Here is a 54,810-nt window from a genome sequence, read left to right as displayed (position 1 = left end):
TAAGTGGCTCCTGTTGGATACTCGGAGGTCTGCCGCAGCACCGTTCCCGTAAGACTCGATGGGCTTACGAGCCGGGTCCCCGGCCTCCGACCGGGGGTGTCGTCCCCGCGCTGAGCGAGGGGTCGGGTGACTGCGTTTTTACTTGTCGCTAGCGTCGCGGCGAAGAGTGCTGCGAGTCGTGCGGTGCGTCAGCCCTGGCGCTGCTTGTGGCGCAGGTTCTCGCAGATGACCATGACGCGCCCGTGGCGGCGGATCACCTTGCACTTGTCGCAGATCTTCTTGACGCTCGGCCTGACCTTCATGGGTGTGAGGATCTCCGGGTCTCGATCTGTCTCGATATGAGGTTCTACTTGTAGCGGTAGACGATCCGCCCGCGGGTCAGGTCGTAGGGAGACAGCTCCACCACGACCCGGTCGTCGGGAAGAATACGGATGTAGTGCATCCGCATCTTGCCGCTGATGTGCGCGAGGACCTTGTGCCCGTTCTGGAGCTCCACCTTGAACATGGCGTTCGGCAGAGACTCGACGACGGTGCCCTCGATTTCGATGGCCCCTTGTTTTTTGGCCATACTTGAGCGCTTCACCTTCCGGGATCGGCTACCTGGATGGCCCTGGACAGACGGGTGCACCAGGACCGACGAATCAGTCTACGACAGCCCCACCCGAAAAGACGAATCGGTGATTCTTCCCCGGGCAGCTGATCATTATGCCAAGGGATCGGGGGCCGCCGTCACGCCCAGCTCGGCGAGCTTGGCCCGGCCGCCGTCCACCGCGGTCAGCACCAGCGGGCCGCGCTCGGTCAGCGCCACCGAGTGCTCCCAGTGCGAGGCCCAGGTGCCGTCGTCGCTCTTCACGGTCCACTCGTCGGCCAGCACATGGGTCCGAGGGGTGCCCAGGGTCAACATCGGCTCGATCGCCAGGCAGAGCCCGGGCACCAGCTTGGGGCCGCGGCCCCTCCCCCGCTCGACGTAGTTCAGCACGTGCGGGTCCATGTGCATCTCGGAGCCGATGCCGTGTCCGCCGTACCCCTCGACGATGCCGTACTTGCCGGACGCCGGCTTCGGCTGGCGCCGGACGTAGGTCTCGATCGCCCGGGAGACGTCCACCAGGCGGTTGCCCTTGCGCATCGCGGCGATGCCGGCCCAGAGCGACTCCTCGGTCACCCGGTTCAGCTCGACCAGCTCGGCCGGCCGCTCGGCCGTCGCACCGCCGACGAAGACGGTGAGCGCCGCGTCCGCGTGCCAGCCGTCCACGATCGCGCCCGCGTCGATGGAGAGCAGGTCGCCGTCCCTGAGCACGGTGCCCTCGCCGGGGATGCCGTGCACCACCACGTCGTTGACCGAGGTGCAGATGTTCCCGGGGAAACCGCCGTAGCCCAGGAAGTTGGGCTTGGCACCGTGGTCGGCCAGCGTCCGCGCGGCGACCTGGTCCAGATCGGCCGTGGTGGCCCCCGGCACCGCCGCCTCGGCGCACCTGCGGTGTATCTCGGCCACCACCAGACCCGCGGCCCGCATCCGGGCGATCTGCTCCGGGGTCTTGATCTCCACCATCGGAAGGGTTCCTTTCGGCGCCGGCGGTCGGCCGGCCGTCAGCCGGCCGAGCAGCCGGCGCTCACCAGCGGGTGGCGCGTCAGCCGAGGTTCGGCAGGACGGCCAGCGCCCGCCGGGTCACCTCGGGCACCGGGGCGAGGGCCGGGATCGTCGACACCAGGCCCTGCTCCCGGTAGTAGTCGATGATCGGCTCGGTCTCCTCGTGGTAGACCGCGAGCCGATGGCGGACGGTGTCCGCCTGGTCGTCCTCGCGCTGGTACAGCTCCCCGCCGCAGACGTCGCAGACGCCCTCGGTCCGCGGCGGGTTGTACGCCGTGTGGAAGACGTGCGCGCTGTCCCGCCGGCACATCCGGCGGCCGGCGATCCGCTTGACCACCTCGTCCTCGGGGACCTCCAGGTCCAGCACCGCGTCCAGCTTCTGGCCGGCCTCGGCCAGCGAGGTGTCCAGCGCCTTCGCCTGACCGATGTTCCGCGGGAAGCCGTCCAGCAGGAAGCCGTTCGCGGCGTCGGGCTGGGCCATCCGGTCGGCGGCCATGGCGATGGTCACCTCGTCCGGGACCAGCCCGCCCTCGCGCAGAATCGACTCGACCTTCCGGCCCAGCTCCGTGCCCTCGGTGATGTTGGCCCGGAAGAGATTGCCGGTGGAGATGTGCGGGATGCCGAGCTGTTCGGCCAGCAGGGCGGCCTGTGTGCCCTTGCCCGCACCCGGCGGTCCGACGAGGACGATGCGCATCAGCGGAGGAACCCTTCGTAATTTCGCTGGTGGAGCTGGCTCTCGATCTGCCGCACGGTCTCCAGACCCACACCCACGATGATCAGGATCGACGTGCCACCGAACGGGAAGTCCTGCTGCGCGTCGAACATGACCAGAGCGACGGTGGGCACCAGGGCGATCAGGCCGAGGTACAGCGAACCAGGCCAGGTGATCCGGTTCAGTACGTAGCTCAGATATTCGACCGTGGGCCTGCCTGCCCGGATACCCGGGATGAAACCACCATACTTCTTCATGTTCTCGGCCACGTCCTCAGGGTTGAAGGTGATGGCCACATAGAAGAAGGCGAAGAAGACGATCAGCAGGAAGTACGTGGTGATGTAGTACGGGTGGTCACCGCCCGTGAAGTACCGCTGCACCCAGTCCGTCCAACCGCCGGACTCACTGCCGGCGAACTGCACCAGGAGCTGCGGGATGTAGAGCAGCGAGGAGGCGAAGATCACGGGGATCACGCCGGCCTGGTTGACCTTGAGCGGGATGTAGGTCGAGGTGCCGCCGTACGAGCGACGCCCGATCATCCGCTTGGCGTACTGCACCGGGATACGACGCTGGGCCAGCTCGACGAAGACCACCAGGCCCACCATGGCGAGACCACAGGCCACCACGGTGCCGAACTCGATCCAACCGTCGGCCAGGCTGCCCTGCTGCTTGATCTGCCAGAGCGAGGCCGGGAAGCCGGCGGCGATGGAGACGAACATCAGCATGGACATGCCGTTGCCGATGCCGCGGTCGGTGATCAGCTCACCCATCCACATGATCAGCGCGGTGGCCGAGGTCAGCGCGATGACCATCACCAGGGTGGTGAAGATCGAGTCGTCGGGGATGATGTCGTTCCGCACCGTGCACTGGGGGAACAGGGTGCCACTGCGAGCGGTGGCGACCAGGCCGGTGGCCTGGAGCACCGCGAGGGCGATGGTGAGGTAGCGGGTGTACTGCGTGATCTTCGCCTGGCCGGACTGCCCCTCCTTCTTCAGGGCCTCCAGCCGCGGGATCACCACCACCAGCAGCTGGAGGATGATGCTCGCCGTGATGTACGGCATGATCCCCAGCGCGAAGATGGTGAGTTGCAGCAGCGCACCGCCGCTGAACATGTTGACCAGCCCGAAGAGCCCGGAACCGGCGCCCGCTTCGGCCTCTTTCACACATTGATCGACGTTCTGGAAGCTCACGCCGGGCACAGGTACGTGCTGGCCCAGCCGGAACACCACGACGATGCTCAGGGTGAAGAGCAGCTTTTTACGCAGATCAGGCGTTTGGAACGCCCGGGCGAACGCGGTGAGCACGGCTCCTCCTGCACCCCCCGCGCCACGCGAGAGGTTAGGGTCTTGAAGTCCAACGGATATGACAGTTCAGTCTGCTGGCGGCACAACGACCGCCACCTTACCGGCGGATGGGCCTGGCCGGAACGACTGACCGGGGATGCCCGCTTCTCAGGCACCCCCGGTCACTCAGTTCACCGGCCGAAGATCCACCGGCAATTAGGACAACTCGGTCACGGAGCCACCGGCCGCGGTGATCTTCTCCTTGGCGGAGCCGGAAACGGCGTCAACCGTCACCGTCAGCGCCACCGAGATCTCGCCGCTGCCCAGCACCTTCACGAGCTGGTTCTTGCGCACCGCGCCCTTGGCCACCAGGTCGGCCACCGTCACCTCACCACCCTCGGGGTAGAGGGCGGCGAGCTTCTCGATGTTCACCACCTGGAAGTACTTGTGCGCCGGGTTACGGAAACCCTTGAGCTTGGGCAGCCGCATGATCAGCGGCAGCTGCCCGCCCTCGAAGCCGGCCCGCACCTGGTACCTGGCCTTGGTGCCCTTGGTACCGCGACCCGCGGTCTTGCCCTTGGACGCCTCACCACGACCCACCCGGATCTTGGCCTTCTTGGCGCCCGGGGCCGGGCTGAGGTTGTGCAGCTTCAGCGGGCCGCTCGACGCGTTCCCCTTTTCGAGGTCAGCCATCTCAGTCCACCTCCTCGACCGTCACCAGATGCCGCACGGTCTTGGCCATGCCGCGGATCTCCGGCCGGTCTTCCTTGACCACCACGTCGTTGATCCGCCGCAGCCCGAGGGAGCGCAGCGTCTCGCGGTGGTTCTGCTTGGTCCCGATGCGGGACCTGACCTGGGTGATCTTCAGCTGTGCCATCACGCACCCACTCCGGCGCGGGCACGCAACAGGGCGGCCGGCGCCACGTCTTCGAGGGGCAGACCGCGGCGGGCCGCGATCTCCTCGGGACGCTGGAGACCGCGGAGCGCGGCCACCGTGGCGTGCACGATGTTGATCGGGTTCGACGAACCGAGCGACTTGCTCAACACGTCGTGGATGCCCGCGCACTCCAGCACGGCGCGCACCGGGCCACCGGCGATCACGCCGGTACCGGGCGAAGCCGGCTTGAGCAGCACCATCCCGGCCGCTTCCTCACCCTTGATCGGGTGCGGAATCGTGCCCTGGATGCGGGGGACCTTGAAGAAGTGCTTCTTCGCGGCCTCCACGCCCTTGGCGATGGCGGCCGGCACCTCCTTGGCCTTGCCGTAGCCGACACCGACGGTGCCATCGCCGTCGCCCACCACGACAAGCGCGGTGAAGCTGAAGCGACGACCACCCTGAACTACCTTGGCGACACGGTTGATCGCGACGACGCGCTCGACGTACGCGGTCTTCTCGGCGGCGGAACCGCCGTCCCGACCCTTACGATCCCGCCGCTCGCCACCGGCGCCGCCACCGCGACGCTGGGGTCCAGCCATTGGTTACTACCTCTCTCGAATCTTCGGACGGGACCGGCTCAGAACTTGAGCCCGGCCTCGCGCGCGGCGTCCGCCAACGCGGCCACCCGGCCGGCGTACTTGTTGCCACCGCGGTCGAACACGACGCTCTCCACACCGGCGGCCTTGGCCCGCTCGGCGACCAGGGCGCCGACCTGCTTGGCCTTGTCGCCCTTGGCGCCCTCGGCGCCCCGGATGGAGACATCGAGCGACGAGGCCGAGGCCACCGTGTGCCCGATGGTGTCGTCCACGACCTGCGCCACCATGTGGCGGTTGGACCGGGTCACCACCAGACGGGGACGCTCGGACGTGCCCGAGATCTTCTTGCGGATGCGGATGTGCCGCCGCTTGGTGGCCGCCCGCTTCCGTGCGTCGCCCTTGGCGATCTTGACACCGTATGCCATGGCTACTTACCAGCCTTTCCGACCTTGCGGCGGATGACTTCGCCCTCGTACTTCACGCCCTTGGCCTTGTACGGGTCGGGCTTCCGCAGCTTGCGGATCTTCGCCGCGACCTCGCCGACCTTCTGCTTGTCGATGCCCTCGACGCTGAAGCGGGTCGGGGTCTCGACCTTGAAGGCGATCCCCTCCGGGGGCTCCACCAGGATCGGGTGGCTGTAGCCCAGGGAGAACTCCAGGTTGGAGCCCTTCGCCTGGACGCGGTAACCAACGCCGCTGATTTCGAGCTTCTTGATGTATCCCTGCGTCACACCGGTGATCATGTTGGCCACCAGGGTGCGCGACAGGCCGTGCAGCGCACGGTTGCGGTTCTCGTCGTTGGGCCGGGAGACGACGATCTGACCGTCCTCACCCTTGGCCACCACGATGGGCGCGGCGATGGCCTGCGACAGGGTGCCCTTGGGACCCTTCACCGCGACCACGGCACCATCGATGGTGACGTCCACGCCGGCGGGAACCTGGATGGGCTGCTTGCCAATACGCGACATGGCTGTCCTCCGTTCCCTTCCGTCACCAGACGTAGGCGAGGACTTCCCCGCCCACGTTCTTCTTCTGAGCCTGCCGGTCGGTCAGCAGGCCGTTCGACGTGGAGATGATCGCCACGCCCAGGCCACCCAGCACTCGCGGGAGCGCGGTGGACTTCGCGTAGACCCGCAGGCCCGGCTTGGAGATGCGCTTGATGCCAGCGATCGAACGCTCGCGGTTGGGGCCGTACTTCAGCTCCAGGACGAGGCTCTTGCCCACCTGGGCGTCCTCGGTCTTCCAGCCGGTGATGTAGCCCTCCTGCTGGAGGATCTCCGCGATGTGCGTCTTGATCTTGCTGTGCGGCATCACCACGGTGTCGTGGTACGCCGAGTTCGCGTTACGCAGACGAGTCAGCATGTCTGCGATGGGGTCGGTCATGGTCATAAAACGGCCTTGGGCCTCTCTCACCGGGGTTTCCGCAGGCTCCCCAGAAAACTGGGGAGCCCGCCGGACCTACGGCGTAGTCGTCTTACCAGGAACTCTTGGTGACGCCCGGCAGTTCGCCGCGGTGCGCCATCTCACGCAGGCACACGCGGCACAGGCCGAACTTGCGGTACACGGAGTGCGGCCGGCCGCAGCGCTGGCAGCGGGTGTACCCACGGACCGAGAACTTGGGCTTGCGGGCGGCCTTGGCGACCAGAGCCTTCTTCGCCACGCTCACGCCTCCTTGTTCAGATACTCAGCCATCATCGTGCGACGCCTCAGGCTTCCTTGAACGGGAATCCGAGGTGACGCAGCAGGCTGCGACCCTCGTCATCGTTGACGGCCGTAGTGACCACGGTGATGTCCATGCCGCGAACCCGGTCGATGCGGTCCGGGTCGATCTCGTGGAACATGACCTGCTCGGTCAGACCGAAGGTGTAGTTCCCCCGCCCGTCGAACTGCTTGGGCGACAGACCGCGGAAGTCACGGATACGGGGGAGCGCCAGCGACAGCAGGCGGTCCAGGAACTCCCACATCCGGTCGCCCCGGAGGGTGACATGGGCGCCGATCGGCTGCCCCTCGCGCAGCTTGAACTGCGCGATGGACTTCCGGGCCTTGGTCACGGTCGGCTTCTGGCCGGTGATCGTGGCGAGGTCGCGCACGGCGCCCTCGATCAGCTTGGAGTCGCGGGCGGCGTCGCCCACACCCATGTTGACCACGATCTTGGTCAGGCCCGGCACCTGCATGACGTTGCCGTAGGCGAACTCTTCAAGCAGCTTGCCGGAGATCTCTTCGCGGTACCGCGTCTTCAGACGCGGCGCGGTGCTGGTGGCAGTGGTCATCAGATGTCCTCACCGGTCCGGCGGGCGACGCGGATCTTGTTGCCGTCCTCGTCGAAGCGGTAGCCGACCCGGGTGGTGACCTTCTTGCCATCCTGCTCCACCAGCAACTGAACGTTGCTGACGTGCACGGGGGCTTCGGTGGTGATGATGCCACCGGTCTTGGAACCACGCGCGGTGGTGCCGGCCTTGGTGTGCTTCTTGACCCGGTTGACACCCTCGACCAGGACCCGGTCCTCGCGGGGGAAGGCCACGATGACCTTGCCCTGCTTGCCCTTGTCCTTACCGGTGATGACCTGAACCAGGTCGCCCTTCTTGATCTTCATCGGTTACAGCACCTCCGGCGCGAGGGAGATGATCTTCATGAACTTCTTCTCGCGCAGCTCGCGCCCGACCGGGCCGAAGATGCGGGTGCCCCGCGGGTCGCCGTCGTTCTTCAGAATGACGGCCGCGTTCTCGTCGAAACGGATGTACGAACCGTCCGGGCGACGGCGCTCCTTGACGGCACGCACGATGACCGCCTTGACGACGTCACCCTTCTTGACGTTGCCGCCGGGGATCGCGTCCTTGACGGTGGCGACGATGACGTCACCGATGCCCGCGTAGCGGCGCCCAGATCCGCCGAGCACGCGGATGCAGAGAATCTCCTTCGCACCCGTGTTGTCGGCGACGCGCAGTCGCGACTCCTGCTGGATCATTGGTTACTTCGCCTTCTCCAGAATCTCCACGACGCGCCAGCGCTTGGTCGCGGACAGCGGACGGGTCTCCATCAGAAGAACGCGGTCGCCAACGCCCGCGGCATTCTGCTCGTCGTGCGCCTTGAGGCGGCTGGTACGGCGGATGATCTTGCCGTACAGGGCGTGCTTGACCCGGTCCTCGACAGCGACGACGACGGTCTTGTCCATCTTGTCGCTGACCACCAGGCCCTCACGGGTCTTCCGCCGGCCGCGCTCGGTCGTCGTCTCAGTCACAGTCTTCTCACTCATCAGGCCTTCTCCACCGCCTCGGTGGCCTCGGCCGGCTCAACCGACTCGATGCCCAGCTCGCGCTCGCGCATCAGGGTGTAGACCCGGGCGATGTCCTTGCGGACGGCCTTCAGCCGGCTGTTGTTCTCCAGCTGTCCGGTGGCCGCCTGAAAGCGGAGCCTGAACAGCTCCTCCTTCGACTCACGCAGCTTCTCAACCAGCTCCTGGTTGTTCAGCTCACGCAGCTCGGAGACCTTGGTACCGGCTGCCATCACGCCTCACCTGCCTCGCGCCGGACGATCCGGCACTTCATCGGAAGCTTGTGCGCGGCGCGGGTCAGCGCCTCACGGGCAATCTTCTCGTTCGGGAACGACAGCTCGAACATCACGCGTCCGGGCTTGACGTTGGCCACCCACCACTCGGGCGAACCCTTACCGGAACCCATGCGGGTCTCGGCCGGCTTCTTGGTCAGCGGGCGGTCGGGGTAGATGTTGATCCACACCTTGCCGCCACGCTTGATGTGCCGGGTCATCGAGATACGCGCGGCCTCGATCTGCCGGTTGGTGACGTAGGCACCGGTCACAGCCTGGATGCCGTACTCACCGAAGGAGACCTCGGTACCGCCCTTGGCGGCGCCGCTGCGCTTGGGGTGGTGCTGCTTACGGTACTTGACCTTGCGAGGGATCAGCATGGCTCAGCTCTCCCCTCCGGCAGAGCCGGTGGACTGGTTGGAGCCGCTGGCGCCCTCGGCGGCCGGAGCGGCCGCAGCTGCTTCGGACTTGGCCTCGGCCGAAGGAGCGCTCTGCTGCTGCGGCCTGCGGCCACGGCCCCCGCGCTCGCCACGGCCACGGGCCGGACGGTCACCGGCGCCACCACGCGCGGGGCGGTTGCCCGCCCGGGCGGCGGCGTTCTCGGCGCGCACCTCGGCGATGTTCTTCACATCGCCCTTGTAGATCCACACCTTGACGCCGATGCGGCCGAAGGTGGTCCTGGCCTCGAAGAAGCCGTAGTCCACGTTGGCGCGCAGCGTGTGCAGCGGGACCCGACCCTCGCGGTAGAACTCGGAACGGGACATCTCAGCCCCGCCGAGCCGGCCACCACACTGGATCTTGATGCCCTTGGCACCGGCCTTCATGGTGCTCTGCATCGACTTGCGCATCGCCCGCCGGAAGGAGACCCGGGAGGAGAGCTGCTCGGCGACGGCCTGGGCGACCAGCTGGGCGTCCAGCTCCGGGTTCTTCACCTCAAGGATGTTGAACTGGATCTGCTTGCCGGTCAGCTTCTCCAGGTTGCCCCGGAGACGGTCGGCCTCGGCACCCCGGCGGCCGATCACGATGCCGGGACGAGCGGTGTGCACATCGACGCGGACCCGGTCCCGGGTGCGCTCGATCTCCACCTTGGAGATGCCGGCCCGCTCCATGCCCTGCGTGAGCATGCGACGGATCGCGACGTCTTCCTTGACGTAGTCCTTGTAGAGCTTGTCGGCGTACCAGCGCGACTTGAAGTCGGTCGTGACGCCGAGCCGGAACCCGTGCGGGTTTACCTTCTGGCCCATTACCGGGTTCCTTCCTTGCTGCCGAGGACCACGGTGATGTGGCTGGTCCGCTTGCGAATCCGGTACGCGCGACCCTGCGCACGCGGCCGGAAACGCTTCAGCGTCGGGCCCTCGTCCACGTACGCCTCTTTGACGTACAACGTGTCGGCGTCCGGGTGGTTGTGGTTGTGCACGGCGTTGGCGATGGCGCTGTCGAGCACCTTGCCCACCGGCACGGTCGCGGCCTGCGGGGCGAACCGCAGGACCGCCTGAGCCTCCGTGGCGTCCAGGCCACGGATAAGGTCCACCACACGGCGGGCCTTCATGGGCGTGACACGGATGTACCGCGCCTGGGCCCTGGCTTCCATGGTCGTCCCTTCGGTCTTGGTCGGGGAGTTCGTCATGATCTACAAACCCCGCTCAGCGCCGCCGCGACTTGCGGTCGTCCTTCACGTGGCCACGGAAGGTGCGCGTCGGAGCGAACTCGCCGAGCTTGTGCCCGACCATCGACTCGCTGATGAACACCGGGACGTGCTTGCGGCCGTCGTGCACGGCGATCGTGTGCCCCAGCATCGCCGGGATGATCATCGAGCGGCGGGACCAGGTCTTGATGACGTTTTTGGTACCGGCTTCGTTCTGAACGTCCACCTTCTTGATCAGGTGGTCGTCGACGAAGGGTCCCTTCTTCAGACTGCGCGGCATCGACCTGCTCCTCAGCGCTTCTTGTTCGTCTTGCGGCGGCGGACGATGTACTTGTTGCTGGCCTTCTTGGGCGAGCGAGTACGGCCCTCTTTCTTGCCCCAGGGCGAGACCGGGTGGCGACCACCCGAGGTCCGGCCCTCGCCACCACCGTGGGGGTGGTCGACGGGGTTCATCACGACGCCACGCACGCTGGGCCGAACGCCCTTCCAGCGCATCCGGCCGGCCTTGCCCCAGTTGATGTTCGACTGCTCGGCGTTGCCGACCTCGCCGACGGTCGCCCGCGAGCGGACGTCCACCAGGCGGATCTCGCCGGAGGGCATGCGGAGGTGGGCCATCCGGCCCTCCTTCGCCAGCAGCTGCACGGAGGCACCGGCGGAGCGGGCGAACTTGGCGCCGCCGCCCGGCTGGAGCTCGATGGCGTGGATGACGGTACCCACCGGGATGTTGCGCAGCGGCAGGTTGTTGCCGGGCTTGATGTCGGCGCCGGCGCCGTTCTCCACCCGGTCACCCTGCTTCAGGTGAGCGGGCGCCAGGATGTAGCGCTTCTCACCGTCCGCGTAGTGCAGCAGCGCGATGCGCGCGGTGCGGTTCGGGTCGTACTCGATGTGCGCGACCTTGGCCGGCACACCGTCCTTGTCGTGCCGCCTGAAGTCGATGACGCGGTAGGCGCGCTTGTGTCCACCACCCTGGTGACGGACCGCCACGCGACCGGCGTTGTCCCGTCCACCCTTGCTGTGCAGCGGGCGGACCAGCGACTTCTCCGGCGTGGACCGCGTGATCTCGACGAAGTCGGCGACGCTGGCGCCACGACGGCCCGGAGTCGTCGGCTTGTACTTGCGGATTCCCATTTCTTAGTCCTCGTCCGGTTTCGGACGACCAGGTCCCTTAGGAGACCGGGCCGCCGAAGATGTCGATGCTGTCGCCCTCAGCAAGGGTCACGATCGCGCGCTTGGTGCTGGCGCGCCGGCCGTAACCGGTGCGGGTGCGCTTGCGCTTGCCCTGCCGGTTGATGGTGTTGACGCCGAGCACCTTGACCGAGAAGACCGCCTGGACGGCCTGCTTGATCTGGGTCTTGTTCGCCCGGGGGTCGACGATGAAGGTGTACTTGTTCTCGTCGAGCAGCGCGTAGCTCTTCTCCGACACGACCGGCTTGATCAGGATGTCGTGCGGAGTGGAGAACTCCTTGCTGGAGAACTCGGCGACGGTTGCGTCGCTCATCAGGCGTCGCTCCCTTCGGGCTTCTTGTCGAGCGCCACGGCGCCGGCGGCCCGGCCAGCCACGAAGCGGTCGAACGCGGCCTTGGTGAACACCACGTCGTCGGAGTCGACGACGTCGTAGGTGTTCAGCTGGCCCGGGTCGATGATGTGCACCTGCGGCAGGTTGCGGGCGGAGAGCCACGAGGTCTCGTCCGAGCGCTCGGCGACCAGCAGGACCTTCTTGCGGTCGCTGACCTTGCCCAGCAGGCTCTTCGCGGCCTTGGTGGAGACCTCGCCGTCGACCACGCCGGTGACCACGTGCACGCGGTCGTGGCGCGCCCGGTCGGTGAGGGCGCCACGCAGGGCGGCGGCCTTCATCTTCTTCGGGGTGCGCTGGCTGTAGTCACGCGGGACCGGGCCGTGGACGACGCCACCGCCGGCGAACTGCGGCGCGCGGGTCGAGCCCTGACGGGCGCGGCCGGTGCCCTTCTGGCGGTACGGCTTCTTGCCACCGCCGCGGACCTCGCCACGGGTCTTGGTCTTGTGCGTGCCCTGCCGGGCGGCGGCCAGCTGGGCCACGACGACCTGGTGGATCAGCGGCACGCTGACCCGGGCGTCGAAGATCTCCGCCGGAAGCTCGACGGTGCCGGCCTCCTCGCCCGCGGGCGAGAGGATGACGATGCTCTTTGGGGTACTCATGATTAACCTCAGGCCCCCTTGGCCGCGGAACGGACCAGGACGAGGCCGCCGTTGGGACCGGGCACCGCGCCCTTGATGAGGAGCAGGCCCTTCTCCGCGTCCACGGCGTGGACGGTCAGGTTCTGGGTGGTGACGCGCTCGTTGCCCATCCGACCGGCCATCCGCAGGCCCTTGAAGACCCGACCCGGGGTGGCGCAGCCGCCGATGGAACCGGGCGAGCGGTGCTTGCGCTGGGTGCCGTGCGAGGCACCGAGACCGGCGAAGCCGTGACGCTTCATCACACCGGCGGTGCCCTTGCCCTTGGTCGTGCCGGTCACGTCGACCCGCACGCCGGACTCGAACGTCTCGGCGGTGACCTCCTGGCCGAGCGTGTACTCGCTGGCGTCGGCGGTCCGCAGCTCGACCAGGTGGCGGCGCGGAGTGACATCGGCCTTGGCGAAGTGGCCCTTGAGGGGGCGGTTCACCTTGCGCGGGTCGATCTCGCCGAACGCGATCTGGACGGCCTCGTAGCCGTCCCTGTCGTTGGTACGGACCTGGGTGACAACACAGGGCCCGGCCTTGACCACGGTCACCGGGACGACACGGTTGTTCTCGTCCCAGACCTGGGTCATGCCGAGCTTCTCGCCCAGGACGCCCTTGATCTGCTTGGTCATCTCGCTACCCGGGCCTCTCAGAGCTTGATCTCGATGTCGACGCCGGCCGGAAGGTCCAGGCGCATCAGCGAGTCAACGGTCTTGGGGGTCGGGTCGAGGATGTCGATCAGCCGCTTGTGGGTGCGCATCTCGAAGTGCTCGCGCGAGTCCTTGTACTTGTGCGGCGACTTGATGACGCAGTACACGTTCTTCTCAGTGGGCAGCGGCACCGGGCCAGCGACCGACGCTCCCGTACGGGTCACCGTCTCGACGATCTTCTTCGCCGAGTTGTCGATGACCTCGTGGTCGTAGGCCTTGAGCCGGATGCGGATCTTCTGTCCCGCCATGGCTACTTCGTAGTCCTGTCTATTCGTCAACGCTCTGGAACCCGGCTCACTCTGCCGAGCGACTTCCGACCCACGCGGTCGGGTGTGTCGCGCTCCTTCCCGGATTTCACCGCAGGGGTTTCCTCTGGGAGGAGAGTGGGGAGAACTTCCACCGGGTGCCTGGCCACAGCCCCGCCCACGCTTCCCGGAAGATCCCGGTATTTCCATCCCTACCCCGTTGACCAGGGCATTTATGGGATGACGAATACAGTGAGACTCGCTTCCGGTCCTCCCGGCGGGAGGCGCGCAGCATCGGCTGTCAACCGAGCAACCTGGACAGTGTGCCATAGCAGACCGCGCCGCCGCCAATCGGGCGGTATCCCCCTACCCGCGGCACCAGGGGCCCTGATCAGCCCGGGAGATGCAGCCGGAGCACCGCGCGCTCCGCCCACTCCGGCACCGCGCCGCACCGCGAGACCCCGATCATCACCGCGAACGCCAACGGCACCGTCCAGGCCGCCGGCTGCGCGAGCAGCACCACCAGCCAGCCGGGCCCGCCGTCGGTCAGCACCGAGGCCAGCGCCGCCCCGGTGGCCGCGCTCACCCCCGTCGCCAGCCCGGCGGCCGCCCCGGCCGTGGTCAGCCCGCGCCACCAGATGCCCAGCACCAGCAGCGGGCAGAACGTCGAGGCCGCCACGGCGAAGGCCCAGCCCACCGCCACGTTGATGTCCACACTACGGGCCGGCAGCGACAGCCCCACCGCCACCGCGGCGCCCGCCACCACCGCCCAGCGCAGCCGCGGCACGGTGGCCCGGGACAGGTCGTGGGAGAGCCCCCCGGCCAGCGCCAGCAGCAGGCCGGACGAGGTGGACAGGAACGCGGCGAAGGCGCCGGCCGCCACCAGCGCGGTCAGCACCGCCCCCCAGGTGCCCGGCACGATCTCCCCCGGCAGGACGACCGTCACCATGTCGGTGTCCCCGCCGCCCACCAGCTCCGGGGTGAAGACCCGGCCCAGCAGCCCGTAGACCGCGGGGAAGAGGTAGAAGAGGCCGAGCAGCACGATCACCCCGACCGCGACCCGGCGCGCGGTGGTCGCCGTCGGGCTGGTGTGGAACCGCATGATCACGTGCGGCAGCCCGACCGCGCCCAGCGTCGTCGCCAGCAGCACCGACCAGGTGGCCAGCAGCGGCGCCCCCGAACCCTCCAGGTCGAGCAGCGGGCGGCTCCAGTCGTCCGCGATGTCGAAGCGCAGCGCCTCGGCCCGCGCCCCGGCCCCCGCGTGCGCCACCAGGAAGAGCGCCGGTACCGCGATGAACAGCAGCTTCACCCCGTAGTGGAAGGCCTGCACATAGGTCGCCGAGCGCATCCCGCCGGCCGCGATGGAGACGCTCACCACGAGCCCCGCCAGCACCACCCCCACCCAGTAGGGGGTGCCGCTGACCGCGTGCAGCACCATGCCGGCGCCCTTGAACTGCGGCACCAGGTAGAGCCACATGATCACCAGGACGATCACCGCGCACAGCTTCCTGATCCGCTCCGAGCCGAGCCGGTAGTCGGCGAAGTCCGGCACCGTGTAGGCGCCGGACCGCCGCATCGGCCCGGCGACCAGCGCGGCCACCGCCACGTAGCCGGCTGTGAATCCGACCGCGTACCAGAGGGTGCCGACCCCGTTCTTCAGCATCAGCCCGGCCAGTCCCAGCACCGAGGCGGCCGAGACGTACTCGCCGGCGATGGCCATCGCGTTCCAGCCGGGCGCGACCCGCTGGGAGGCCACCAGGAAGTCCGGTGTGGTGCGCGCGGCCCGCACCCCGTAGACGCCGATCGCCACGCTCACCGCGAAGAGCAGCCCGATGGCCAGCAGCCCGATCACGGCACCCGCCCCGTGCCCGGCGCGCTCTCCCGCTCCAGCCGCTCGGCCCGGCGGACGTGCCGGACCGCGATCAGCAGCAGCAGCGGGTAGCTGCCGCCCATCAGCAGCAGCCAGGACACCGGCACCCCGAGCAGCGTGACCCGGCTCAGCGCCGGCGCCGCGGCCAGCAGCCCGCTCAGCCCGAAGAGCACCGTGCCCAGCAGGGCCAGGGTGCGCAGCGCCTGCCGCCGCTGCCGGGCGAAGAGCGCCCGGACCGTCTCGGTCGAGTCCCGGTCGTCCGGCCCGGGGATGGTGGGCGGCAGCAGGTGCTGGGCCGGCCGGTGCCGGCGGGCCAGCGCGATCCTGGTCTGCGGGCTGGTGATCCGGACCCGCCGCGGCCCGCTCATCCGCGGCCCGCCCGGATCGGCGGCGGCCCGCTCACTCCTCGTCCCGCACCGCGGCCAGCAGCCGTTCCTTGAGCGTCCTGGCGTGCCGGCGGCTGACCGGGACGTCGCCCGCCGGGGTGCGCGCCAGCAGCCCGGACGAGCTGCTCACCCACAGGTCGCGGACCCAGCCGATGGCCACCAGGTAGCCCCGGTGGGCCCGGACGAAGCCGGCCGGCGCCCAGACCTCCTCGAGGTGGCTGAGCGACATCCGGATCAGGTGGCTGCCCTCGCCGGTGTGCAGCCGCACGTAGTCCCCGTGCGCCTCGGCGTACTGGATGTCGTCCCGGTGCACGAAGCTGGTGTGCCGGCCGTTCTCGACCTGGACCACCGCCAGTTCGTCGCCGGGCGCGGCCCGCTGGCCGGTCGGCGGCGGCCGGCGCAGCGCGCCGGCCCGGGCGACCGCCTCGGCCAGCCGCTCCGGGCGGACCGGCTTGAGGAGGTAGTCGATCGCGCCGATGCCGAAGGCGTCCAGGGCGTGCCGCTCGAAGGCGGTGACGAAGACGATCGCCGGCGGCGCGGAGAGCCGGCCGACCACCCGGGCCACCGCCATCCCGTCCAGCCCGGGCATCGAGATGTCCAGGAAGACGGCGTCGAAGGCGGCCTCGCCCAGCTGCCGGACTGCGCTCTCCCCGCCGTCCGCCTCGCTGACCTGCCCGATCTCCGGGAGGGCGGTCAGCATGGCGGCCAGCTCGTGGCGGGTGGCGGTCTCGTCCTCCACCACCAGGGCGCGCAGCGGGGTGTCGGCGGTCAACGTGCGACCACTCCTCGTCTGAATCGGGGGACCCGGATCACGACCTTGGTGCCGCGCTCCGGCGCTGTCTCGATCACCAGCCCGTACTCCGGCCCGTAGACCGTGCGCAGCCGCTGGTCCACGTTGGCCAGGCCGACCCGGCGGCGCGGCTCGCCGAGCGGCGGGTCGCCGGCGGCGGCCGGCCGGTCCCCGGCGAGCACCGCCTGGGCGAACTCGGGCGCCATCCCCACCCCGTCGTCCTCGACCTCGATCACGCACAGCGGGCCCTCGCCGAAGCCCGAGACCTGGATGGCGCCCGGCCCGGGCTTGGGCTCCAGGCCGTGCCGCACGGCGTTCTCCACGATCGGCTGGATGACCAGGAAGGGGATGGCGACCGGCAGGATCTCCGGGGCCATCCGCACGGTCAGCTCCATCCGGTCGTCGAACCGGGCGCGTTGCAGCTCCAGGTAGGTCTGGACGGCCTGGAGCTCGGCGGCGACGGTGGCGTAGTCGCCCTGGGTGGAGAAGCTGTACCGCAGGTAGTCGGCGAAGTCGCTGAGGAGTTCGCGGGCCCGGTCCGGGTCGGTGCGGACCCGGGCGCCGATCACGGCGAGCGCGTTGTGCAGGAAGTGCGGCGAGATCTGGGCGCGCAGGGTGCGCAGTTCGGCCTGGGCGATGCGTTCCCTGGCCCGGCGCAGCGCCGCGTGGTCCAGCGACCTGGCGACCAGCGCGGCCACCGCGGTGACCTCGGGCTCGGTGCCGCCGCTGACCAGCAGCCCACCGGTCAGCTCGCCGGCCACCAGCAGCGGGACGGCCGACCAGGGCGGGCGGTGGACGGGGCTGCCGTGTTCGTAGGCCTGGGTCAGCGCGGCCGTTGGCTCGGCCTCGGCGGGCGCGGGACCCGCCACCGCCACGGGCCCCTTGAGGTCGGCGAGCAGCACGGTCTCGGCGCCGAGCAGCCGCCGCAGCCGGCGGGCCGCCTGGCCGGCGCCGCGGCCGGTGAGGCCGTCGCGCAGGTCGTCGTCCAGCTCCCGGACGGCGGTCAGCAGGCGCGCGGTGGCGCGCGCCTGCTCGCCCTGCTCGGCCCGACGCCGACGTCTGCCATCCAGCATGGCCCGAACCTAGCCCAGCGCGCGGCGCGGGTGTAGGGCGTCGCACGAGGTTGTGCCAGCCCGGCCGGTGGCGCGGGCGGCCGGGCCGGGCGCGGGGCTCGGTCCGGGGCTCGGTCCGGGGCTCGGTCCGGGGCTCAGTCCGGGGCCGGCGGCTCGGCGTGCGGTGGCACCCGGGTCCGCTCGTACTCCGCCAACGGCGGGTGGATCTGGCATGGTTCGTACGGGTCGAGGTCGGTGGGACGGGGCGGTTCCGGCCCGTCGGGTCCGAAGCGGATCAGCCGCTCGACCCGGATGATCCGGAAGCGGCGGCCGAGCACGGTCACCTCGTCGCGCCGCCGGCCGGCGCGGAACGCCTCGGCGGCCCGGGCGTAGGCGTCGGCGTCGGCGGCCGACACCTCGTGCTCCAGCTTGGGCAGGAACTCGGCGAGGTAGTCGTGCAGGGTGACCCGGGCCTCGTGCGGGCTGGTCTGGAGGCCGGCCATCGGTTCCCAGGAGCTGCGCCGGCGCTCGGCGAAGGTGAAGGCGGCCGGGAGCAACACGACCCCGGGGTGGGTCAGCACGGCGCGGGCCGAGTCGGCGCGGACCTCGGCGGGGATGCGGGCCGCCTCGTAGCGCAGCGCCAGCAGCTCCATCCGCTGGATGGACTCCATGATCCCGGTGGGGCTGCCGTGGTCGAGCAGCAGGCCCCTGGTGCGGCTGCGGCTGGACCGCCGCTGGTGCCAGTGCGGTCCCGGCAGTGGCTCGTCCGGGTCGGTCGGGCGCGGGCCCTCGATCCCCCGCGGGCCGACCCGGGCGAACTCGTCGCCGCGCACGACCCGATAGCGGGTGGCGCCGACGGCCACCTCGTTGACCGGCTCGGACTCCAAGCGGCTGACGGCGGCCAGCAGTTGGCCGCGGAGCCGGTCGCCGGGCGTGGTCTCGTCCCGGGCCCGCAGCCAGAGGTGGGAGTTGAGCGCGTCCCTGGCCTGCTGGGGGAATCCCTCGGTGACGTCGTCCAGCAGCCGCCAGGCGGGGCCGTCCTCCGGCCGCTGTTCGGCGAAGCCGAAGACCGGCCCCCGGATGACCACGTGGGGATACCGCTCGGCCGCCCGGATGGTGTCGGCCTCCGTCACCCCGGAGACGGGATCGTCCCGCCTGGTCACCCGGAAGGTGAGGTGGCGTTGCGCGTTCCGGCGGTGATCCTCCATGAGCCCAGTGTCACCCGCCCGCTGCCGCTCGTCTGTGTATTCCGCAAAGCCCCCACCTTCGGGGGGCTAACTTGCCCCACGTTCACGCTTTCGTCGTATCCCCGCCCAGGTCGGGCGGGGATACGACGGGCACGCGAGCGCGGTGGCCCCCCGGGTCCGGCGGGGGAAGCGCGGCCCTGACCCGGGGGGCCGGGGGCGGCGGGCCCCCGGCCGGCACCGGCGGGTGCTAGTGCTTGGTCGCGCGCTCCGCGCCCGCGCCGGTGAGGGCGCGCACCTGGAGCTTGGCGAACCGCTCGGGCTCGGACTCGCGGGAGAGCAGGGTGCCGACCACCGCGCAGAGCAGCCCCAGCGGGATGGAGACCAGCCCCGGGTTCTCCAGCGGGAACCAGGAGAAGTCCACGCTCTTGGGGAGGAGTGCCAGGTTGTTGCCCTCGGCGTCGACCTTGCCGGAGACCACCGGCGAGAAGAACACCAGCCCCACCGAACTGATCAGACCGCCGTAGATGCCGGCGACCGCTCCCCTGGTGTTGAACCGCTTCCAGAAGAGGCTGAGCAGGATCACCGGCAGGTTGGCCGAGGCGGCGATGGCGAAGGCGAGCGCGACCAGGAAGGCCACGTTCAGGTCCTGGGCGAACACCGCCAGCACGATGGAGATCGCACCCACCCCCAGCGCGGCGAACCTGGCGACCCTGACCTCCTCCTTCTCGCTGGCCTTCCCACCGCGCAGCACGCTGTTGTAGAAGTCGTGCGCCAGCGAGGAGGACGAGGCGATGGTCAGACCGGCCACCGTGGAGAGGATGGTGGCGAAGGCCACCGCGGCGATCAGCGCCAGCATCACCGCGCCCAGGAAGTCGCCGCCGAAGTGCGCGCCCACCTCCTCGGCCAGCTGCGGCGCGGCCGTGTTGCCAGCCGAGTTCTGGGCGGTGATCGCCTCGTGGCCGACCAGCGCCGCGGCGCCGAAGCCCAGCACCAGGGTCAGCAGGTAGAAGGTGCCGATCAGGCCGATCGCCCAGTTGACGGACTTCCGGGCGGTCTTGGAGTCGGGCACCGTGTAGAAGCGGATCAGGATGTGCGGCAGGCCCGCGGTGCCGAGCACCAGGGCGAGGCCGAGGCTGATCAGGTCCAGCTTGTTGACCAGGGTCTGCCAGGCGTCGCCCGCGACTTCGACGCCGTAGCGCTGTCCTGGTTCGAGGAACGCGCTGCCGGCTCCGCTGGCCTCGGCCGCGTCGTTCATCAGCGAGCCGAAGTTGAAGTCGTACATCGCGAGCACCAGCAGGGTGACCAGCAGCGCGCCACCCATCAGCATCACGGCCTTGACGATCTGCACCCAGGTGGTGCCGGTCATCCCGCCGAACGAGACGTAGACGATCATCAGCAGGCCGACCGCCACGATGCCGACGATCTTGGCCGTGTCGGCGCTCATCCCGAGGTAGGTCTCGCCCTCCTCGATGCCGAGCAGCAGCGCCACCAGCGCCCCGGCGCCCACCATCTGCGCCAGCAGGTAGAAGATCGACACGGTCAACGTGGAGATCGAGCCGGCGGTCCGCACCGGCCGCTGTTTCATCCGGTAGGAGACCACGTCGGTCATGGTGAAGCGGCCGGAGTTCCGCAGGAGTTCCGCGACCAGCAGCAGGGCCACCAGCCAGGCGACCAGGAAGCCGATGGAGTAGAGGAAGCCGTCGTATCCGTAGAGCGCGATCATGCCGGCGATGCCCAGGAAGGACGCGGCCGACATGTAGTCGCCGCCGATCGCGAAGCCGTTCTGGATGCCGCTGAAGCCCCGGCCACCGGAGTGGAAGTCGGTCGCCGACTTGGTCTGGCGGCTGGCCCACACGGTGATGCCCAGGGTTCCGGCGATCAGCAGACCGAACAGGATGACCGTGATCAGCCGCTGGTCCGACGTGTTCTCCGACGCGAGCGTGATCACGCCTCGTCCCCCTTCCGGGCGCCGGGCACCACCGGCTGGCCCTCCAGCTCGTCCCGCAGCTCGTCGGCGAGCGGGTCGTAACGGCGGTTGGTGTAACGGGAGTAGAGGATCGCGATGCCGAAGGTGGTGACGAACTGGAGCAGCCCGAAGACCAGCGCGATGTTGACGCTGCCGACCACCTTGGTGGACATCACCCCGCGGGCGAAGGCCGACATCAGCACGTAGAGGAGGTACCAGGAGAGAAAGGCGATGCTGGCCGGCACGACGAAGCGCAGCAGCCGGCCGCGCAGCTCCACGAACCGTGGATCGGCGTGCATCAGGGCCGAGCGTTCCTCCAGCTCGGCCACGGTCAGCGGCTCCGTCGCCGGATCACCCCGCTCGGCGGGCTGGGGCGGCTCGCTGGCATCGGGGGCGGAGTGTGTCGTCATCGACGGCTCCTTAGGAAATGCGGCCCGGGGAAAGGTCGTTAGCGGTTGCCCCCAGAATGTAAGGAGCGTCACATGCCCCGGGCAGGCCATGGAGCCGGCGACGCGACGAACGGTCGAAATCCGCGCCGAGCGGGCGGCGGACCGACCACCCCCGGGCGGGGACGCCGAAGGGCCCCGGCCCCACCGCGCTGAGCGGTGGGCCCGGGGCCCCTACGTGTGCCGGCGGCCTGGGCAGCCGGCGGTCAGATCACTTGATGATCTTGGTGACCTGCCCGGCGCCCACGGTCCGACCACCCTCACGGATGGCGAACTTCAGGCCCTCCTCCATGGCGACGGGCTGGATCAGCTCGACGCGCATCTCGGTGTTGTCGCCCGGCATGACCATCTCGGTGCCCTCGGGGAGGTGCACCACACCGGTCACGTCGGTGGTACGGAAGTAGAACTGCGGGCGGTAGTTGTTGAAGAACGGGGTGTGACGGCCACCCTCGTCCTTCGACAGGATGTACGCCTGCGCCTCGAACTCCGTGTGCGGGGTGACCGAGCCCGGCTTGATGACGACCTGGCCGCGCTCGACGTCCTCGCGCTTGATACCGCGGAGCAGCAGACCGACGTTCTCACCGGCCCGACCCTCGTCCAGCAGCTTCCGGAACATCTCGATCCCGGTCACCGTGGTGGTGGCCTTGTCCTCCTTGATACCGATGATGTCAACGGTCTCGTTGACGTTGAGGATGCCTCGCTCGATACGACCGGTCACCACGGTGCCGCGGCCGGTGATCGTGAAGACGTCCTCGATCGGCATCAGGAAGGGCTTGTCGACGTCGCGCTCCGGCTGCGGAATCGCGCTGTCGACGGCCTCCATGAGCTCAAGAACGGTCTTGGCCCACTCCGCGTCGCCCTCCAGCGCCTTCAGCGCGGAGACCTTGACCACGGGGACATCGTCGCCCGGGAACTCGTACTCCGTGAGCAGCTCACGGACCTCGAGCTCCACCAGCTCCATGATCTCCTCGTCGTCCACCATGTCGGCCTTGTTGAGGGCGACAACGATGTACGGGACGCCGACCTGGCGGGCCAGGAGCACGTGCTCCTTGGTCTGCGGCATCGGGCCGTCGGTGGCCGCGACCACCAGGATCGCGCCGTCCATCTGGGCGGCACCGGTGATCATGTTCTTGATGTAGTCCGCGTGACCCGGGCAGTCAACGTGCGCGTAGTGGCGGTTCTCCGTCTGGTACTCGACGTGCGCGATGGAGATGGTGATACCGCGCTGACGCTCCTCGGGCGCCTTGTCGATGTTCTCAAACGCGAACGTCTCGTTGAGGTCCGGGTATGCGTCGTGCAGCACCTTGGTGATCGCCGCGGTAAGCGTCGTCTTGCCGTGGTCGATGTGACCGATGGTGCCAATGTTGACGTGCGGCTTAGTCCGCTCGAACTTCGCCTTCGCCACTGGGGTCCTCCTGTGGACTGGTGCTGTACGCCCCCCGCGCTCTGCGGAAGGTTTTCAGGGATATCGACCGAACCGGTCAGGACCCCGAGGGGGACGCCCTTGACCGCTTCGCTAAAGGGCCGGGCATCGGGGGCGTAATGCCCCCGAATGCCCCTTGCTCCAGCTTAAGGGTTACTCGCCCTTGGCCTTCGCGATGATCTCCTCGGAGACGTTCTTGGGAACCTCACCATAGGAATCGAACTGCATGGAGTAGCTCGCACGACCGGAGGTCTTGCTGCGCAGGTCACCGACGTAGCCGAACATCTCCGACAGCGGCACCAGGGACTTCACGACCTTGTTGCCACCCCGGTCCTCCATGGCCTGGATCTGGCCACGGCGGGAGTTGATGTCGCCGATCACGTCACCCATGTACTCCTCGGGCGTGGTGACCTCGACCGCCATCAGCGGCTCCAGGATGGCCGGGCTCGCCCTGCGCGCGGCCTCCTTGAAGACCATCGAGCCGGCGATCTTGAAGGCCATCTCGGAGGAGTCCACGTCGTGGTACGCGCCGTCGAGCAGGGTCACCTTGACACCGGTCAGCGGGTAGCCGGCGAGCACGCCGAACTCCATCGCCTCCTGGCAGCCCGCGTCCACCGAGGGGATGTACTCCTTGGGGATGCGGCCACCGGTGACCTTGTTCTCGAACTCGTACCCGTCGCCCTCCAGGGGCTCCAGGGCGATCTGCACCTTGGCGAACTGACCGGAGCCACCGGTCTGCTTCTTGTGCGTGTAGTCGACCTTCTCCACCGCGCGACGCAGGGTCTCACGGTAGGCGACCTGCGGCTTGCCGACGTTGGCCTCGACCTTGAACTCGCGCTTCATGCGGTCGACCAGCACATCGAGGTGCAGCTCGCCCATGCCGGCGATGATCGTCTGGCCCGTCTCCTCGTTGGTCTTGACCTGGAAGGACGGGTCCTCCTCGGCCAGCCGCTGGATCGCGATGCCCAGCTTCTCCTGGTCGCCCTTGGACTTGGGCTCGATGGCGACCTCGATGACCGGGGCCGGGAACTCCATCGACTCCAGGATGATCTGGTGCGTCGCGTCCGACAGCGTCTCGCCCGTGGTGGTCTGCTTGAGCCCCATCACGGCGACGATGTCGCCGGCACCAACGCGCTCGATCTCCTCGCGCTTGTTGGCGTGCATCCGGTAGATCTTGCCGATCCGCTCCTTGCGGCCCTTCACGGCGTTCAACACCTGGGTGCCCGCCTGGAGCACCCCGGAGTAGACGCGGATGAAGGTCAGCTTGCCCAGGTGCGGGTCGCTGGCGATCTTGAACGCCAGGGCGGCCAGCGGCTCCTCCTCGGAGGGACGACGCCGGATGACCTCCTCGCTGTCCTTCGGCGAGTGCCCCTCGACGGCCTCGACGTCCAACGGCGACGGCAGGTACCGCACGACCGCGTCGAGCAGGGGCTGCACGCCCTTGTTCTTGAACGCGGTGCCACAGAACACCGGGGTGATCGTGGTGGAGCCCTCGGCGCCGGTGGAGGCGAGGGTGATCCGCCGGATGGCGGCACGCAGCTGCTCCTCGGAGGGCTCCTCGCCCTCCAGGTACAGCTCCATCAGCTCCTCGTCGTTCTCGGAGACGGCCTCGACGAGCTTGCCGTGCCACTCCTCGGCCTGCTCGCGCAGGTCCTCGGGGATGTCCACGACGTCGTACATCTCGCCGAGCTTGGTCTCCTCGGACCAGACCAGGGCCTTCATCCGGACCAGGTCGATGACGCCCTGGAAGCCGGCCTCGGCGCCGATCGGCAGCTGCATGACCAGCGGGGTGGCCTTCAGCCGGTCGACGATCATGTCGACACAGCGGAAGAAGTCCGCGCCCGTGCGGTCGAGCTTGTTCACGAAGCAAATGCGCGGCACGCCGTAGCGGTCCGCCTGACGCCAGACGGTCTCCGACTGCGGCTCGACACCGGCGACGCCGTCGAAGACGGTGACCGCGCCGTCGAGCACCCGCAGCGAACGCTCCACCTCGACCGTGAAGTCAACGTGGCCAGGGGTGTCGATGATGTTGATGGTGTGATCGACCTCATCGAGCGGCCAGTGGCAGGTGGTGGCCGCGGAGGTGATGGTGATCCCCCGCTCCTGCTCCTGCTCCATCCAGTCCATCGTGGCGGCGCCGTCGTGGACCTCACCGATCTTGTAACTCACACCGGTGTAGTAAAGAATCCGCTCGGTGGTGGTCGTCTTGCCCGCGTCGATGTGAGCCATGATCCCGATGTTGCGGACCCTGGCCAGGTCAAGTGAAGTGGTAGCCATCTGGCTTCAGTCTTCTCTCGGTCTCGATAGGGGTTGCGACTACCAGCGGTAGTGCGCGAACGCCTTGTTGGACTCGGCCATCTTGTGGGTGTCCTCACGCTTCTTCACGGAGGCACCGAGGCCGTTGGAGGCGTCGAGCAGCTCGTTCATCAGGCGCTCGGTCATGGTCTTCTCGCGACGCGCGCGGGAGTAACCGACCAGCCAACGCAGGGCGAGGGTGGAGGAACGCCCGGGGCGCACCTCGACCGGCACCTGGTACGTGGCGCCGCCGACCCGGCGGGACCGCACCTCAAGGGTGGGCTTCACGTTCTCCAGGGCGCGCTTGAGGGTGATGACCGGGTCGTTGCTGGTCTTCTCCCGCAGCCCTTCCATCGCACCGTAGACGATGCGCTCGGCCGTGGAACGCTTACCGTTCAGCAGCACCTTGTTGATCAGGGACGTCACCAGAGGAGAGCCGTAGACCGGGTCGACGTGGACCGGTCGCTTCGGGGCAGGGCCCTTACGAGGCATGCTTACTTCTCCTTCTTGGCGCCGTAGCGGCTGCGAGCCTGCTTGCGGTTCTTGACGCCCTGGGTGTCCAGGGAGCCGCGGATGATCTTGTAGCGAACACCCGGCAGGTCCCGGACCCTTCCACCGCGCACCAGCACGATGGAGTGCTCCTGAAGGTTGTGGTTCTCACCCGGGATGTAGGCGGTGACCTCGATCCCGTTGCTCAGCCGGACACGCGCCACCTTGCGGAGCGCCGAGTTCGGCTTCTTGGGCGTGGTGGTGAACACACGCGTGCAGACACCACGGCGCTGGGGCGAGCCCTCAAGCGCGGGTGTCTTGTTCTTCTCGACCTTGTCCTGCCGGCCCTTGCGGACCAGCTGCTGGATCGTTGGCACCGTATCTCCGGTTTCTCTGTGCCGATCTCAATAAAGCTAACCTGGAACACACACCGACCCACGCGGTCGGGCGTGTCGATAGCCGCGAGCTTCCGTTCTCCCTTGGGGAGCGCTGGGAAGAGACTGCGGACCCCGGAGTCCCGACTGCGGCTGAAAAAGCGCAGGGAACACCCCAGGCACAAGGTCAGAGCCTACCCAGCGCGGTGGCCAGGGTCAAAACGATCACCAGCCCGCCCCGTCGACCTGCGCCGGAACCCCGGAAGCGGCCGGTGGCCGGGGCGGATCGCTCCGCCCCGGCCACCGGACAACGCCTGACTCAGCCCTGGTAGGGGCCGTAGTCGTAGTCCTCCAGCGGGACCGCCTGCCCGGATCCGGTGCCGAAGGGCGAGTAGTCGATGTCGTCGTAACCGACGGCCGAGTACATCGCGGCCTTCGCCTCCTCGGTGGGCTCCACCCGGATGTTGCGGTAGCGGGACAGACCCGTACCGGCCGGGATGAGCTTACCGATGATCACGTTCTCCTTGAGGCCGATCAGCGAGTCCGACTTGGCGTTGATCGCCGCGTCGGTCAGCACCCGCGTCGTCTCCTGGAAGGACGCCGCCGACAGCCACGACTCGGTGGCCAGCGACGCCTTGGTGATACCCATCAGCTGCGGACGACCGGAGGCGGGGTGCCCGCCCTCGGCCACCACGCGGCGGTTCTCCGACTCGAACTTCGAGCGCTCCACCAGCTCGCCCGGCAGCAGCTCCGCGTCGCCGGACTCGATGATGGTCACCCGGCGCAGCATCTGCCGGACGATGATCTCGATGTGCTTGTCGTGGATGGCCACACCCTGCGAGTTGTAGACCTTCTGGACCTCGCCCACCAGGTAGATCTGCACCGCGCGCTGCCCCAGGATGCGCAGCACGTCGTGCGGGTTGGCCGCGCCGACGGTCAGCGGCTGGCCGACCGTGACGTGGTCGCCCTCGCCCACCAGCAGCCTGGACCGCTTGGAGACCGGGTAGGAGGTCTCGTCCGACCCGTCGTCCGGGGTGACGATGACCTTCTTGGTCTTCTCGGTCTCCTCGATCCGCACCCGGCCGGCCGACTCGGAGATCGGCGCGACGCCCTTCGGGGTACGGGCCTCGAACAGCTCGACCACACGCGGCAGACCCTGGGTGATGTCGTCACCCGCCACACCACCGGTGTGGAAGGTCCGCATCGTCAGCTGGGTGCCCGGCTCACCGATGGACTGGGCCGCGATGATGCCGACGGCCTCGCCGATGTCCACCAGCTTGCCGGTGGCCAGCGACCGGCCGTAGCACATGGCGCAGGTGCCGACGGCCGACTCGCAGGTGAGCACGGAGCGGGTCTTGACCGTCTCCACGCCGTAGCGGACCAGTTCGTCGATAAGCACGTCGCCCAGGTCCGTGCCGGCCGGGGCCAGCACCTTCCCGTCCACCACGATGTCCTCGGCCAGGCACCGGGCGTAGACGCTGCTCTCCGCGTCCTCCGCCTTGCGCAGCACGCCGTCCGCCCCGGTGGAGGCGATCGACAGCTTGAGGCCGCGGTCGGTGCCGCAGTCCTCCTCGCGGATGATCACGTCCTGCGAGACGTCCACCAGACGACGGGTCAGGTAACCCGAGTCGGCGGTCCGCAGCGCGGTGTCCGCCAGACCCTTCCGGGCGCCGTGCGTGGAGATGAAGTACTCCAGCACCGTCAGGCCCTCGCGGAAGGACGCCTTGATCGGCCGCGGGATGGTCTCGTTCTTCGCGTTGGACACCAGACCACGCATACCGGCGATCTGACGCATCTGCATCATGTTGCCGCGCGCACCCGAGTCCACCATCATGAAGATCGGGTTGGTCTTCGGGAAGTTGGCGCTCATCGCGTCGGCGACCTCGGCCGTGGCCTTGGTCCAGATCGCGATCAGCTCCTGGGTGCGCTCGTCCTTGGTGATCAGACCGCGCTCGTACTGCTTCTGGACCTTCTCGTCCTGGGCCTCGTAGTCGGCGATGATCTGCTTCTTCGCCTCGGGCACCACGATGTCGGAGACGGCCACGGTGACCCCGGACCTGGTGGCCCAGAAGTAGCCGGCCGACTTGAGGTTGTCCAGCGCCGCGGCCACCACGACCTTGGGGTAGCGCTCGGCCAGGTCGTTGACGATCCCGGAGAGCTGCTTCTTGCCCACCGAGCCGTCGACGAACGGGTAGTCCTCCGGCAGCAGCTCGTTGAAGAGCGCCCGGCCCAGCGTGGTGCGGAGGCGGAAGCCCTCGCCCGGCTGCCACTCGGACTCGCCCTCGGCCGGCTCCGGCGGCGTCCAGCCACGCGGCGGGACGGTGCCGATCGGGAAGCGGATGTCGATCTTCGCCTGGAGCGACAGCTCGCCGGCGTCGAAGGCCATGATCGCCTCGGCGGTCGAGGCGAAGGACCGGCCCTCGCCGCGGATCTCCCGCTCCTCCTCCTCGGTGGTGAGGAAGAACAGCCCGAGCACCATGTCCTGGGTCGGCATGGTGACCGGCCGGCCGTCGGCCGGCTTGAGGATGTTGTTCGAGGACAGCATCAGGATGCGGGCCTCGGCCTGGGCCTCCGCCGACAGCGGCAGGTGCACCGCCATCTGGTCGCCGTCGAAGTCCGCGTTGAACGCGGTGCAGACCAGCGGGTGGATCTGGATGGCCTTGCCCTCGACCAGCTGCGGCTCGAAGGCCTGGATGCCGAGCCGGTGCAGCGTGGGCGCGCGGTTCAGCAGCACCGGGTGCTCGGCGATGACCTCTTCGAGGACGTCGTACACCACGGTCCGCTGCCGCTCGACCATCCGCTTGGCCGACTTGATGTTCTGCGCGTGGTTCAGGTCCACCAGGCGCTTCATCACGAACGGCTTGAACAGCTCAAGCGCCATCGCCTTGGGCAGACCGCACTGGTGCAGCTTGAGCTGCGGGCCGACCACGATCACCGAACGGGCGGAGTAGTCGACGCGCTTGCCCAGCAGGTTCTGCCGGAACCGGCCCTGCTTGCCCTTGAGCATGTCGGACAGCGACTTCAGCGGGCGGTTGCCGGGGCCGGTGACCGGCCGACCGCGCCGGCCGTTGTCGAAGAGCGCGTCCACCGCCTCCTGCAGCATCCGCTTCTCGTTGTTCACGATGATCTCGGGCGCGCCGAGGTCGAGCAGCCGCTTCAGGCGGTTGTTCCGGTTGATCACCCGGCGGTACAGGTCGTTCAGGTCGGAGGTGGCGAACCGGCCACCGTCCAGCTGCACCATCGGACGCAGGTCCGGCGGGATCACCGGGACGCAGTCCAGCACCATGCCGCGCGGGCTGTTGGAGGTCTGGAGGAACGCCGAGACCACCTTGAGCCGCTTCAGCGCGCGGGTCTTCTTCTGGCCCTTGCCGGTGCGGATGATCTCCCGCAGCCGCTCGGCCTCCTCGTTGAGGTCGAAGGTCTCCAGCCGCTTCTGCAGCGCGGCGGCGCCCATCGAACCGTCGAAGTAGGTGCCGAAGCGGTCGCGCAGCTCGCGGTAGAGCAGCTCGTCGCCCTCCAGGTCCTGGACCTTGAGGTTCTTGAAGCGGTTCCACACCTCGTCGAGCCGGTCCAGCTCGCGCTGGGCCCGGTCCCGCAGCTGCTTCATCTCGCGCTCGGCGCCCTCGCGGACCTTGCGCCGGGCGTCGGCCTTGGCGCCCTCGGCCTCCAGCTCGGCCAGGTCGGACTCCTGCTTCTTGGCCCTGGCCTCCAGGTCGGCGTCGCGGCGCTGTTCGATCTGCTGCCGCTCGACCGAGATGTGCGCCTCCAGGGACGGCAGGTCCCTGGTGCGGCGCTCCTCGTCCACGTACGTGATCATGTAGGCGGCGAAGTAGATGACCTTCTCCAGGTCCTTCGGCGCCAGGTCGAGCAGGTACCCGAGGCGTGACGGCACGCCCTTGAAGTACCAGATGTGGGTCACGGGGGCGGCCAGCTCGATGTGGCCCATCCGCTCCCGGCGCACCTTCGCACGGGTCACCTCGACGCCGCAGCGCTCACAGATGATGCCCTTGAAGCGGACGCGCTTGTACTTGCCGCAGTAGCACTCCCAGTCCCGGGTGGGGCCGAAGATCTTCTCGCAGAAGAGGCCGTCCTTCTCGGGCTTGAGGGTGCGGTAGTTGATGGTCTCCGGCTTCTTCACCTCGCCGTGAGACCACTGACGGATGTCGTCAGCTGTGGCCAGGCCGATCCGCAGTTCGTCGAAGAAGTTGACGTCGAGCACTCTCGTCAATCCCTCTCAGGGTCGTGTCAGTCAATGGTCTGTCGGGGTCCGGGGGGAGCCGGGGGAACGCGGAACCGCGCTCCCCCGACCTGGCCCGTCAGACCTCTTCGACGCTGCTCGGCTCCCGCCGGGACAGGTCGATGCCGAGCTCCTCCGCGGCGCGGAAGACGTCCTCGTCGGTGTCACGCATCTCGATGGACATGCCGTCCGAGGACAGCACCTCCACATTCAGGCAGAGCGACTGCATTTCCTTGATGAGCACCTTGAAGGACTCGGGAATGCCGGGCTCCGGAATGTTCTCGCCCTTGACGATCGCCTCGTAGACCTTGACACGGCCGGTGACGTCGTCGGACTTGATGGTCAGCAGCTCCTGGAGCGCGTAGGCGGCGCCGTACGCCTCCAGCGCCCACACCTCCATCTCGCCGAACCGCTGGCCACCGAACTGCGCCTTACCACCGAGCGGCTGCTGGGTGATCATCGAGTACGGGCCGGTGGACCGGGCGTGCAGCTTGTCGTCCACCAGGTGGTGCAGCTTGAGGATGTACATGTACCCGATGGAGATCGGGTCCGGGAACGGCTCCCCGGAGCGGCCGTCGAAGAGCCGGGCCTTGCCGGAGGGCAGCACCAGGCGGTCGCCGTCGCGGTTCGGGATGGTGGCCCCGAAGAGGCCGGCCAGCTCGTCCTCGCGGGCACCGTCGAAGACCGGGGTGGCCACGTTGGTGCCGGGGGCGACGTCGTCCGCGTCGATGGCCGCGAGCCGGCGCTGCCACTCCTCCTCCAGGCCCTCGACCTTCCAGCCCTGGGAGGCCAGCCAGCCGAGGTGGATCTCCAGCACCTGTCCCGGGTTCATCCGGGAGGGCACGCCCAGCGGGTTGAGGATGATGTCGACCGGGGTGCCGTCCTCCATGAACGGCATGTCCTCGACGGGCAGGATCTTGGAGATCACGCCCTTGTTGCCGTGTCGGCCGGCCAGCTTGTCGCCGTCGGTGATCTTCCGCTTCTGGGCCACGTAGACGCGGACCAGCTGGTTGACACCGGGGGGCAGCTCGTCGCCCTCCTCGCGATCGAAGACCCGCACCCCGATGACCTTGCCGGTCTCGCCGTGCGGCACCTTCAGCGAGGTGTCGCGCACCTCACGGGCCTTCTCACCGAAGATCGCGCGCAGCAGCCGCTCCTCCGGGGTCAGCTCGGTCTCACCCTTGGGGGTCACCTTGCCGACCAGGATGTCGCCGGCCTCGACCTCGGCGCCGATCCTGATGATGCCCCGGTCGTCCAAGTCCGCGAGGACCTCCTCGGAGACGTTGGGGATGTCGCGGGTGATCTCCTCGGGGCCCAGCTTGGTGTCCCGGGCGTCGACCTCGTGCTCCTCGATGTGGATCGAGGACAGGACGTCGTCCTGGACCAGCCGCTGGGAGAGGATGATCGCGTCCTCGTAGTTGTAGCCCTCCCACGGCATGAACGCGACCAGCAGGTTCTTGCCGAGCGCCATCTCGCCGTCCTGGGTGGAGGGCCCGTCGGCGATCACCTGTCCGGCGATCACCCGGTCCCCCTCCTCGACCAGGACCTTCTGGTTGAACGAGGTGCCCTGGTTGGAGCGGTGGAACTTGGCGATCCGGTGGGTGACGTGGGTGCCGTCGTCGTTCTGCACCGTGATGTAGTCGGCGGAGACGTCGGAGATGACGCCGTCCCGCTCGGCCTTGATCACGTCGCCGGCGTCCACCGCGGAGCGGTACTCCATGCCGGTGCCGACCAGCGGGGACTCCGCCTGGATCAGCGGCACCGCCTGGCGCATCATGTTGGAGCCCATCAGCGCGCGGTTGGCGTCGTCGTGCTCCAGGAACGGGATCATGGCCGTGGCCACCGACACCATCTGGCGCGGCGAGACGTCCATGTAGTCGACCTCGCCGCCGGCGACGTAGTCGATCTCGCCGCCACGCCGGCGGACCAGCACCCGGGACTCGGCGAACCGGTACTCGTCGGTCAGCGGGGCGTTGGCCTGCGCGATGACGAAGCGGTCCTCCTCGTCGGCGGTCAGGTAGTGCACCTCGTCGGTGACCACACCGTCGACGACCCTGCGGTACGGCGTCTCGACGAAGCCGAAGGCGTTGACCCGGCCGAACGCGGCCAGCGAGCCGATCAGACCGATGTTCGGACCCTCGGGGGTCTCGATCGGGCACATCCGGCCGTAGTGCGAGGGGTGCACGTCACGGACCTCGAGGCCGGCCCGCTCACGGCTGAGGCCGCCGGGGCCCAGCGCCGAGAGGCGGCGCTTGTGGGTGAGCCCGGAGAGCGGGTTGGTCTGGTCCATGAACTGGGAGAGCTGGCTGGTGCCGAAGAACTCCTTGATGGAGGCGACGACCGGCCGGATGTTGATCAGCGTCTGCGGCGTGATCGCCTCGACGTCCTGGGTGGTCATCCGCTCGCGGACCACCCGCTCCATCCGGGCCAGGCCCGTGCGGACCTGGTTCTGGATCAGCTCGCCGACGTTGCGCAGCCGCCGGTTGCCGAAGTGGTCGATGTCGTCGGTCTCGACCACGATCGTCCGGCCGCCGGCGACGGCGGTCTCGGTCTCGCCCGCGTGCAGCCGCACCAGGTACTTGATGGTGGCGACGATGTCCTCGACGGTGAGCACGCCCGCGTCCAGCGGCTCGTCCCCGCCCAGCTTCTTATTGATCTTGTAGCGCCCGACCTTGGCCAGGTCGTACCGCTTGGGGTTGAAGTAGAGGTTCTCCAGGAGCGTCTGCGCGGCCTCACGCGTCGGCGGCTCTCCCGGGCGGAGCTTGCGGTAGATGTCGAGCAGCGCGTCGTCCTGCCCCTGGGTGTGGTCCTTCTCCAGGGTGGCGCGCATGGACTCGTAGTCGCCGAACTCCTCCAGGATCTGGTCGGAGGTCCAGCCCAGGGCCTTCAGCAGCACCGTGACGGACTGCTTGCGCTTCCGGTCGATCCGCACGCCGACCATGTCACGCTTGTCGATCTCCATCTCCAGCCAGGCACCCCGGGACGGGATGATCTTGGCGGAGAAGAGGTCCTTGTCCGAGGTCTTGTCGATGCTGCTGTCGAAGTAGACACCCGGGGACCGGACCAGCTGCGAGACGACCACGCGCTCGGTGCCGTTGATGCAGAAGGTGCCCTTGTCGGTCATCAGCGGGAAGTCGCCCATGAAGACCGTCTGGGACTTGATCTCACCGGTCTCGTTGTTCGTGAACTCGGCGGTGACGAACAGCGGGGCGGCGTAGGTGAAGTCGCGTTCCTTGCACTCGTCGATCGAGTTCTTCGGCGGCTCGAAACGGTGGTCGCGGAACGTCAGGGACATCGACCCGGAGAAGTCCTCGATCGGGGAGATCTCCTCGAAGATCTCCTCCAGACCTGACTTCGTCGGAACGTCCTGTCCACTCTCCAGCGCGGCCTCGACGCGGGCTTTCCAGGCGTCATTCCCGAGCAGCCAGTCAAAGCTCTCGGTCTGCAGCGCAAGGAGGTTGGGAACCTCTAGCGGCTCCTTGATCTTCGCAAAAGAGACACGCAGCGGTGCGGTGCTGGTGCCGTTGTTCGGGTTGTTCGTCGAGGCATTGCGCGAGGCGGCCAAGAGGGGGTCCTTCCGAGGGCTCGGACTCTCTGCGCGCGTGCCGGCCCCCAAGGTGACGGGCAGGAGGCAGCTAGGCAGCGCAAAGGGTCAGTGTAGCCACAAGACCCACTGATGTCCAATGCCCATATCTATCAATCGAGGAGCCACCCTCGGTCGTGCTCTGCTCCACCGCCGGCCGCCTCGAAGGCCGGCGAAGGACCCGTCTGCCGCATCACTTCCCGCCACGCCGGGGTTCCATGCCTCGGATCATGGACCGATCCGGCGTGCGACAGAGAATCGCGCGACCGCCGCGGTTCGTCAAGGCCCCTACTCCGCCGCCACCCGTCCCGGTGCATCTCCAAGAAGCGGCCGAAGATCACCATACCCGTCACCGGAGCGCGGGCAAGGAGGCGTCCGTGTGAACGCCCGGGGGCGACCACCCGAGTGGGTGATCGCCCCTGGTAGGACTCCCGCCGGAGTCAGGAAGACGCGTCAGGTCACTTGACCTCGACGGAGGCGCCGGCGCCCTCCAGGGCCTCCTTGGCCTTGTCAGCGGCTTCCTTGTTGACCTTCTCGACAACGGCCTTCGGGGTGTTGTCGACCAGCTCCTTGGCCTCCTTCAGACCCAGCGAGGTCAGCTCACGCACGACCTTGATGACCTGGATCTTCTTGTCGCCCGCACCGGTCAGGACGACGTCGAACTCGTCCTTCTCCGGCTCGGCCTCGGCGGCGGCACCGGCGCCACCCGGGGCGGCGATGACGGCGGCCGGGGCGGCGGCCTCGACGTCGAACTTCTCCTCGAACTTCTTCACGAAGTCCGAGAGCTCGAGCAGGGTCATCTCGGCGAACTGCTCAAGCAGCTCGTCCTGGCTCAGCTTCGCCATGATGGCGGTCCTTCCACTTAAGTCGGCTGGTGCCGGTTGAACATGTGACGTGGGCCTCGGTGGCCCGCGGCTGAGGTCCTCCGTGAGAACCGGGAAACGCGAACGTCTCCGTGGTTACTCGGCGGACTCGGCGGCGGCCGGCGCACCGGCACCACCCTGCTCGACCTTGTCCCGCAGGGCGTCTGCCGTGCGGACGAACTTCGTGAGCGGCGCCTGGAAGGTCGCGGCGGCCTTGGCCATCGACGCCTTCATGCCACCGGCCAGCTTGGCGAGCAGCACCTCGCGCGACTCCAGGTCGGCGAGCTTGACGATCTCCTCAGCGGTGAGGGGCTTGCCCTCCAGGACGCCACCCTTGATGACCAGCGCCGGGTTGTCCTTGGCGAAGTCACGCAGGCCCTTCGCCACGTTGACCGGGTCCCCGGTCACGAAGGCGACGGCGGTGGAGCCCTTGAAGAACTCGTCCAGCCCGCTGACCCCGGCCTCGTTGGCCGCGATCTTGGTCAGCGTGTTCTTGGTCACCCGGTACTGGGCGTTCTCACTGAGCGAGCGACGCAGCTCCTTGAGCTGGGCCACGGTCAGCCCCGTGTAGGCGGTGACCACAGCGGCGTTGGACGCCTCGAAGCGCTCCTTGATCTCCGCGACGACCGCGCCCTTGTCGGAACTAGCCATAATCTCGGCCCTCCTTCCGGTTCTTCCGCAGGTATTCAGCAACCGCGGCAGAAGGGTCCGACAAACGAAAACGCCCTGGGCGCAGGCGCTCAGGGCGTAACGCATGGACGACATCCATACGCACACTTCCACGAACACCTGCGCGGGTCGCCGCGTGAGCGGTCCTTCGGCCGCCTCGAATCCCGAGCGGGAAACAAGGCGACAACCAGCGGTCTCTGGCTTCGTCGGGCAGCGTACGTGAGGGGGCGACGGTCAGGCAAATCGGGCCGGACGGGACCGGCTCAGGCCAGTGAGTCCGCCTCGACCTGGAACTCCGCGAGCAGCTCCATGAAGTCGAGAACGGTGTTCGCGGCCGGCTCCTCGACCGAGACGTCGGTGTTGAAGTCCGAGTAGCGCACCTCGTACTCCACCGGGCCCTCGGCGGTGTCGTAGGCCTGCCGGATCTGCACCGGGAGGTCGCTCCCGTCGATCCAGACGTCGATGTCGTAGCTCTCGATGCCCTGCTGCTCCATCGCCGTGACGAGCTGCCGCTGCTCCTCCTCGGTCAGCAGCTCGGTGACGCCGCTCTGGTCCTGGGCGAGGGCGTCCTCGACGCTCATGGTGCCGCTGAACCGGCGGGTCTGGACGCCGTTCACCGACTCCTCGCCGACTTCCTCGATGCCCGGGGCGCTCAGCAGCATGGCTATCTGCTGGGCCGGGTCCTGGTTGGTCGACTCCAGGCCCATGGCCATGGCGTCGGCCATCGCCGGGTCGCCGCTCTCCTCGGCGATGGCGTTCAAGTCCATGCTGAGCCACTCGCGGCCGTCCATCTCGGCCTGGAACTCGGGCCCCATGTTCATGAACATGACGTTGTCGACCCAGCGGACCACCATCTCCTCGGGCGCGCCCGGGGTGCCGGCCAGCTCGTCGCTGGTGATGTTCATCTCCATGGCGAGCGCGGGCTGCCAGCTCATCACGCCCGTCATGGTCATCGAGCCGCCGGCCGCGGCCGGGGCGGTCATCTCGCCCTCGAAGCGCGCGGAGTTCATCCCGGCGGTGGTCTCCGCTGCGGCCTGGAGCGCGGCGGAGATGTCGGTGACGTCCGAGCCGTTCCGCTCGCCGCCCCGCCCCTCGGCGTCGGAGCCGTCCTCGCTGCCACAGGCCGCCGTACCGGCCAGCAGCGCCACACCGGCGATGCCGGTCAGGAGTCGGTACCTGCTACGCATGTGTCCCCCCAAGTACGTTCACGGGTCTGCTACCTGCCCTCACGGGCTCTCCCCCGGGCACCACTCTAGGTGTCCGGCCGCACGGCGAAGGCGCCCGTCCCGGATTCTGTGACAGAACCGGAACGGACGCCTCACGACGGCCCTGGCCAGGCCGGGACCGCGATGCCAACGGGCCCCGTGGGCCCGGGAGATCAGGCCAGCACGTCGTCGACGAGCAGGTTCCTGGTGCGGTTCGGGTCGACCGGCACACCGGGGCCCATGGTGGTGGAGATGACGGCCTTCTTCAGGTAACGCCCCTTCGCCGCCGAGGGCTTGAGCCGGAGGATCTCCTCCAGCGCGGCGGCGTAGTTCTCCACCAGCTTGGACTCGTCGAACGAGACCTTGCCGATCACGAAGTGGAGGTTGGAGTGCTTGTCCACCCGGAACTCGATCTTGCCGCCCTTGATCTCGGTGACGGCCTTGGCGACATCCGGGGTGACGGTGCCGGTCTTCGGGTTCGGCATCAGACCACGGGGGCCGAGCACCCGGCCGAGGCGACCGACCTTGCCCATCAGGTCGGGGGTCGCCACGACGGCGTCGAAGTCCAGCCGGCCGCCGGCGACCTCGTCGATCAGTTCGTCCGAGCCGACGATGTCGGCTCCGGCGGCTTCCGCGGCCGCGGCACGGTCACCGGTCGCGAAGACCAGGACCCGGGCGGTCTTGCCGGTGCCGTGCGGGAGGTTCACGGTGCCGCGGACCATCTGGTCGGCCTTGCGGGGGTCGACACCCAGCCGGAAGGCGACCTCGACGGTCGAGTCGAACTTGGTGGTCGCCGTGTCCCTGGCGAGCCGGACGGCCTCAAGCGGGCTGTAGACGCGGGTCCTGTCGACCTTGGCGTCCGCGCCACGGAGGCTCTTGCTGCGCTTCACTGCTGCTCCTGAGCGTTCGGTCTGGTTGAGGAGTGGTGGTCCGGGCCAGCGCCTGGCCCTGCCACGGATCGGGTGGCCGATGCCCTCGGCCCCCCGCTGTCGCTGGTCAGCCCTCGACGGTGACGCCCATGGAACGGGCGGTGCCGGCGATGATCTTCTCGGCCGCGTCCAGGTCGTTCGCGTTGAGGTCGGGCATCTTGGTGGTGGCGATCTCACGGACCTGGTCGCGGGTGATCTTGGCGACCTTGGTCTTGTGCGGCTCGCCCGAGCCCTTCTCCACGCCGGCGGCCTTGAGGATCATCTTGGCGGCGGGCGGAGTCTTGGTGATGAAGGTGAAGGAGCGGTCCTCGTAGACCGTGATCTCCACCGGGATCACCCAGCCACGCTGCGACTCGGTGGCCGCGTTGTAGGCCTTGCAGAACTCCATGATGTTGACGCCGTGCTGGCCGAGCGCCGGACCGACGGGCGGGGCCGGGTTGGCCGCGCCTGCCTGGATCTGGAGCTTGATCAGCCCGGTGACCTTCTTCTTCTTGGGAGGCATGTGCTCTCTCTCCGGGTCTTATCGAGAGGTGATGTCGCCACCGCCGGCGGTTTGGGCCAACCGGCGGTAGGCATACCGCACCACGGTAGCGGGTCGGGACACCGGCCCAAAATTCGGGCCGCCCGCCCACCGCGGACAGGAGTGCCCCCGAAGGGACCGTGCGGTCCCCGCGAGGGCACTCCCCCGGCCGTCTCCGGCCGGTCAGTTCTTCTGGATCTGGTCGAAGCTCAGCTCGACCGGGGTCTCGCGGCCGAAGATCTCCACCAGGCCCTTGACCTTCTTGGAGTCGGCGTTGATCTCGTTGATCGTCGCCTGGAGGGTGGCGAACGGGCCGTCGGTGACCGTGACCGAGTCGCCGACCTCGAAGTCGAGGACCTGGACCTCCACCCGGCGGCCGCCGGTCGAGACGCCGCCCTCGGCCGCGGCCTCGGCCGCCGCCTGCTGCTCGACCTCGGGGGCCAGCATCTTGACGATCTCGTCCAGCGTCAGCGGGTACGGGTCGTAGGCGTTGCCCACGAAGCCGGTGACGCCCGGGGTGTTGCGCACCACGCCCCAGGACTCGTTGGTGAGGTCCATCCGCACCAGCACGTAGCTGGGGAGCTTGTTCTGCTTGATGGTGCGGCGGTCGCCGTTCTTGATCTGGACGACCTCCTCCTGCGGCACCTCGACCTGGAAGATGTAGTCCTCGACGTTGAGCGAGACGGCCCGCTGTTCGAGGTTTGTCTTCACGCGGTTCTCGTAGCCCGCGTAGGTGTGCACGACGTACCACTCGCCGGGCAGCGCCCGCAGCTCCTCGCGGAGGGCCGCGACCGGGTCCACCGGCTCGGCGACGGGCTCCGCCGGCTCGTCCGCCGGCTCCTCGGCCTCGTCGGCCGCTGCCTCGTCCGTCGCCTCGTCGTCGGCCAGCCGCTCGCCGGGCGCCTCGGCGGACTCGTCCGCATCGGTCTCGGTGGCCGCCTGCTCGACGTCGCCCAGCGCGGCGTCCGCCACCTCGACCGTGTCGCGCGCGGTGTCCTCGCCCTGGGTTTCGGGGGAGGCGTCGTTCAGGTTCGGGTCAGACACGGTAGCTGCTTCTTCCTGACTTTCGTTACGAGAGATGGCACATCAGCCGAAGACGAAATCAACGGCTCGGCTGAATCCCCAGTCAAGCACGGTCAGGATGCAGATGACGACGACTACGAAGACGATCACCGCTGTCGCGTACGTGGTCAGCTGCCGGCGCGACGGCCAGACGACCTTGCGGAGCTCGGCGACGACCTGGCGGTAGAAGAGCGCGAGCTTGCCCAGCGGGCCCCTCTTGGCTCGACGGCCACGGCGACCGGCGCCGCCCTCGCCCCGGGGCTCCGGCGCCTCAACGGAGTCCGTGATCCCAGCCACTCGTCCTCACCCGATCCCGGTCATGGTCATAAGCCGCCCGGCCACCCGGACGGCTTTTCACTTTGTGTAGCAGGGCCGGAGGGACTTGAACCCCCAACCGCTGGTTTTGGAGACCAGTGCTCTACCAATTGAGCTACGACCCTTTACCGTGTGGTCCCGACAACCTACCGCATCGGGCGCCACCGCAGAGGAGTGTACGTGGTCAAAGCCCAGCCGTCGAACGGTAGGTGCGGACGGGGCCCAGGGGACGGCCGGGACGAGGCCCCGGCCGGGCGCGAACCCGGATGCCGGGGCGCGGGACGGTCTGGGACGATGCCCCCATGAGTGCCGCAACTCCTCCCCCTGCCCAACCGCCCGTCGCGCCGCCGGCCCAGCGCCGGGTCTCGGCCCGGATCGGCGCCATCTCCGAGTCCGCCACCCTGGCCGTGACCGCCAAGGCCAAGGCGCTGCGCGCCGCCGGCCGCCCGGTGATCGGCTTCGGCGCCGGGGAGCCCGACTTCCCGACCCCCGACTACATCGTGGCGGCGGCCGAGGCCGCCTGCCGGGAGCCGCGGTTCCACCGCTACACCCCGGCCGGCGGGCTGCCGGAGCTGAAGGAGGCGGTGGCCGCCAAGACGCTGCGCGACTCGGGGTACCAGGTCGAGGCCGGTCAGGTGCTGATCACCAACGGCGGCAAGCAGGCCATCTACGAGGCGTTCGCCACCCTGCTCGACCCGGGTGACGAGGTGATCGTCCCGGCGCCTTACTGGACCACCTACCCGGAGTCGATCCGGCTGGCCGGCGGTGTGCCGGTCTTCGTGGACACCGACGAGACCAGCGGGTACCTGGCCACCGTCGAGCAGTTGGAGGCGGCCCGCACCGCGCGCACCAAGGTGCTGCTCTTCGTCTCGCCGTCCAACCCGACCGGCGCGATCTACTCCGCCGAGGAGACCAAGGCCATCGGCCGGTGGGCCGTCGACCACGACCTGTGGGTGCTGACCGACGAGATCTACGAACATCTGGTCTACGGGGACGCGCAGTTCAGCTCGCTGCCGACGCTGGTGCCCGAGCTGGCCGACCGGTGTGTGATCGTCAACGGCGTCGCCAAGACGTACGCGATGACCGGCTGGCGGGTGGGCTGGGTGATCGGCCCGAACGACGTGATCAAGGCCGCCAGCAACCTCCAGTCGCACGCGACCTCCAACGTGAGCAACGTCGCCCAGGCCGCCGCGCTGGCCGCCGTCTCGGGCGACCTGGACGCGGTGGTCCGGATGCGGGAGGCGTTCGACCGGCGCCGCACGACCATCGTGCGGATGCTCAACGAGATCGACGGCGTCACCTGCCCGGAGCCCAAGGGCGCCTTCTACGCCTACCCGTCGGTCAAGGAGCTGCTGGGCCGGGAGATCGGCGGGCAGCGCCCGGCGAACACCCTGGAGCTGGCCGAGGTGCTGCTGGAGAAGGCCGAGGTGGCGGTCGTGCCGGGCGAGGCCTTCGGCACCCCCGGCTACCTGCGGTTCTCCTACGCGCTCGGGGACGACGACCTGGTGGAGGGCATCTCCCGGCTGCAGAAGCTGCTGGCCGACGCCCGCTGAGCCGGACGGTACCGAACGTCGCCCCGGAGGTGCGACCGGCCCGAACTGGGGCTCGGGTCGGCGCCCCTCCGGGGCGATCGGGTTTGGGCGCGTGGCCGAGTTGCGGCAAGATCCTGGAATGGCTCGTGTTCGTGACCTCAACTCCCTGCCGAAGGCGCATCTGCACCTGCACTTCACAGGCTCGATGCGGCCCGCCACCCTGCTGGAACTGGCCGACAAGTACGGCGTCCACCTGCCGGAGGCGCTGCGCGGCGGGGAGCCGCCGAAGCTGCGCGCCACCGACGAGCGGGGCTGGTTCCGCTTCCAGCGGCTGTACGACCTGGCCAGGTCCTGCCTGCGGGAGCCGGACGACATCCGCCGGCTGGTGCGCGAGGCGGCCGAGGAGGACGTCCGGGAGGGCTCCCGCTGGCTGGAGATCCAGGTGGACCCGACCTCGTACGCGCCGCGGCTGGGCGGGCTGATCCCGGCGCTGGAGATCATCCTGGACGCGGTGCGGGTCACCGCGCGGGAGACCGGCCTGGGGATGCGGGTGCTGGTCGCCGCCAACCGGATGAAGCATCCGCTGGACGCCCGCACGCTGGCCCGGCTCGCGGTCCGGTACCGCGACCAGGGCGTGGTCGGCTTCGGGCTCTCCAACGACGAACGCCGGGGCTTCGCCCGGGACTTCGACCGGGCCTTCGCCATCGCCAGGGAGGGCGGGCTGCTGGCCGCCCCGCACGGCGGCGAGTTGGCCGGGCCGATCAGCGTCCGGGACTGCCTCACCGACCTGGGGGCGGCCCGGGTGGGGCACGGGGTGCGGGCCGCGGAGGACCCGGCGGTGCTGACCAGGCTGGCGGAGGCGGGGGTGGCCTGCGAGGTCTGCCCGGCCTCCAACGTGGCGCTCGGCGTCTACGACCGGCCGGAGGAGGTGCCGCTGCGGACGCTGTGGGACGCGGGGGTGCCGATGGCGCTGGGCGCCGACGACCCGCTGCTCTTCGGCTCGCGGCTGACCGAGCAGTACCGCATCGCGCGGGAGCACCACGCCTTCACCGACCACGAACTGGCCGAGCTGGCGCGGCAGTCGATCCGGGCGTCGGCGGCGCCGGCCGATGTCCGGGACAAGGTCCTCGTCGAGATCGACGAGTGGCTGGCGGTGGCCTGAGCCCGGCCGGGCCCCGGCCGGCCCCGCGCCACGGGACCGGGCGGCGGGGCGGGACCGGGCGGCGGGGCGGGACCGGGCGGCGGGGCGGGTCAGAGGCTGGTGCCGACCAGCACCGGCTCGTTGACCAGGGTCACGCCGAAGGCGGCGCGCACCCCGTCGCGGACCTCGCGGGCCAGGGCCATCAGGTCGGCGGTGCTGGCCTCGCCGCGGTTGGTGAGGGCCAGGGTGTGCTTGCCGGAGATCCGGGCGGGGCCGGTGCCGTAGCCCTTGGTGAAGCCGGCGCGGTCGATCAGCCAGGCGGCCGAGGTCTTGGTGTGGCCTTCGGGTGCCGGGTAGGCCGGTGGGGTCACGTCGGGGCCCAGCCGGTCGGCGACCCGCTGGCGGAAGGCGGCGAAGGCGGCCTCGTCCAGCACCGGGTTGGTGAAGAAGGAGCCGGCCGACCAGGTGTCGTGGTCCTCCGGGTCGAGCACCATGCCCTTGCCGGCGCGCAGCTTGAGCACGGCCTGCCGGGCGTCGGCCAGCGGGACCCGGCCGCCCGGCTCCACGCCGAGCAGCCGGGCGGTCTCGGCGTACCGGATCGGGGCGGAGAGGCCGCCGGCGTCGGTCAGCTCGCAGCGGACCCGCAGCACCACGAAGCGGTCCGGGTCGGTCTTGAAGCGGCTGGTGCGGTAGGCGAAGCCGCACTCGGCGCCCGGCAGGGTGACCGTCTCGCCGGCCGTCCGGTCGTAGGCGACCACCTCGGTGATCACCGAGGAGACCTCCTGGCCGTAGGCGCCCACGTTTTGGATGGGGGTGGCGCCGGCCGAGCCGGGGATGCCGGCCAGACACTCGATCCCGGCCAGCCCGGCCTCGACGGTCCGCGCCACGGCGGCCGACCAGTCCTCTCCGGCGGCCAGCTCCAGCCGGGTGCCGTCGAGCCGGACGCCGCTGGAGGCGATGCGCAGGGCGGTGCCGCGGAAGCCGGTGTCGGCGATGACCAGGTTGCTGCCGCCGCCCACCACCAGCAGCGGCTCGCCGGCCGCGTCGGCCCGGCGGACGGCCTCGACGATCTCCTCGTCGGTGGTCGCCGTCACCAGCCGGTCGGCCGGCCCGCCCAGGCGCAGCGTCGTCAGCGGGGCCAGCCGGGCCGACGGGACCGACGCGGCGGACGGAGCGGACAGCGCGGACGAGACGGGTGGGACGGGCGAGGGATCAGGAGTTTCCAGCACCCAGCCACCATACGAGACGGGCTCCGCCCGGGGCCGGCCGCCGGACCGCCCCCGGGCGCCGCGCGCCGTCGGGCGGCTCAGCGGACGGCCGCCCCGGGCCGCGCGGCGGCCACCGCCGGCTCGGCCGGCTCGCCGGGCACGGGCCCGACCGGCCCGGGGGCGCGGCGCGGGACCAGCAGCATCAGCGCGCCGGCCGCGCCCAGCAGCGCGGTGCCGACCCAGAGCGCCGGGACCAGCCCGTCGGTGAACGCCCGGGGCGTCTCGTACCCACCCTGGCCGGCGAAGATCGAGGCCAGCACGGCGACGCCCAGCGCGCCGCCCACCTCGCGGAGCGCGTTGTTGACACCGGAGGCTATGCCCTCCTCGGGTGGGCTGACGGCGCTGAGCACCAGCGCCCCGGTCGGTGCGAAGAACATGGCCATGCCGACGCCGGAGAGGACGAAGCCCGGTATCTGGGCGGCGTAGCTCACCGCCGGATCGGCGACCGCCGCCAGCGAGCCGAGGCCGAGCGCCATCAGCGCCATGCCGGAGGCCACCACCAGCCGGCCGCCCACCCGGTCGGTCAGCGCGCCGGCCGCCGGCGCGACCAGCAGCGTCATGGCGGTCCAGGGCAGCATCCGCAGGCCCGCCTCGGTCGGCGAGTAGCCCTGGATCAGCTGGAGGAACTGGGTCAGCAGGAAGATCGCGCCGAACATGCCGGCGAACATCAGCAGGCTGGCCGCGTTGACCACGCTGAAGGTGCGGGAGCGGAAGAGGCGCATCGGCAGCATCGGGGCGTCGGTGTACAGCTCCCAGCGGACGAAGGCGACCAGCAGCAGCCCGCCGAGGACGAAGCCGAGCAGCACCGGGCCCGAGGACCAGCCGTGCTCGTGGCCGCGGACCAGGGAGAGCACCACGCCGAACAGGCCGGCGCTGACCAGGGCGGTGCCGACGAGGTCGAGCCGGCCGTCGCCGCCCCGGCTCTCGACGAGGTAGCGCCGGCTCAGCGGCACCAGGGCCAGGCCGATGGGGACGTTGAGCCAGAAGATCCACTGCCAGGTGAGGTGTTCGGTGATCGCTCCCCCGACCAGCGGGCCGGCGGCGACCGCCAGGCCGTTGACCGCGCCCCAGATCCCGAAGGCCATGCCGCGCCGCTCTCTGGGCACCGCGGCGGCGATCAGGGTGAGGCTGAGCGGCATCAGCACGGCGGCGCCGGCGCCCTGGAGGGCGCGGGCGGCGATCAGCTGGCCGGTCGTGCCGGCGAGGGCGGCGCCCGCCGAGGCGACGGTGAAGACCAGCACGCCGAGGCCGAAGACCCGGCGCCGCCCGAAGCGGTCGCCGAGCGCGGCGCCGAGCAGCAGCAGGCAGGCGAACGGCAGGGTGTAGCCGTTGACGATCCACTCCAGGTCGGAGAGGCGGCCGCCGAGGTCGTCACGGATCACCGGCAGCGCCGTGGTGACCACCAGGTTGTCGAGGGCGGCCATGAAGGTGGCCGCGCCGACGATCAGCAGGGTCCAGACGAGGCTGCCGCCGCCCGGGCTCGCGGACGCCCCTCCCGAGGGCGGTGCGGTGGTGTGTGCCGACTGGTCCATGGTTCCCCTCCTGTCCGGGAGCCGCGCCCGCGGCGCCCGACCGATCCGCGCGGCTCGGTATCGCCCGATATACGCGGGTAATTGATTGCTCAATAACTTTCACGGACACACGGGTGCCCGGCCCGCACACCACCCCGACCCGGGGCGGGCGGTCAGTCGACGGAAGCCGGACCAGAGCGGGCCGGCACGACGCGACGGCTCAGCCGGCGCTCTCCTCGCTCCCCCCTCCGGAAGCAGGAAGCTGCTCGAAGATGTCCAGCGTCTCCCAGACCCGATGCCCCTCGGGGAAGCCCATCGCCAGCGAGACGTTGATCAGCATGCCTATCCCGAAGAAGTCCCTGGTCAGCTGCGGGTCACCGCCGAGGCGGTCCCTTATCGAATCCCAGGTCTCGGCCCACAGGGCGCGGATCTCCGCGCCGAACTCCTCGTCCCCCTCGCCCTCCCGGGCGCTGACCGCGACATACATCTGCATCTGGAAGAGCAGATCGTCCCGGTCGGCGATCATCGGGGGGTACGCCCGACACATGGCGTCGTGCGCCTCCTGGGGCGCCAGCCCCTCGGATGCCTGCTCGAACCGCCGCCGCATCCGCTCGACGGAGCGGCGGGCGGCGGCGAGGAAGATCGCCCGCTTGTCCGGGAAGAGCCGGAAGAGGTAGGGCTGCGAGACCCCCACCCGCTTGGCGATAGCGGCGGTCGAGGTGCCCGCGTACCCGGCGCGGCCGAACTCGACCACGGCCGCGCGGATCACGCTCTCGCGTCGCTCCTCGGCCGACATGCGGCCGCTCTCCCGTGCCATGGAAGAAAGTTATTGGTCGATCACTAACCATGTCAACCCGAGGGCCTGCCCGACTGGTCGCGCCCCCGAGAACGAGCGCCCCCCGCGGGCGCCGGCGCGCGCCTGCGGGGGAGAAAGACCCGACTCAGCCGAGCCGGACCACCGCGCGGGCCTGGCCCAGCACCTTCTGCCCGCCGCTGAGCGCGGTCAGGTCCACCCGGACGGTGCGCTGCTCGTCGTCCAGCCTGGCCGCGACCTTGGCGCTGACCTCGATCTCGGCCGCCACCTCGCCGGCCGGCACGTCCGGCACCGGCACCGGCCTGGTGAACCGCACCCCGTACTCCAGCACCGCACCCGGGTCGCCGACCCAGTCGGTGACCACCCGGATCGCCTCGGCCATGGTGAACATGCCGTGCGCGATCACGTTGGGCAGCCCGACCTCGACGGCGAACCGCTCGTTCCAGTGGATCGGGTTGAAGTCAAGCGAGGCGCCGGCGTAGTGGACCAGGGTCGCGCGGTCCACCGGGAAGACCTGGCCGGGCAGCTCGGTGCCGACCTCGACGTCGGCGTAGGCGATCCGGCTCATCGCGCCCCCTCCTCGGCCGGGGCGTCCGCCTCGGCGCTCCTGGCCACCAGCTTGGTGTACGCGGTCGCCACGTGGGCGCCCGTCTCGTCGTGCAGCTCCCCGCGCACCGTCAGCACCTCGTTGCCGCGCAGGGACTTGATCGCCTCGATGGTCGAGGTCACCGCGAGGCGGTCGCCGGCGCGCAGCGGCCGGACGTAGGTGAACTTCTGTTCGTTGTGCACCACCCGGCTGTAGTCGAGGCCCAGCTTCGGGTCCTGGACGACCCGGAACGCGGCCCGGTAGCTGACCAGGAAGACGAAGGTCGGCGGGGCGATCACGTCCGGGTAGCCGAGCGCGCGGGCCGCCTCCTGGCTGGTGTAGACGGGGTTGTCGTCCCCGATCGCCTCGGCGAACTCACGGATCTTCTCCCGGCCCACCTCGTAGGGCTCGGTGGGGGGGTAGCTCCGCCCCACGAAGGACTGGTCGAGCGGCATCGGTGGTCTCCTCGCATCCTGGGACTGGGGATGAGGTCGGGTCGGGCCCGGGCCGGTCGCCCGGCCCGGGACAGCACGAAGCCGCCCTCGGCGGTGCCGGGGGCGGCTTCGCATGACCAGACTCCGGGCTCTGAAGCGAACCTCAGGGACCCGGCACGAACGCTGCTTGGGTCAGCGGGTCTCGCGGTGGGCCGTGTGCGCGTTGCAACGCGGGCAGTGCTTCTTCATCTCCAGGCGGTCCGGGTCGTTACGCCGGTTCTTCCTGGTGATGTAGTTCCGCTCCTTGCACTCCACGCAGGCCAGCGTGATCTTCGGGCGGACGTCGGTGGCAGCCACGTGAGTGCTCCTTGACGGATGGACGGGTAAAACCTATTGAACACAGAGAGAGTAGCCGATCGGAGGACCGACCCCGCAATCGGCTACTGAGAGTAGCGGCGACCGGACTTGAACCGGTGACACAACGATTATGAGCCGTTTGCTCTACCGACTGAGCTACGCCGCCACAGAGTGAGCCACCCTCATCCAACGGATGAGAGCTTGACACCCCAGAGCCCCAAAACGGAATCGAACCGTTGACCTTCTCCTTACCATGGAGACGCTCTGCCGACTGAGCTATTGGGGCGAGCGCTCAAGAGATTACACCGTCCCCGGCGGAAGGCGAAATCCATTGGCCACCCGGCCGCTCGGGGCGAGCGGTGGGCTTTTCTTATGACTTTCCCGGGCTCCCGGGGTGCGTCCGGGGCCGCCGGCCCCCCGGCGCCTACGCTCGCTTGCGCACCCGTCGCCTGAGCTGGGAGCGCGATGTCGGAAGTGACGCCAGACCCCCCGCCCGCCGACCAACTGCTGTTGCGCGGGCCACGGCTGGCCGACGGCCGGCTGGTCGACGTGGCGCTGGCCGACGGCCGGATCGCCGCGGTGGCACCGGCCGGCACACTCCACCCGGACCGGCCGGGCGACCTGGTCGACCTGTCCGGGTACCTGCTGCTGCCGGCGCCCGCCGAGCCGCACGCGCACCACGACACCGCGCTCACCGCGGCCGGCGGCCCGGCCGGCCCCGGCGCGGTGGAGCGGCGGGTCACCGAGGCCGCGCTGCTCCAGCTGGGACACGGCGCCACCGCGCAGCGCGGCCACGTCACGGTCAGCGACGACCGGGGGCTGGCGGCGCTGCTGGCCGCGTTGCGGGCCGGCCGGGCGCTGCGTGGGCTGGCCGAGCTGACCACGGTGGCGCTGCCCGGGCCGCTCACCGGCCGGGCCGGCGCCGACCAGCGGGCCAGGCTGCGGGAGGCGGTGGCGCGCGGCGCCGACGTGGTGGGCGGGGCGCCGGATCTGGACCCGGACCCGGTGGGGCATCTGATGTGGGTGCTGGCGCTGGCGGACGAGCACCGGCTGCCGGTCGACCTGCACACCGGGGCCGCCGACCGGGACTGGCTGGCCCGGCTGGTGGCGGTGGCCTCGGCCGGTGGCGGCTGGCGAGGGCTCTGCCTGGGCCCGGCCGGAGGCCTGGGCCGGCTGGCGCCCCCGGCGCTGCGCCGGCTCGGCGAGGGGCTGGCGGCCGGCCGGGTGCGGGTGGTCTGCCTGCCGCAGGGTGGCTGCGCGCCGCCCGGCGCCGGGCAGCCCCCGGTGCGGGCGCTGGCGGCGGCGGGGGTGCTGGTGGCGGCCGGCGGCGGGGCGCTGCGGTCGGCGGCCCACCCGGTGGGGCGCGGGGACCCGTTGGAGGCCGCGTTCCTGCTGGCCGCCGCCGGGGAGCGGGCGCCGCTGGCGGCGTACAACGCCGTCGGGCCGCTGGCCAGGACGGTGCTCGGGCTGCCGGCGCCGGGCGGGGTGGTCGCCGGCGGGCCGGCCGAACTGCTGGCGGTGCGCGGGGACTCGGTGGCCGAGGCGCTCTCGCTCGGCTACAGCCGGCTGGTCTTCCACCGGGGCCGGATCGTCGCCAGGACCAGCGCGGTGCGGGAGTTCCCGGCCGGCCCGCCGGGCCGGGCGGCGTGGGAACTGCCGCGGCAGCAGGCGGGTTGACGCGGCGCGCTGGCGTCGGGCGGGTGGCCGGCGGGGCGTTACGGTCGGGGTATGCGCACTGTCATCGCGGGTGGACACGGCAAGATCGCCCAGCGGCTGGAGAAGCTGCTGTCCGGGCGGGGCGACCAGGTGGCCGGGCTGATCCGGCGGCGGGAGCAGGCGGACGCCCTGCTGGCCGCCGGGGCCGAGCCGCTGGTCTGTGATCTGGAGTCGGCGGGCGAGGAGGAGGTGGCCCGGCACCTGGCCGGCGCGGACGCCGTGGTCTTCGCGGCGGGCGCGGGGCCGGGCAGCGGGGCGGCCCGCAAGGAGACGGTGGACCGGGCGGCGGCGGCGCTGTTGGCGGACGCGGCGCTGCGCGCCGGGGTGCGCCGGTACCTGATGGTGTCGGCGATCGGGGTGGACGAGGAGCCGCCGGCCGGCACGGACCCGGTGTTCGCGGCGTATCTGCGCGCGAAGGGCGCGGCGGACGCGGACCTGCGGGCGCGCTCCGGGCTGGACTGGACGGTGCTGCGGCCGGGCCGGCTGACCGACGATCCGGGCACCGGTCGGGTGTGGCTGGCGCCGCGCACCGGGTACGGGACGGTGACCAGGGACGACGTGGCGGCGGTGCTGGCGGCGCTGTTGGAGCGGCCGAGCACGGCGGGGCTGACCCTGGATCTGGTGAACGGGGAGACGCCGATCCCGCAGGCGCTGGTCGAGCTGGGCTGAGCCGGGCCGGGCCGTCCGCGCCGGGGTCGGCACCGGGCCTCCAGGTCTGGTTTCCGTACCGAACTTCCGTGCCCCGCCGCCTTGTCGGGCGGCGGGGCGCCCCCTACTGTGCGGGTGGGACGTCCTACGTCCGACGTCCGACCCGCACAGCAAGACGAGTTCGAAGGAGCGAGCGCGACATGTTCCCTGACTCCCGCACAAGTTCCCCGACTTCCACCCCCGCCCGCCGAAGGACCCGCAGGAGAACGTCCCTGCGGCTGTTGCTGCTGACCGGCACCGCCGTGCTCGGCGTGCTGGCGGCGACGCCTTCGGCGCTGGCCGCCGGCGGCGGCCCGGCCGACCGGGCGGCGGCCGGCGCCTGCACCTCGTCGGTGCCGTTCGTGGCGGGCGAGCACGGCTACGACACCTTCCGGGTGCCGGCCGTGGTGGCCGCGCCCGACGGCGCCCTGCTGGCCTTCGCCGAGGGCCGGGTCGCCGGGGCCGGCGACAGCGGCAACATCGACGTGGTGCTGCGCCGGTCCGCCGACGGCGGCTGCACCTGGGGCGAGCTGTCCGTGGTGGCCAGCGGCGACGGCGACACCCGGGGGAACCCGGCGCCGGTGGTCGACCCGGCCACCGGCCGGGTGGTGCTGGTGACCTGCTTCAACAGCGGTGAGGTCACCGAGCACGAGATCATCGGCGGCGAGGTCACCCCGGAGCAGAGCCGCCGGGTCTTCGTGCAGACCAGCGATGACGCCGGGCGGACGTTCAGCGCGCCGCGGGAGATCACCGACGCGGCGAAGCTGCCGCAGTGGCGCTGGTACGCCACCGGCCCGGGGCACGCGATCGCGCTGACGAAGGGGCCGCACGCCGGGCGGCTGCTGGTGCCGGCCAACCACTCGACGGCGCCGCCGGCCGGCTCGCCGGACACCGGCGCCGAGCCGCGCTACTACGGCTCGCACGCGCTGTACAGCGACGACGGGGGCACCACCTGGGAGTTGGGGTACATCGACGACAGCTACGACGGGGCGGCCAACTCCAACGAGTCCAGCGTGGCGGAACTCCCGGACGGGCGGCTCTACTTCAGCGTCCGGGACCAGAACGGCACGGACCCGGGCAACCGGTTGGGCGGCTACTCCTCGGACGGCGGGGCGAGCCTGGACGGGCCGCTGGTCGCCCAGGAGGGGCTGGGCGCGGTGCCGGTCGTGCAGGCCAGCGTGCTGCAACTGCCGGGCAAGCGTGGCCCGTTGCTCTTCTCCGGTCCGTCCAACCCGGACCGCAGGGAGGCGTTGACGGTGTGGCGCAGCGACGACGCCGGGCGGTCGTTCGAGCCGGCGGTGACGCTCTCCGAGCAGCCCGCCGCCTACTCGGACCTGGTGTCGCTGGACCGGCGGACCGTCGGGGTGCTCTACGAGACCGGGGCGAGCGGCCCCTACGAGACGATCGAGTTCCGCCGGATCGGCCTCGGCCGGCCCTGAGTGCGGCGCCGGCCCCGGCGGTCGCCGGGGCCGGTCGGCTGGCCGTCGGGGGAACGGCGGCCGCTCAGAGCAGCCCGGCGCCGGCCAGGTGCTTGGCGACCCGCTCGGTCTCGGCCTCGTTGAGCGGGACCTGCGGCTCGGCCGTCGTCGGGTGGTCGATCCAACCGCGCAGGTAGAGCGCGGTCTTGAAGCCGCCGATGGCGGCCGAGCCGCGCCCCATCCGGCCGGGGTCGCCCGCCTCGACCAAGGCGAAGAGCCGGGCCAGCCGGTCCTGTTCGACGCGGGCCCTGGCCCAGTCGCGCTCGGCGCAGGCGGCCACCAGCCGGACGTAGCCGTGCGGGTCGACGTTGCCCAGCCCCGGGACCACGCCGTGGGCGCCCATCAACAGGGCGGCGTCCACGACCAGTTCGGAGCCGGTCAGGACGGCGAAGTCCGGGCCGGTGACGCCGTCCTGGACGCCGGCCAACACGGCGCGCAGCTCGCCCAGTTCGGGGCTGGAGTCCTTGAGGCCGGCGAGCACCCCGTCGGCGGCCAGGGCCAGCACCAGGGCGGCCGGCAGCTTGACGCCGGTGGCGACCGGCAGGTCGTAGGCGAACACCGGCGCCTCGACCCGGTCGGCGAGCAGCCGGTAGTGCCGCTCGATCTCCGGCCGCGCGACCCGGGTGTAGAACGGCGCGGTGGCCACCACGGCGTCCGCGCCGGCGGCGAGCGCCGCGCGCGCGTGCTCGACGACCCGGGGCGTGGTCATGTCGATGGCGCCGGCCAACACCGGTAGCGCGCCGTTGAGTTGGCCGACCACCGTGTCGACCACGGCGACCCGCTGCCGGTCGGTGAGGAAGGCGGCCTCGGAGGTGGAGCCCAGCACGAAGAGCCCGTCCACGCCCGCGCCGGCGAGCTGGTCGACCAGCCGGGCCAGCGAGACGGTGTCCACCTCCCCGGCGGGGGTCAGCGGGGTGCAGACCGGGGGGATCACCCCGGAGAGACGGGCGGGCAGGGTCATGGGCGCTCCTCGGCCGGGGTCGCCTGGGCGACCAGTTGCTGGGTGGTCTCCTCGGCCGCCACCGGGTGGTGGCAGCGGAAGCGGTGTCCACCGGGAGTCTCACCGGCTTCGCCCTGGAAGTCCGGCATCGACTCGGCGCACCGCTGGTCCGCCTTCCAGCAGCGGGTGCGGAACGGGCAGCCGCTGGGCGGCCGGGTCGCCGAGGGCAGCGGGCCGACCAGCGGGATCGGCTCGATCGGCGCCAGCAGCCCGGGCGTGGCGGAGAACAGCGCGCGGGTGTACGGGTGGCGGGCGTGGCCGGTCACCCGGTCGGCGGGCGCCTCCTCGACGATCCGGCCCAGGTACATGGTGACGACCCGGTCGCTCATCCGGCGGACGGTCTGGATGTCGTGGGAGACGAAGAGCATCGCCAGGCCCAGCTCCTCCCGCAGGTCCAGCAGGAGGTTGAGGATCTGGGCCCGGACCGAGACGTCCAGGGCGCTGGTCGGCTCGTCGGCGACCAGCAGCGCGGGCCGCAGGGCCAGCGCGCGGGCGATGGCGACGCGCTGCCGCTGGCCGCCGGAGAGCTGCCCGGGCAGCGCGTCGGCGACATGCCCGGGCAGCCCCACCAGGTCGAGCAACTCCCGCACCCGTGCGGCGCGTTCGGCTGGCGTGCCGCGGCGGTGCACGTCCAGCGGGTCGCGCAGCAGCCGGTGCACGGGCAGCCGGCGGTTGAGCGCGGTCGACGGGTCCTGGAAGACCAGGCCGACCTCCGTGCCGAGGGTGGTGCGGCGTTCGGCGGCCGGCATCGCCCACAGGTCACGGCCACGGTGCAGAATCGTGCCCGAGCTGGGGCGTTCGATGCCGACCAGCACCTTGGCCAGGGTGGACTTGCCGCAGCCGGACTCGCCGACCACGCCGACGGTCTCGCCGGGCGCGATGGTCAGGTCGGCGCCGACCAGGGCCCGCACCAGGGTGGGGCGGAGGCGGCCGGAGCCGCGCGCCGGGTAGCTCAGGTGGATGTCGCGCAACTCCGTCAGGGGGCCGGCGGGTTCGACGCTCACGGGCTGACCTCGCTCTCGGTTCGCACGGGCGGGGCGTCGGGCGGGGGCGGCGCCGGGTGGTGGCAGGCCGCGACGTGGTCGTGACCGCTGGCCGCGGCCGGCGGCACCGGCTCGGCGCAGGCCGCGTCGGCCAGCGGGCAGCGGCCGGCGAACCGGCAGCCGGCGGGGAAGTCGGCCGGGGCCGGGACAACGCCCCTGATCTGCGTCATGCGGGCGGCGCCCGACTCCAGGGAGAGCACCGAACCGAGCAGGCCGCGGGTGTAGTGGTGGGCGGGGGCACCCACCAGGTCGGCGGTCACCCCGCGCTCCGCGATCTGCCCGCCGTACATCACCACCACCCGGTCGGTGACGTCGGCGACCAGCGCCAGGTCGTGGGAGACCAGCACCAGCGCGAAGCCCAGCTCGGCGCGGAGGCGCAGCAGCAGCTGGATGACCTGGGCCTGGATGGTGACGTCCAGCGCGGTGGTCGGCTCGTCGGCGACGATCAGCCGCGGCTCGCGGGAGAGCGCCATGGCGATCAGCACCCGCTGCCGCTGGCCGCCGGACAGCTCGTGCGGGTAGGCGCGCAGCACCCGGTCCGGGTCGAGGCCGACCAGTCCGAGCAGCTCGGCGGGGCTGCGCCGGCCGCCGCGGCGGACGAGTTGGCGCAGCTGGGCGCGGATGGTCATGGCGGGGTTCAGGGAGGAGAGGGCGTCCTGGTAGACCATCGCCATCTGGTGGCCGAGCAGGGCCCGGCGGGCGCGCGGGCGCAGCCCGGTCAGCTCCCGGCCGGCGAACCGGACGCTGCCGCCGATCTCGGCGCCGCGCGGCTGGAGGCCCATCACGGTGAGCGCGGTCAGCGACTTGCCGCAGCCGGACTCCCCCACCAGGCCGAGGACCTCGCCGGGCCGGACGTCGAAGCTGACGCCGGAGAGCACCTCGACGCCGCGGTGCCGGTCGGGGAAGCGGACGGTGAGGTCGCGGACGCTGAGCACCGGCTCGCCGGTGACCGGCGGCCGGGCCAGGGCACGCAGCCGGGCGCCGGCCTGGTCGAGGCCGGGCAGCGGCAACGGCTCCCGGGCGGCGGGCGGTTCGACGGCCTCGACGCGCGCGGCGTCGTCGGCCGAGGGGACGGTCTCGTCGGCGGCCGGCCTGGGGCGCGGCAGCGCGCCGGCCGAGCCGGCGGTCCCGCCGGGGAGTTCGGTGGGGAGTTCGACGGCCGGGCGGGGCGCGGCCCAGGAGTCGGAGGCGCCCTCGGCCAGGATGTTGAGGGCCAGCACGGTCAGCAGCATCAGCAGGCCGGGGAAGACCGTGGCCCACCAGCCGCCGAGCAGCACCAGGTTCTTGCCGTCCGCGATCACACTGCCCCAGGAGGGTTCGGGCGGCCGGACGCCGGCGCCGACGAAGGAGAGCGACGCCTCGAAGACGATGGCGTCGGCCACCATCACGGTGCAGAAGACCAGGATCGGCGCCGCGCAGTTGACCGCGACGTGCCGCACCAGGATGTAGGGGGTGCGGGCGCCGAGCACCCGCTCCGCGGTGACGTAGTCCTCGCTGTACTGGGCCAGCACGTTGGCCCGCACCACCCGGGCGATCGGCGGCGTGTAGAGGAAGGCGATGGCGCAGACCAGCACGGGGACGCCGCCGCCGAACACGGAGATCAGCACGGCGGCCAGGGCGACGCCGGGGAAGGCCATCACCACGTCCAGGGTGCGCATCAGCGCCTCGTCGACCGCCCGCCGGGAGGTGGCGGCGACGGCGCCCAGCACCGCGCCGACCAGCAGCGCGAGGCCGGTGGCGCCCAGCCCGATGGCCAACGACCAGCGGGCGCCGTGCATCAGCCGGCTGAGGATGTCCCGGCCGAGGCTGTCCTGCCCCATCCAGTGGTCGGCGGACGGCCCGCCGGCGGTGCCCGACTGGGCGTAGGGGTCGTGCGGCGCCAGCCAGGGGGCCAGCGCGGCGGCGAGCACCACCAGCAGCAGCAGGCCCAGCGCCACCCGGGAGAGCAGGGGCAGCCGGGAAAGCCCGCGCAGCCGCCCGGTGACCGGCCCGGTGAGTCGGCTCATCGCAGTCATGTCGCGCTCCTCAGCCGGGGGTTGACCAGCAGGTAGAGGATGTCGATCAGCAGGTTGACCAGGACGAAGCCGACCGCGGTGGTCAGCACCACGCCCTGCACCACGGCGGGGTCGCCGTTGCGCACCGCGTCGATCATCAGCTTGCCCATGCCGGGCAGCGCGAAGATGGTCTC

Annotated in this window: 61 protein-coding genes and 3 tRNA genes (1 of these 64 running past the window's edge); 5 read left to right on the top strand and 59 right to left on the bottom strand. The window is 70.4% G+C overall.

The annotated features are described in order from the left end of the window. Window positions 1–188: 188 nt before the first annotated feature. The 47 genes from rpmJ to RM844_RS15705 form a co-directional block, all read right to left on the bottom strand. Window positions 189–302 (bottom strand): 50S ribosomal protein L36, encoded by a 114-nt coding sequence (gene rpmJ / locus RM844_RS15935; protein ID WP_049567412.1) that lies wholly within the window; start codon window positions 300–302, stop codon window positions 189–191. A gap of 44 nt (window positions 303–346) precedes the next feature. Next, window positions 347–568, bottom strand: a complete 222-nt coding sequence (infA, locus tag RM844_RS15930) for a translation initiation factor IF-1 (protein WP_311667849.1) — start codon at window positions 566–568, stop codon at window positions 347–349. 135 nt (window positions 569–703) lie between these two features. Then, entirely contained in the window at window positions 704–1,549 is an 846-nt protein-coding gene (gene map / locus RM844_RS15925; RefSeq protein WP_311667848.1) for a type I methionyl aminopeptidase, read from the bottom strand. 79 nt (window positions 1,550–1,628) lie between these two features. Beyond that, window positions 1,629–2,282: an adenylate kinase gene (locus tag RM844_RS15920; protein ID WP_311667847.1), complete on the bottom strand. Its 654-nt coding sequence runs from the start codon at window positions 2,280–2,282 to the stop codon at window positions 1,629–1,631. Continuing rightward, entirely contained in the window at window positions 2,282–3,604 is a 1,323-nt protein-coding gene (gene secY / locus RM844_RS15915; RefSeq protein ID WP_311667846.1) for a preprotein translocase subunit SecY, read from the bottom strand. Before secY ends, RM844_RS15920 begins: the two co-directional genes overlap by 1 nt. A 195-nt stretch (window positions 3,605–3,799) precedes the next feature. After that, window positions 3,800–4,276: a 50S ribosomal protein L15 gene (gene rplO / locus RM844_RS15910; protein WP_311667845.1), complete on the bottom strand. Its 477-nt coding sequence runs from the start codon at window positions 4,274–4,276 to the stop codon at window positions 3,800–3,802. 1 nt (window position 4,277) lies between these two features. Further along, window positions 4,278–4,460 carry a 50S ribosomal protein L30 gene (rpmD, locus tag RM844_RS15905; RefSeq protein WP_097230406.1) on the bottom strand — a complete coding sequence of 61 codons (183 nt, stop codon included), beginning with the start codon at window positions 4,458–4,460 and terminating at the stop codon, window positions 4,278–4,280. Next, on the bottom strand, window positions 4,460–5,059 hold the full coding sequence (gene rpsE / locus RM844_RS15900) for a 30S ribosomal protein S5 (RefSeq protein ID WP_097230405.1): 600 nt from the start codon (window positions 5,057–5,059) through the stop codon (window positions 4,460–4,462). The genes rpmD and rpsE overlap by 1 nt, the downstream gene beginning before the upstream one ends. Window positions 5,060–5,097: 38 nt before the next feature. Then, complete coding sequence (gene rplR / locus RM844_RS15895) at window positions 5,098–5,481, bottom strand: 50S ribosomal protein L18 (RefSeq protein WP_311667844.1); 384 nt, start codon at window positions 5,479–5,481, stop codon at window positions 5,098–5,100. A 2-nt stretch (window positions 5,482–5,483) separates the two neighbouring features. Then, the gene (gene rplF / locus RM844_RS15890; RefSeq protein WP_311667843.1) at window positions 5,484–6,023 is read right to left on the bottom strand and encodes a 50S ribosomal protein L6; all 540 of its coding nucleotides are present in this window, start codon (window positions 6,021–6,023) and stop codon (window positions 5,484–5,486) included. Window positions 6,024–6,045: 22 nt separating this feature from the next. After that, window positions 6,046–6,444 carry a 30S ribosomal protein S8 gene (gene rpsH, locus RM844_RS15885; RefSeq protein WP_311667842.1) on the bottom strand — a complete coding sequence of 133 codons (399 nt, stop codon included), beginning with the start codon at window positions 6,442–6,444 and terminating at the stop codon, window positions 6,046–6,048. Between the two features lie 85 nt (window positions 6,445–6,529). Beyond that, a complete protein-coding gene (locus tag RM844_RS15880; RefSeq protein WP_311667841.1) occupies window positions 6,530–6,715 on the bottom strand; it encodes a type Z 30S ribosomal protein S14 in 186 nt (61 codons plus the stop codon). Between the two features lie 46 nt (window positions 6,716–6,761). Further along, window positions 6,762–7,325: a 50S ribosomal protein L5 gene (gene rplE, locus RM844_RS15875; protein WP_311667840.1), complete on the bottom strand. Its 564-nt coding sequence runs from the start codon at window positions 7,323–7,325 to the stop codon at window positions 6,762–6,764. Next, a complete protein-coding gene (gene rplX / locus RM844_RS15870; protein WP_311667839.1) occupies window positions 7,325–7,648 on the bottom strand; it encodes a 50S ribosomal protein L24 in 324 nt (107 codons plus the stop codon). The genes rplE and rplX overlap by 1 nt, the downstream gene beginning before the upstream one ends. A gap of 3 nt (window positions 7,649–7,651) precedes the next feature. After that, the gene (rplN, locus tag RM844_RS15865) at window positions 7,652–8,020 is read right to left on the bottom strand and encodes a 50S ribosomal protein L14 (protein ID WP_019433424.1); all 369 of its coding nucleotides are present in this window, start codon (window positions 8,018–8,020) and stop codon (window positions 7,652–7,654) included. Window positions 8,021–8,023: 3 nt separating this feature from the next. Beyond that, window positions 8,024–8,308 (bottom strand): 30S ribosomal protein S17, encoded by a 285-nt coding sequence (gene rpsQ / locus RM844_RS15860; protein ID WP_097230398.1) that lies wholly within the window; start codon window positions 8,306–8,308, stop codon window positions 8,024–8,026. After that, window positions 8,308–8,559, bottom strand: a complete 252-nt coding sequence (gene rpmC, locus RM844_RS15855) for a 50S ribosomal protein L29 (protein WP_311667838.1) — start codon at window positions 8,557–8,559, stop codon at window positions 8,308–8,310. The genes rpsQ and rpmC overlap by 1 nt, the downstream gene beginning before the upstream one ends. Then, on the bottom strand, window positions 8,559–8,978 hold the full coding sequence (gene rplP / locus RM844_RS15850; protein WP_062207475.1) for a 50S ribosomal protein L16: 420 nt from the start codon (window positions 8,976–8,978) through the stop codon (window positions 8,559–8,561). Before rplP ends, rpmC begins: the two co-directional genes overlap by 1 nt. Window positions 8,979–8,981: 3 nt before the next feature. Then, window positions 8,982–9,842, bottom strand: a complete 861-nt coding sequence (gene rpsC, locus RM844_RS15845) for a 30S ribosomal protein S3 (protein WP_311667837.1) — start codon at window positions 9,840–9,842, stop codon at window positions 8,982–8,984. Continuing rightward, complete coding sequence (gene rplV / locus RM844_RS15840; RefSeq protein ID WP_311667898.1) at window positions 9,842–10,189, bottom strand: 50S ribosomal protein L22; 348 nt, start codon at window positions 10,187–10,189, stop codon at window positions 9,842–9,844. Before rplV ends, rpsC begins: the two co-directional genes overlap by 1 nt. Before the next feature lie 52 nt (window positions 10,190–10,241). Then, the gene (gene rpsS, locus RM844_RS15835; protein ID WP_311667836.1) at window positions 10,242–10,523 is read right to left on the bottom strand and encodes a 30S ribosomal protein S19; all 282 of its coding nucleotides are present in this window, start codon (window positions 10,521–10,523) and stop codon (window positions 10,242–10,244) included. A gap of 11 nt (window positions 10,524–10,534) precedes the next feature. Further along, window positions 10,535–11,371: a 50S ribosomal protein L2 gene (gene rplB, locus RM844_RS15830; RefSeq protein ID WP_311667835.1), complete on the bottom strand. Its 837-nt coding sequence runs from the start codon at window positions 11,369–11,371 to the stop codon at window positions 10,535–10,537. Window positions 11,372–11,408: 37 nt separating this feature from the next. Continuing rightward, window positions 11,409–11,741, bottom strand: coding sequence for a 50S ribosomal protein L23 (gene rplW / locus RM844_RS15825; RefSeq protein WP_311667834.1), 333 nt, complete (start codon window positions 11,739–11,741; stop codon window positions 11,409–11,411). Continuing rightward, the gene (rplD, locus tag RM844_RS15820; protein WP_311667833.1) at window positions 11,741–12,418 is read right to left on the bottom strand and encodes a 50S ribosomal protein L4; all 678 of its coding nucleotides are present in this window, start codon (window positions 12,416–12,418) and stop codon (window positions 11,741–11,743) included. Before rplD ends, rplW begins: the two co-directional genes overlap by 1 nt. A gap of 8 nt (window positions 12,419–12,426) precedes the next feature. Beyond that, window positions 12,427–13,071, bottom strand: coding sequence for a 50S ribosomal protein L3 (gene rplC / locus RM844_RS15815; protein WP_311667832.1), 645 nt, complete (start codon window positions 13,069–13,071; stop codon window positions 12,427–12,429). Between the two features lie 17 nt (window positions 13,072–13,088). Continuing rightward, the gene (gene rpsJ / locus RM844_RS15810) at window positions 13,089–13,397 is read right to left on the bottom strand and encodes a 30S ribosomal protein S10 (protein ID WP_016473429.1); all 309 of its coding nucleotides are present in this window, start codon (window positions 13,395–13,397) and stop codon (window positions 13,089–13,091) included. Window positions 13,398–13,785: 388 nt separating this feature from the next. Next, entirely contained in the window at window positions 13,786–15,246 is a 1,461-nt protein-coding gene (locus tag RM844_RS15805) for a sodium/solute symporter (RefSeq protein WP_311667831.1), read from the bottom strand. Further along, complete coding sequence (locus RM844_RS15800) at window positions 15,243–15,632, bottom strand: hypothetical protein (RefSeq protein WP_311667830.1); 390 nt, start codon at window positions 15,630–15,632, stop codon at window positions 15,243–15,245. The genes RM844_RS15805 and RM844_RS15800 overlap by 4 nt, the downstream gene beginning before the upstream one ends. 31 nt (window positions 15,633–15,663) lie before the next feature. Beyond that, window positions 15,664–16,422: a LytR/AlgR family response regulator transcription factor gene (locus tag RM844_RS15795; RefSeq protein ID WP_311667829.1), complete on the bottom strand. Its 759-nt coding sequence runs from the start codon at window positions 16,420–16,422 to the stop codon at window positions 15,664–15,666. After that, on the bottom strand, window positions 16,419–17,513 hold the full coding sequence (locus RM844_RS15790) for a sensor histidine kinase (RefSeq protein WP_311667828.1): 1,095 nt from the start codon (window positions 17,511–17,513) through the stop codon (window positions 16,419–16,421). Before RM844_RS15790 ends, RM844_RS15795 begins: the two co-directional genes overlap by 4 nt. A gap of 134 nt (window positions 17,514–17,647) precedes the next feature. Next, window positions 17,648–18,700: a DUF5954 family protein gene (locus RM844_RS15785; RefSeq protein WP_311667827.1), complete on the bottom strand. Its 1,053-nt coding sequence runs from the start codon at window positions 18,698–18,700 to the stop codon at window positions 17,648–17,650. 226 nt (window positions 18,701–18,926) lie between these two features. Further along, entirely contained in the window at window positions 18,927–20,627 is a 1,701-nt protein-coding gene (locus tag RM844_RS15780; RefSeq protein WP_311667826.1) for a solute symporter family protein, read from the bottom strand. Beyond that, a complete protein-coding gene (locus RM844_RS15775; RefSeq protein WP_311667825.1) occupies window positions 20,624–21,055 on the bottom strand; it encodes a DUF485 domain-containing protein in 432 nt (143 codons plus the stop codon). The genes RM844_RS15780 and RM844_RS15775 overlap by 4 nt, the downstream gene beginning before the upstream one ends. A gap of 247 nt (window positions 21,056–21,302) precedes the next feature. Then, a complete protein-coding gene (gene tuf / locus RM844_RS15770; protein ID WP_311667824.1) occupies window positions 21,303–22,496 on the bottom strand; it encodes an elongation factor Tu in 1,194 nt (397 codons plus the stop codon). A gap of 171 nt (window positions 22,497–22,667) precedes the next feature. Beyond that, a complete protein-coding gene (fusA, locus tag RM844_RS15765) occupies window positions 22,668–24,791 on the bottom strand; it encodes an elongation factor G (protein ID WP_311667823.1) in 2,124 nt (707 codons plus the stop codon). Window positions 24,792–24,830: 39 nt separating this feature from the next. After that, on the bottom strand, window positions 24,831–25,301 hold the full coding sequence (gene rpsG / locus RM844_RS15760) for a 30S ribosomal protein S7 (RefSeq protein ID WP_311667822.1): 471 nt from the start codon (window positions 25,299–25,301) through the stop codon (window positions 24,831–24,833). A 2-nt stretch (window positions 25,302–25,303) separates the two neighbouring features. Continuing rightward, window positions 25,304–25,675 carry a 30S ribosomal protein S12 gene (gene rpsL / locus RM844_RS15755; RefSeq protein ID WP_062207506.1) on the bottom strand — a complete coding sequence of 124 codons (372 nt, stop codon included), beginning with the start codon at window positions 25,673–25,675 and terminating at the stop codon, window positions 25,304–25,306. A 316-nt stretch (window positions 25,676–25,991) separates the two neighbouring features. Beyond that, window positions 25,992–29,891, bottom strand: a complete 3,900-nt coding sequence (locus RM844_RS15750; protein ID WP_311667819.1) for a DNA-directed RNA polymerase subunit beta' — start codon at window positions 29,889–29,891, stop codon at window positions 25,992–25,994. A 97-nt stretch (window positions 29,892–29,988) separates the two neighbouring features. Then, window positions 29,989–33,474, bottom strand: a complete 3,486-nt coding sequence (gene rpoB, locus RM844_RS15745; RefSeq protein ID WP_311667818.1) for a DNA-directed RNA polymerase subunit beta — start codon at window positions 33,472–33,474, stop codon at window positions 29,989–29,991. 476 nt (window positions 33,475–33,950) lie between these two features. Continuing rightward, entirely contained in the window at window positions 33,951–34,337 is a 387-nt protein-coding gene (gene rplL, locus RM844_RS15740) for a 50S ribosomal protein L7/L12 (RefSeq protein WP_311667817.1), read from the bottom strand. Between the two features lie 114 nt (window positions 34,338–34,451). Further along, on the bottom strand, window positions 34,452–35,006 hold the full coding sequence (gene rplJ, locus RM844_RS15735) for a 50S ribosomal protein L10 (protein WP_311667816.1): 555 nt from the start codon (window positions 35,004–35,006) through the stop codon (window positions 34,452–34,454). Between the two features lie 281 nt (window positions 35,007–35,287). Next, window positions 35,288–36,211: a LolA-like protein gene (locus RM844_RS15730; RefSeq protein WP_311667814.1), complete on the bottom strand. Its 924-nt coding sequence runs from the start codon at window positions 36,209–36,211 to the stop codon at window positions 35,288–35,290. Between the two features lie 191 nt (window positions 36,212–36,402). Continuing rightward, window positions 36,403–37,119, bottom strand: a complete 717-nt coding sequence (gene rplA, locus RM844_RS15725; protein WP_311667813.1) for a 50S ribosomal protein L1 — start codon at window positions 37,117–37,119, stop codon at window positions 36,403–36,405. A 106-nt stretch (window positions 37,120–37,225) separates the two neighbouring features. Then, window positions 37,226–37,660, bottom strand: coding sequence for a 50S ribosomal protein L11 (gene rplK, locus RM844_RS15720; RefSeq protein ID WP_006130605.1), 435 nt, complete (start codon window positions 37,658–37,660; stop codon window positions 37,226–37,228). 201 nt (window positions 37,661–37,861) lie between these two features. Next, window positions 37,862–38,722: a transcription termination/antitermination protein NusG gene (gene nusG, locus RM844_RS15715; protein WP_311667812.1), complete on the bottom strand. Its 861-nt coding sequence runs from the start codon at window positions 38,720–38,722 to the stop codon at window positions 37,862–37,864. Window positions 38,723–38,764: 42 nt separating this feature from the next. Continuing rightward, window positions 38,765–39,028 carry a preprotein translocase subunit SecE gene (gene secE / locus RM844_RS15710; protein ID WP_311667897.1) on the bottom strand — a complete coding sequence of 88 codons (264 nt, stop codon included), beginning with the start codon at window positions 39,026–39,028 and terminating at the stop codon, window positions 38,765–38,767. 79 nt (window positions 39,029–39,107) lie between these two features. Next, window positions 39,108–39,180 (bottom strand) — tRNA-Trp (locus RM844_RS15705). 177 nt (window positions 39,181–39,357) lie between these two features. Between RM844_RS15705 and RM844_RS15700 the strand changes: the two genes are divergently transcribed. Together RM844_RS15700 and RM844_RS15695 are read left to right on the top strand one after the other, a co-directional pair. After that, window positions 39,358–40,608, top strand: coding sequence for a pyridoxal phosphate-dependent aminotransferase (locus tag RM844_RS15700; RefSeq protein WP_311667811.1), 1,251 nt, complete (start codon window positions 39,358–39,360; stop codon window positions 40,606–40,608). Between the two features lie 118 nt (window positions 40,609–40,726). Then, entirely contained in the window at window positions 40,727–41,749 is a 1,023-nt protein-coding gene (locus RM844_RS15695) for an adenosine deaminase (RefSeq protein WP_311667810.1), read from the top strand. 89 nt (window positions 41,750–41,838) lie between these two features. On the opposite strand, the gene RM844_RS15690 is transcribed toward RM844_RS15695, so the two are convergent. The 8 genes from RM844_RS15690 to RM844_RS15655 all read right to left on the bottom strand — a co-directional run bounded on the left by RM844_RS15690 (window position 41,839) and on the right by RM844_RS15655 (window position 46,984). Beyond that, the gene (locus RM844_RS15690; RefSeq protein ID WP_311667896.1) at window positions 41,839–42,909 is read right to left on the bottom strand and encodes a UDP-N-acetylmuramate dehydrogenase; all 1,071 of its coding nucleotides are present in this window, start codon (window positions 42,907–42,909) and stop codon (window positions 41,839–41,841) included. A gap of 125 nt (window positions 42,910–43,034) precedes the next feature. After that, window positions 43,035–44,528 carry an MFS transporter gene (locus tag RM844_RS15685; RefSeq protein WP_311667809.1) on the bottom strand — a complete coding sequence of 498 codons (1,494 nt, stop codon included), beginning with the start codon at window positions 44,526–44,528 and terminating at the stop codon, window positions 43,035–43,037. Window positions 44,529–44,727: 199 nt separating this feature from the next. Next, window positions 44,728–45,324, bottom strand: a complete 597-nt coding sequence (locus RM844_RS15680; protein WP_311667808.1) for a TetR/AcrR family transcriptional regulator — start codon at window positions 45,322–45,324, stop codon at window positions 44,728–44,730. 124 nt (window positions 45,325–45,448) lie between these two features. Beyond that, window positions 45,449–45,889 carry a MaoC family dehydratase gene (locus tag RM844_RS15675; protein ID WP_311667806.1) on the bottom strand — a complete coding sequence of 147 codons (441 nt, stop codon included), beginning with the start codon at window positions 45,887–45,889 and terminating at the stop codon, window positions 45,449–45,451. Continuing rightward, window positions 45,886–46,362: a MaoC family dehydratase N-terminal domain-containing protein gene (locus tag RM844_RS15670; RefSeq protein ID WP_311667805.1), complete on the bottom strand. Its 477-nt coding sequence runs from the start codon at window positions 46,360–46,362 to the stop codon at window positions 45,886–45,888. Before RM844_RS15670 ends, RM844_RS15675 begins: the two co-directional genes overlap by 4 nt. A gap of 171 nt (window positions 46,363–46,533) precedes the next feature. Then, window positions 46,534–46,698, bottom strand: a complete 165-nt coding sequence (gene rpmG / locus RM844_RS15665) for a 50S ribosomal protein L33 (RefSeq protein ID WP_077059582.1) — start codon at window positions 46,696–46,698, stop codon at window positions 46,534–46,536. A 93-nt stretch (window positions 46,699–46,791) separates the two neighbouring features. Then, a tRNA-Met gene (locus RM844_RS15660) sits at window positions 46,792–46,864 on the bottom strand. A gap of 47 nt (window positions 46,865–46,911) precedes the next feature. Further along, window positions 46,912–46,984: transfer RNA gene (locus RM844_RS15655), tRNA-Thr, on the bottom strand. 179 nt (window positions 46,985–47,163) lie between these two features. Here RM844_RS15655 and RM844_RS15650 point away from each other — a divergent pair. The 3 genes from RM844_RS15650 to RM844_RS15640 all read left to right on the top strand — a co-directional run bounded on the left by RM844_RS15650 (window position 47,164) and on the right by RM844_RS15640 (window position 50,540). After that, window positions 47,164–48,375, top strand: a complete 1,212-nt coding sequence (locus tag RM844_RS15650; RefSeq protein WP_394814514.1) for an amidohydrolase family protein — start codon at window positions 47,164–47,166, stop codon at window positions 48,373–48,375. 51 nt (window positions 48,376–48,426) lie between these two features. Next, window positions 48,427–49,083: an NAD(P)H-binding protein gene (locus RM844_RS15645; RefSeq protein ID WP_311667803.1), complete on the top strand. Its 657-nt coding sequence runs from the start codon at window positions 48,427–48,429 to the stop codon at window positions 49,081–49,083. Window positions 49,084–49,340: 257 nt separating this feature from the next. Beyond that, window positions 49,341–50,540 (top strand): sialidase family protein, encoded by a 1,200-nt coding sequence (locus RM844_RS15640; protein ID WP_394814522.1) that lies wholly within the window; start codon window positions 49,341–49,343, stop codon window positions 50,538–50,540. Window positions 50,541–50,604: 64 nt separating this feature from the next. Here RM844_RS15640 and RM844_RS15635 read toward each other — a convergent pair whose 3' ends face one another. The 4 genes in view from RM844_RS15635 to RM844_RS15620 are tightly spaced (each overlapping or abutting the next) and all read right to left on the bottom strand, a layout consistent with a single transcriptional unit that may run on beyond the window. Beyond that, window positions 50,605–51,540 carry a dihydrodipicolinate synthase family protein gene (locus tag RM844_RS15635; RefSeq protein WP_311667801.1) on the bottom strand — a complete coding sequence of 312 codons (936 nt, stop codon included), beginning with the start codon at window positions 51,538–51,540 and terminating at the stop codon, window positions 50,605–50,607. After that, complete coding sequence (locus RM844_RS15630; RefSeq protein ID WP_394814513.1) at window positions 51,537–52,583, bottom strand: oligopeptide/dipeptide ABC transporter ATP-binding protein; 1,047 nt, start codon at window positions 52,581–52,583, stop codon at window positions 51,537–51,539. The genes RM844_RS15635 and RM844_RS15630 overlap by 4 nt, the downstream gene beginning before the upstream one ends. After that, the gene (locus RM844_RS15625; protein ID WP_311667800.1) at window positions 52,580–54,637 is read right to left on the bottom strand and encodes a dipeptide/oligopeptide/nickel ABC transporter permease/ATP-binding protein; all 2,058 of its coding nucleotides are present in this window, start codon (window positions 54,635–54,637) and stop codon (window positions 52,580–52,582) included. Before RM844_RS15625 ends, RM844_RS15630 begins: the two co-directional genes overlap by 4 nt. Further along, window positions 54,634–54,810 carry the final stretch of an ABC transporter permease gene (locus RM844_RS15620; RefSeq protein WP_394814521.1) on the bottom strand. Its footprint extends 765 nt past the window's final position, so 177 of the gene's 942 nt are visible here — the last part of the coding sequence; its start codon lies off the right edge, out of view; its stop codon occupies window positions 54,634–54,636. Before RM844_RS15620 ends, RM844_RS15625 begins: the two co-directional genes overlap by 4 nt.

The sequence above is a fragment of the Streptomyces chisholmiae genome, assembly GCF_031845445.1.
GTDB lineage: Bacteria > Actinomycetota > Actinomycetes > Streptomycetales > Streptomycetaceae > Streptomyces > Streptomyces chisholmiae.
Note: the sequence above shows the minus strand (reverse complement) of the source record. Positions and strands in the feature narration are given on the sequence as shown.

What these genes read in the sequence shown, in the direction of transcription:
- rpmJ (WP_049567412.1), bottom strand. Translation starts at nt 302, where the DNA reads ATGAAGGTCAGGCCGAGCGTCAAGAAGATCTGCGACAAGTGCAAGGTG.
- infA (WP_311667849.1), bottom strand. Translation starts at nt 568, where the DNA reads ATGGCCAAAAAACAAGGGGCCATCGAAATCGAGGGCACCGTCGTCGAG.
- map (WP_311667848.1), bottom strand. Translation starts at nt 1,549, where the DNA reads ATGGTGGAGATCAAGACCCCGGAGCAGATCGCCCGGATGCGGGCCGCG.
- RM844_RS15920 (WP_311667847.1), bottom strand. Translation starts at nt 2,282, where the DNA reads ATGCGCATCGTCCTCGTCGGACCGCCGGGTGCGGGCAAGGGCACACAG.
- rplO (WP_311667845.1), bottom strand. Translation starts at nt 4,276, where the DNA reads ATGGCTGACCTCGAAAAGGGGAACGCGTCGAGCGGCCCGCTGAAGCTG.
- rpmD (WP_097230406.1), bottom strand. Translation starts at nt 4,460, where the DNA reads ATGGCACAGCTGAAGATCACCCAGGTCAGGTCCCGCATCGGGACCAAG.
- rpsE (WP_097230405.1), bottom strand. Translation starts at nt 5,059, where the DNA reads ATGGCTGGACCCCAGCGTCGCGGTGGCGGCGCCGGTGGCGAGCGGCGG.
- rplR (WP_311667844.1), bottom strand. Translation starts at nt 5,481, where the DNA reads ATGGCATACGGTGTCAAGATCGCCAAGGGCGACGCACGGAAGCGGGCG.
- rplF (WP_311667843.1), bottom strand. Translation starts at nt 6,023, where the DNA reads ATGTCGCGTATTGGCAAGCAGCCCATCCAGGTTCCCGCCGGCGTGGAC.
- rpsH (WP_311667842.1), bottom strand. Translation starts at nt 6,444, where the DNA reads ATGACCATGACCGACCCCATCGCAGACATGCTGACTCGTCTGCGTAAC.
- rplE (WP_311667840.1), bottom strand. Translation starts at nt 7,325, where the DNA reads ATGACCACTGCCACCAGCACCGCGCCGCGTCTGAAGACGCGGTACCGC.
- rplX (WP_311667839.1), bottom strand. Translation starts at nt 7,648, where the DNA reads ATGAAGATCAAGAAGGGCGACCTGGTTCAGGTCATCACCGGTAAGGAC.
- rplN (WP_019433424.1), bottom strand. Translation starts at nt 8,020, where the DNA reads ATGATCCAGCAGGAGTCGCGACTGCGCGTCGCCGACAACACGGGTGCG.
- rpsQ (WP_097230398.1), bottom strand. Translation starts at nt 8,308, where the DNA reads ATGAGTGAGAAGACTGTGACTGAGACGACGACCGAGCGCGGCCGGCGG.
- rpmC (WP_311667838.1), bottom strand. Translation starts at nt 8,559, where the DNA reads ATGGCAGCCGGTACCAAGGTCTCCGAGCTGCGTGAGCTGAACAACCAG.
- rplP (WP_062207475.1), bottom strand. Translation starts at nt 8,978, where the DNA reads ATGCTGATCCCTCGCAAGGTCAAGTACCGTAAGCAGCACCACCCCAAG.
- rpsC (WP_311667837.1), bottom strand. Translation starts at nt 9,842, where the DNA reads ATGGGCCAGAAGGTAAACCCGCACGGGTTCCGGCTCGGCGTCACGACC.
- rplV (WP_311667898.1), bottom strand. Translation starts at nt 10,189, where the DNA reads ATGGAAGCCAGGGCCCAGGCGCGGTACATCCGTGTCACGCCCATGAAG.
- rpsS (WP_311667836.1), bottom strand. Translation starts at nt 10,523, where the DNA reads ATGCCGCGCAGTCTGAAGAAGGGACCCTTCGTCGACGACCACCTGATC.
- rplB (WP_311667835.1), bottom strand. Translation starts at nt 11,371, where the DNA reads ATGGGAATCCGCAAGTACAAGCCGACGACTCCGGGCCGTCGTGGCGCC.
- rplW (WP_311667834.1), bottom strand. Translation starts at nt 11,741, where the DNA reads ATGAGCGACGCAACCGTCGCCGAGTTCTCCAGCAAGGAGTTCTCCACT.
- rplD (WP_311667833.1), bottom strand. Translation starts at nt 12,418, where the DNA reads ATGAGTACCCCAAAGAGCATCGTCATCCTCTCGCCCGCGGGCGAGGAG.
- rplC (WP_311667832.1), bottom strand. Translation starts at nt 13,071, where the DNA reads ATGACCAAGCAGATCAAGGGCGTCCTGGGCGAGAAGCTCGGCATGACC.
- rpsJ (WP_016473429.1), bottom strand. Translation starts at nt 13,397, where the DNA reads ATGGCGGGACAGAAGATCCGCATCCGGCTCAAGGCCTACGACCACGAG.
- RM844_RS15800 (WP_311667830.1), bottom strand. Translation starts at nt 15,632, where the DNA reads ATGAGCGGGCCGCGGCGGGTCCGGATCACCAGCCCGCAGACCAGGATC.
- RM844_RS15790 (WP_311667828.1), bottom strand. Translation starts at nt 17,513, where the DNA reads ATGCTGGATGGCAGACGTCGGCGTCGGGCCGAGCAGGGCGAGCAGGCG.
- RM844_RS15785 (WP_311667827.1), bottom strand. Translation starts at nt 18,700, where the DNA reads ATGGAGGATCACCGCCGGAACGCGCAACGCCACCTCACCTTCCGGGTG.
- RM844_RS15775 (WP_311667825.1), bottom strand. Translation starts at nt 21,055, where the DNA reads ATGACGACACACTCCGCCCCCGATGCCAGCGAGCCGCCCCAGCCCGCC.
- fusA (WP_311667823.1), bottom strand. Translation starts at nt 24,791, where the DNA reads ATGGCTACCACTTCACTTGACCTGGCCAGGGTCCGCAACATCGGGATC.
- rpsG (WP_311667822.1), bottom strand. Translation starts at nt 25,301, where the DNA reads ATGCCTCGTAAGGGCCCTGCCCCGAAGCGACCGGTCCACGTCGACCCG.
- rplL (WP_311667817.1), bottom strand. Translation starts at nt 34,337, where the DNA reads ATGGCGAAGCTGAGCCAGGACGAGCTGCTTGAGCAGTTCGCCGAGATG.
- rplJ (WP_311667816.1), bottom strand. Translation starts at nt 35,006, where the DNA reads ATGGCTAGTTCCGACAAGGGCGCGGTCGTCGCGGAGATCAAGGAGCGC.
- RM844_RS15730 (WP_311667814.1), bottom strand. Translation starts at nt 36,211, where the DNA reads ATGCGTAGCAGGTACCGACTCCTGACCGGCATCGCCGGTGTGGCGCTG.
- rplK (WP_006130605.1), bottom strand. Translation starts at nt 37,660, where the DNA reads ATGCCTCCCAAGAAGAAGAAGGTCACCGGGCTGATCAAGCTCCAGATC.
- RM844_RS15700 (WP_311667811.1), top strand. Translation starts at nt 39,358, where the DNA reads ATGAGTGCCGCAACTCCTCCCCCTGCCCAACCGCCCGTCGCGCCGCCG.
- RM844_RS15695 (WP_311667810.1), top strand. Translation starts at nt 40,727, where the DNA reads ATGGCTCGTGTTCGTGACCTCAACTCCCTGCCGAAGGCGCATCTGCAC.
- RM844_RS15685 (WP_311667809.1), bottom strand. Translation starts at nt 44,528, where the DNA reads ATGGACCAGTCGGCACACACCACCGCACCGCCCTCGGGAGGGGCGTCC.
- RM844_RS15680 (WP_311667808.1), bottom strand. Translation starts at nt 45,324, where the DNA reads ATGGCACGGGAGAGCGGCCGCATGTCGGCCGAGGAGCGACGCGAGAGC.
- RM844_RS15675 (WP_311667806.1), bottom strand. Translation starts at nt 45,889, where the DNA reads ATGAGCCGGATCGCCTACGCCGACGTCGAGGTCGGCACCGAGCTGCCC.
- RM844_RS15670 (WP_311667805.1), bottom strand. Translation starts at nt 46,362, where the DNA reads ATGCCGCTCGACCAGTCCTTCGTGGGGCGGAGCTACCCCCCCACCGAG.
- RM844_RS15650 (WP_394814514.1), top strand. Translation starts at nt 47,164, where the DNA reads ATGTCGGAAGTGACGCCAGACCCCCCGCCCGCCGACCAACTGCTGTTG.
- RM844_RS15645 (WP_311667803.1), top strand. Translation starts at nt 48,427, where the DNA reads ATGCGCACTGTCATCGCGGGTGGACACGGCAAGATCGCCCAGCGGCTG.
- RM844_RS15635 (WP_311667801.1), bottom strand. Translation starts at nt 51,540, where the DNA reads ATGACCCTGCCCGCCCGTCTCTCCGGGGTGATCCCCCCGGTCTGCACC.
- RM844_RS15625 (WP_311667800.1), bottom strand. Translation starts at nt 54,637, where the DNA reads ATGACTGCGATGAGCCGACTCACCGGGCCGGTCACCGGGCGGCTGCGC.